We start from the raw sequence: 55,089 nt of genomic DNA on the forward strand, positions 1-55,089 counted from the left end.
CCCCCGGCCCCGCTTCGGCCCCCGGCCCCGCCCGGGCCCCCGCCCCGGACGCATCCGGCGCGGGGGTCCGCGAGCGGCTGCTTGCGGCGCTGCGGGCGGGGGTGACGGGGCCGAGTTCGGACTTCGACGGCAACGGGCCGCTGCCCGATGGCCTCGGCGCGCGGCGCGCGGGGGTGCTCGTCGCCTTCCTGCCCGACGGGCGGCTGATCCTGACCAAGCGCGCGAGCGGCCTGCGCCACCACCCCGGCCAGATCGCGCTGCCCGGCGGCAAGGTCGATCCGGCCGACGCGGACGAGGTCGCCGCCGCCCTGCGCGAGGCGCACGAGGAGGTGGGCCTGCCGCCGGTTCAGGTCGAGGTCCTGGGAACGATGCCCGGGCACCGCACCGTCACCGGCTTCGCCATGACCCCGGTGCTGGCGCTGGTCCGGGGCGACTTCACCCCCGTCCCCGAGCGGGGCGAGGTGGACGAGGTCTTCGCCGTGCCCTTCGCCCATGTCTGCGACCCGGCCCGCTACCGCGTCGAGCGGCGGCTGTGGCGGGGCGAGAGCCGGTCCTATCTCGTGGCGCCGTTCGGCCCCTACTATATCTGGGGCGCGACGGCGCGGGTGCTGCATTCGCTGGCGCTCCGCGTCGCGGGGCAGGTGGCGGGATGACGGGCGCGGATTTCGCCACCGGCGCCGTCATGCCCGCGTCGGTGATGGACGATCCCGACCTGCGCCGGGTGCTGGACGCCCTGGCGCCCCATGCGGCTTACGTCGTCGGCGGCGCGGTCAGGAACGCGCTGCTGGGCGAGCCGGTGGACGACATCGACATCGCGACCGCCGCGCGGCCCGACCAGACCTCGGCGCTTGCGCGCGCCGCGGGGCTGAAGGCGGTCCCGACCGGGGCCGAGCACGGCACCATCACCGTGGTCGCGGGCGGCCGCCCGTTCGAGGTCACGACCTTCCGCCGCGACGTGGAAACCTTTGGCCGGCGCGCGGTCGTGGCCTTCTCGGACGACCTGTCCGAAGACGCCGCGCGGCGCGACTTCACGATGAACGCGCTTTATGCCGCGGGGGACGGGCGGGTGATCGATCCCGCGGGCGGCCTGCCCGACCTTCACGCCCGCCGCGTGCGCTTCGTGGGCGACCCGGACGCGCGGATCACCGAGGACTTCCTGCGGATCCTGCGCTTCTTCCGCTTCCACGCCCGCTACGGCCGCGACGGCGCCGCCGATCCTGCCGCATTGGCCGCCTGCGCGCGCCACGCCGGCGGGCTGGCGCGGATCTCGCGCGAGCGGATCGGGGCCGAAATGCGCAAGCTGCTCGCCGCGGCGGACCCGTCCGACGCGGTGCGGCTGATGGAGGAAACGGGGGTGCTGGCGGTGGCGCTGCCGGGTGCGCGCGCGGCGGGGCTGGCGGCCCTGGTCGCGGCCGAGCCGGGGGCCGTCTGCCCCCGGACCCCCGAGGATATTTCCGCAAAGAAGAAGGACTGGCCGCTGCGGCTGGCCTCGCTCGGGGCGGACGACGCCGCCGCGGCGCTGCGGCTGTCGAAGGGCGAGGCGCGGGTGCAGGAGGAACTGCGGGCCGGCGGGACGCTCGCCGAGGTCGCCTATCGCCTGGGCGAGGCGCGGGCACGGCAGGTCGCCATCCTGCGGGCCTCGCGCGGCGCGGACCTGCGCGCCGACTGGCGCGAGGAGATCGCCTTCGCCGCCGGCCAGCGCTTCCCCCTGACTGCCGCCGACGTGATGCCGCCGCTCCAGGGGCCCGCCGTCGGGCGCGGCCTGCGCGCGGCGGAAGCGGCGTGGATCGAATCGGGATTCCTCATGCCCGCGCCGGGGCTGATCGACGTGGCCCTGCTGGCCGGAGAGACGACATGATGATGCACGCCCGCTTCGCCCGGATGATCGACGCCTTCCGCCCCGCGGAAGGCCCGCCGCCGCGCACGCTTCTGGCGTTCTTCCGCTGGTGCCTCACCGGCGCGTGGCCGGGTCTCGGCGTCGCGGGCGTCGCCTCTGCCCTGTCGGGCGCGGCCGAGGTCGCGTCGGCCACGCTGCTGGGCGCGGTCGTGGACCTTGCGGCGGGGACGCCGACCGAAAGCTCGCTGGCGCAGCACCTGCCGCTGCTGGCCGGGTTCGTGCTGTTCTTCATCGTGGTGCGGCCGCTCATCATCGGGCTGTCGAGCGCCAGTTCCAACGTCATCATCGGGCCGAACGTCCTGCCGCTGGTGCTGTCGCGGCTGCACCGCTGGACCATGGGCCACGCGGTGTCGTTCTTCGACAACGACTTCGCCGGCCGCATCGCCACCAAGCAGATGCAGACCGCCCGCGCGGTGACGGACGTGGCCAGCGAGATGGTCAACACCGCGACCTTCGCCCTGTCCGCCGTGCTGGGGAGCGCGGTGTACCTGATCTCGGTCGATGCATGGGGCGCGGTCGCGCTGCTGGCGTGGCTCGTGCTGTATCTGTGGCTGATCCGCTATTTCCTGCCCCGCGTGCGGGTCCAGTCCAAGGCCCGCGCCAACGCCCGCGCGATGATCACGGGCCAAGTCGTCGACACGATCACCAACATCAAGACCGTAAAGCTGTTCGCCCATGCCGCGTACGAGGACCAGGCGGCCCTTGGCGCGATGGAGACGTTCCGCGACCGCGCCGTCGATTTCGGCAAGCTCAACACCTGGTTCCGGCTGTCGCTGACGGTCGTGTCGGGGCTGCTGCCCGTGGTGCTGATCGGCGGCGCAATGCTGTTATGGCAGCGCGGGCAGGCGACGCCCGGCGACATCGCGGCTGCAGGCGCGATCGCCATGCGGCTGGCGCAGATGACCGGCTGGGTCAGCATGGCGCTGATGGGAATCTGGGGGTCGATCGGCGAGGTCGAGGACGGGATGAACACGCTCACCGTCACCCACGACCTGACCGACGCGCCGGGCGCGGCGGAACTGGGCCGCGTCCAGGGGCGGATCGACTATGACGGGGTGACCTTCACCTATGGCCGCGGGTCGGGCGGCATCCCGGACCTGGACCTTGCCATCGCCCCGGGCGAGCGGATCGGGATCGTGGGCGAATCCGGGGCGGGCAAGTCGACGCTCGTGGCGCTGCTGCTGCGGCTCTACGATGTCGAGCACGGGGCGGTGCGGGTGGACGGGCGCGACGTGCGCGACGTCACGCAGGAAAGCCTGCGCCGCAACGTGGGCATGGTCACGCAGGACACCGCGCTGTTCAACCGCTCGGCCCGCGACAACATCCTGTACGGCCGCCCCGACGCCACCGACGACGAGCTGTTCGCCGCCGCCCGCGCGGCCGAGGCGCACGACTTCATCCTGTCGCTGAAGGACGGGTCGGGCCGCACCGGCTACGACGCGCATCTGGGCGAGCGGGGGGTGAAGCTTTCCGGCGGGCAGCGGCAGCGGATCGCGCTGGCCCGCGCGTTCCTGAAGGACGCGCCGATCCTCGTGCTGGACGAGGCGACGAGCGCCTTGGACAGCGAGGTCGAGGCGCAGATCCAGGAGGCGTTGTCGCGGATCATGCGCGGCAAGACGGTGCTGGCGATCGCCCACCGCCTGTCCACCATCGCCGAGATGGACCGGATCGTCGTCATGCACGGCGGCCGGATCGTGGAACAGGGCACCCACGCCGCGCTTCTGGCACGCGGCGGGCTTTACGCCCGCTACTGGAACCGGCAGTCGGGCGGGTTCCTCGTGACCGACGACGAACAGGACGCGGCCGAGTGACGGGTTCGGACGTGGGAGGCCCCGAGATGACAGGCCCCGACATGCCAGGCCCCGACATGCCACGCAACGACATGCCAGGGACGGGCGCGGGCGAATGGCGGATCGAGCGGCTGGGCCGGCGCGGCGACGGGGTGGCGGTGCCGCTCGGCGGGGCGGGCGGCCGCGCGCTGGCCGCCATGACGCTGCCCGGGGAGGTGATCGCGGGCGAGGTGACCGCGCGCGGGACTGTAGGACGCGAGGCGGTCGGGGGCGGGGCAGCCGGCGGCGTGATCGCCGCGCCCCGCATCCTTTCGCCCTCGCCCGACCGGGTGCGCGCGCCCTGCCCGCATTACCGGACCTGCGGCGGCTGCGCGCTGATGCACGCCTCGGACCCGTTCGTGGCCGGGTGGAAGGCCGAGATCGTGCGCGGCGCGCTGGCGGCGCAGGGGATCGAGGTCGGGACCGGGGGTGCGGCGGGCGCCGTCCACACCTCGCCGCCGCGGTCGCGCAGGCGGGCGGTGCTGTCGGGACGGCGCACGAAGAAAGGCGCGCTGGTCGGCTTTCACGCCCGCGCGTCGGACGTGGTGGTGGACGTGGCCGAATGTCTCGTGATCCGGCCCGCGATCCTCGCCGCGCTGCCCGACCTGCGCCGGCTGGTGAGCCTTGGCGGGTCGCGGACCGCAGAACTGACGCTGGGCGTGACGGAAACGCCAGCGGGCCTCGACATCGCGGTCAGCGGCGGCAAGCCGATGACGCCCGGGCTTCTGTCGGACCTTGCAGCGCTGGCCGATGCCTGCGGCTGGGCCCGGCTCGACTGGGACGGCGAGGCGCTGACGCGCCGCCCGCCCGCGCTGCCCTTGGGTCGGGCGCAGGTGGTCCCGCCGCCGCGCGCCTTCCTGCAGGCCACCGCCGAGGGCGAGGCCGCGCTGGTGGCCGCCGTCCGCGCCATCGTCGGAGACGCGGCCCGGATCGCCGATCTCTACGCGGGCATCGGCACCTTCACCCTTCCCCTTGCCGAACGGGCCGAGGTTCACGCGGTCGAGGGGCTGGCCGCGCCGCTGGACGCGCTCGACGCGGGCTGGCGCGGGGCGCACGGGCTGCGCCGCGTGACGACCGAAACCCGCGACCTCGCCCGCCGCCCGCTTCTGCCCGACGAGCTGGCCCGTTTCGAAGCGGTGGTGATCGACCCGCCCCGCGCAGGCGCCCCTGCGCAGGCCGAACACCTCGCCGCGTCCCGCGTGCCCGTGGTCGCCTGGGTCAGCTGCGACCCCGTGACCTTCGCCCGCGACGCCCGGCGCATGGTCCTTGGCGGCTACCGCCTGTCGGCGCTGGAGGTCGTGGACCAGTTTCGCTGGTCCCCGCACGTGGAAACGGTGGCTGCGTTCCACAGGCAACGCACGCCCGGTTGAATCGCCCGCAGGTTGCGCTTTTTCTGGCGGGATGGCCGGCCCGATGGTATGGCGGATCAAAAGACACGCTGGAACAGCGGACGGTGGGGCAAGGATGATTCGGGTTTTTCAGGCGCTGATGGCGCTCACGATTCTGGCTGCGCTGGCGGCCTGCGGCGGGTCGAAGCCCGCGTCGAAGTTCCGCAGCTACAGCGGCCCGCCGGTCACCCAGATCTTCGTCGACAAGTCCGACCGCAAGCTGTACCTGCTCAACGGCAAGACCCCGCTGCGCGGCTACGAGATCGACCTGGGCAGCCAGCCGGTCGGCCACAAGCAGTTCGAAGGCGACGGCAAGACGCCCGAGGGGCTGTACTTCATCGCCCGCCAGAACCCCAACAGCCAGTACCACCTGTCGCTGGGGATCTCGTATCCCGACGTGACGGACGTGTCGCGCGCGATGGCGTTCGGGCAGAGCGCGGGCAGCGACATCATGATCCACGGGCGCGGGCCCTACGGCAACGCGGTCGGCAAGCGCGACTGGACCGCGGGCTGCATCGCCGTGACGGACGAGGAGATCGAGGAGATCTTCGCCATGGTCCGCCCCGGCACCCCGATCCTGATCTCGCCCTGACCGCGCCGTCCCTTGGTGCCTGCGGCGTCCCGCCCGGGGCGCCGTCCGCGCTTGCGCTCACGTGCCGCGCGGCTTCGCGCGCAGGGTCGGGTCGGCGACGGTCGGATCCTCGGGCCAGACGTGGCGGGGATAGCGGCCGCGCATCTCCTTCCGGACATCGGCATAGGCGCCGGCCCAGAAGCCCGGCAGGTCCGTCGTGACCGCGATCGGCTTGCCGCCCGGCGACAGCAGCGTGACCCTGAGCGGCCGGCGGCCGGCGGTCGGGTGGCGGGTGACGCCCAGCAGTTCCTGCAGCCGCGCCTCGATCGTCGGCGTCTCGGCGTCGTAGTCGATGGGCACGCGGCGGCCGAGCGGGGTGGTGAAATGCGCGGGCGCGGCCTCGTCCAGCCGCCGCTGCCCGTCCCAGCCGATCAGCGCCTTCAGCGGTTCCGTCAGGTCCAGCGCGCGCAGGTCCGCGGCCGTGCGGGCTCGGGTCAGACAGGGCAGCAGCCAGCCCGGATCCGACAGCAGCGCCGCGTCGCCCAGGTCCGGCAGGCCGTCCACCAGCAGGGCCCGCGCCCGCAGGCGGCGGGCGGCGGCGGTCCACGGCAGGCCGAGGTCGCGCAGGCCGTCGAAGGCGGCGGCGGCGAGCGCCTGCGGGTCCGGGTCGTCCAGCGGCCGCTCGCCCAGCACCAGCGCGCCCAGCCTTTCCTGCACGCGCGCGATCACCCGCCCGTCGCGGCGCGACCATTCCACCACCGGCACGGTGGCGATCCGGTCGCCGTAGAGCGCGCGCAGCTCCGCGTCGTCAAGCGCCGCGCCGATCCGCACCCGCGCCTCGCGCACGTCGCCGTCGAGGTCCACCGCCACGATCAGCCGCGACGCCCCCAGCGGATCGCCCTCGTCCACCACCGCGCCCTTGCCACCCGACAGGACGAAGCGCGGCGCGTCCCCCTTGCGGCGCAGGCCGATCCGGTCCGGGTAGGCAAGCGCGGCCATCGCGGCAGGGGATAGGTCCGTCCGCGTGGCGGGCACCATGCGGCGCAGGCGCTTCGCGTCCTCGCGCACGCGGTCCAGCGTGGCGCGGTCCGGCGTGAAGGGGTGGCGGTCAGCGAAGCCGCGCCGGTCGGCCAGGGCCGCCAGCCGCAGCCCCAGGTCGGCGGGCGCGCCGCGGACGGGGTCACGCTCGGCCATGAGCGCGGCGAGGGGGGCGGCGTCCTGCCCCGCGGTCAGCAGCATGTGGGCAAGGCGCGGGTGCAGCGGCAGCGCCGCGACCGCGCGGCCGTGGGGCGTGATCCGGCCCTGCCCGTCCAGCGCGCCGAGGCCCGCCAGCAGCGCCCGCGCCTCGGCCAGCGCGGGACCGGGCGGCGGGGTCAGGAAGGCGAGCCCCTCGGCCGTTCCCCCTGCCGACCCCCAGGCCGCGAGTTCCAGCGCGAGGCCGGCCAGGTCGGCGGTCGCGATCTCGGGCGGGGCGAAGGCGGGCAGCGCCCCTTCCTCGGCCCGCGCCCACATCCGGAAGCAGATCCCCGGCGCGGTCCTCCCGGCGCGGCCGCGGCGCTGGTCCGCCTCGGCCCGGCTCGCGCGTTCCGTGACGAGCCGGGTCATCCCCGACCCCGGGTCGAACCGCGCCCGCCGCGCCCGGCCCGCGTCCACCACCACGCGCACGCCGGGGATGGTGAGCGAGGTTTCCGCGATGGACGTGGCCAGCACGATCCGCCGCCGCGGGCCGGGCGGGGCGAGCGCGCGCGCCTGCGCGGCAAGGTCCATCGCGCCGAAAAGGGGCGCGATCTCGGCGTCCCCGCCCAGCATCCCCGGCAGCATGGCGGCCACGCGGCGGATCTCTCCCTCGCCCGGCAGGAACGCGAGGATGGTGCCGCCGGGGCTCTCGCGCGTTTGGGCCTCGGCCTCGGCGATCAGCTGCGCGGCCTGCGGGACCAGGGGCGCGCGGGCGGGTGCGGGGCGGGGAAGCCAGCGGGTCTCCACCGCGAAGGCGCGCCCTTCGGAGCGGATGACGGGGGCGTCCAGCATCGCGGCGACGGGTTCGGCGTCCAGCGTCGCGGACATGACGACGATGGCGAGATCGGGGCGCAGCGCGGCCCGCGATTCCCACGCCAGGGCGAGGCCGAGGTCGGCGTTCAGGCTGCGTTCGTGGAACTCGTCGAAGATCAGGCAGCCGACGCCGGGCAGGTCCGGGTCGGACTGGATCATGCGGGTGAGGATGGCTTCGGTCACGACCTCGATCCGCCGGCCCGGTACGGACTGGCCGCGGACGCGGAAGCCGATGGTGGCGCCGGGGGATTCGCCCAGCGTCCCGGCCATGCGGGCGGCGGCGGCGCGGGCGGCGAGCCGGCGCGGCTCCAGCATGACGATGCGGCCGGGGATCAGGTCGAGAAGCGAAAGGGGGACGCGCGTGGTCTTGCCGGCGCCCGGGGGTGCGACGAGGACGGCGCAGCCGCGATCGGCGACCGCGCGGCGCAGGCCGGGAAGCGCTTCGTCGATGGGAAGGGGGGCAGCCGGGTCGGTCATGCCCTGCGGTTTGCCCGGAAAGAGCGCCCGGCGCCAGCGGCGGCGGGCGCTGGTGCTGATGGGAGCGGGCCACGGGCCGTTTTCGCGCGGTTGCGTGACGCCAGCGCTACGAAAGGTGCGGAGAAGAACCGCGGAAGGGCGACGGCTGTAAACGGCAGATAGGCCCGACGAGAGCCCGACCGGCATGCTGAAGGAAACGGGCCACGAGCCCGTTTCCGGGCAGTCCGGGTGAGCCGACACTCCGGAGGGACGTGTCCGCCCGGATGGGCGCGAACGCGCCCACCTGCGGGCGGGCGGGCGGGCGCGTCCCGGTCCGCTTTGGGCGGACCGGCGGGGATATCGAAGGACCCGAGAAGGAGCCACGCTTGACGATCTGCAAACGAACTGTCGGGGCGGTTCTGCTGAAGGAAACGGGCCACAAGCCCGCTTCCGTGCGGTCCTTTGCAGCCAGCACTCCGGAGGGACGCGAACGCCCGGGTGGGCGCGAACGCGCCCGCCATGGGGCGGGCGGGCGCGTCCCGGTCCGCTTCGGGCGGACCGGGGGGACATCGAAGGACCGTCCCCACATTGCAGGGCCACCCTGCCCCAATCGGAACCTTGCCACCCGGCCGCCCGTTCTACAGGCTCCTGACGCGCGGCCTTTCCAACCGGCGCGCGCCCAACACCGGCAAAGGGTTTCAATGGGACTGAGTGACGCTGCCGAAGGAATCGCGCGGGGGCTCGGGCTGGCCGATCCGGTCGTCCGGCTGGGCGTCACCGGGCTGTCGCGCGCGGGCAAGACGGTGTTCATCACCTCGCTGGTCGCGAACCTCCTCGACCGCGGCCGGATGCCCGCGCTCCGCGCGGCGTCCGACGGCACCATCCAGGGCGCGTGGCTGCAGCCCCAGCCCGACGACACGGTCCCCCGCTTCGACTACGAACGCCACCTGTCCGCCCTGACCGGCCCCGACCCCCACTGGCCCGAGGGCACGCGCCACGTCAGCCAGCTGCGCCTGTCGCTGCGCGTCCGCCCGCGCGGCGTGACCAGCGCGTTCCGCGGCATGCGGACGATCCACCTCGACATCGTGGACTACCCCGGCGAGTGGCTGCTGGACCTGCGGCTGATGGACAAGTCCTTCGCCGAGTGGTCGGCCGAGGTGCTGGACCGCATGCAGGGCCGCCCCGGCGCGGCCGAGTTCATGCGCGCGCTCGCCGCCGCCGACCCGCAGCGTGCCTTCGCCGAGCCCGAGGCGCAGCGCCTCGCCGCGGCCTATACCGCACACCTCCACGCCTCGCGCGAGGCCGGTTTCTCGGACTGCACGCCGGGCCGGTTCCTGCTGCCCGGCGAGCTGGAAGGGTCCCCCGCGCTCACCTTCGCGCCGATGCTGCCGCCGGGCCAGACGACCGGCGAGGGCCGCCCCGGCCCGGTCTGGCGAGAGTTCCAGCGCCGCTTCGACGCCTACAAGGGGCAGGTCGTGCGCCCGTTCTTCCGCGACCACTTCGCCCGGATCGACCGGCAGGTGGTGCTGACCGACGTGCTGGGCGCGATCCACGCGGGCCCCCCGGCGGTCGAGGACATGCGCCGCGCCATGGCCGACATCCTGTCGGCCTTCCGTCCGGGCCGGGCGGGATGGCTGGCGCAGATCCTGGGCACGCGGCGGGTGGAACGGATCCTGTTCGCCGCGACCAAGGCCGACCACCTGCACCACGTCCAGCACCAGCGGCTCGCCAACATCCTGACCGCGATGCTGCGCGAGGCGCGCGACCGCGCCGATTTCCAAGGCGCGCGGACCGAGGCGATGGCGATCGCCGCCCTTCGCACCACGACCGAGGAGACGATCCACCAGGGCGGCCAGGATCTTCCGGCGGTGCGCGGCACGCTGATGGACGGGCGCGAGGCGGCGCTTTATCCGGGCGAGCTGCCCGACAACCCGGCCGCGCTGATCGACCCGGCGCGCCGCGGCGCGGACCGCTGGCTGGATGCCGACTACGCGATCATGAACTTCGCCCCCGCCCCCGCCACGCTGCGCCCCGGCGACGGGCCGCCCCATATCCGCATGGACCGCGCGGCCGAGTTCCTGATCGGGGACAGGCTGTGAGCGCGCGCGCGAACGACAGGGGAAAGCGCGATGCCCGCTGACCCGACGGACACACCCGCCCCGACGCCCGCGCCCGCGCCCCGCCGCGGGCCGGTCCTGATCGACTACGGCACCACCCCGGACACCGCGCCCGGGCGCCCCCGCCCCCCCGCCCCGGTGCTGAGCGAGAGGGCGCCGCCCCCCGGAGCGCGCGCGACCGAGGACGCGGGCGATCCGCAGACGCCGCCCCCGCCGACCGGCGGGCAGGGCGAGCCGCCGGTGTTTCCCGAGCGCGCGCCGGGCGCGGGCCGCGACAACCGCCACGCCCGCCCCCCGCGCGGGCAAAGCCGCGCGCCCTCGCCCGCCGACGCGCCGCCGATCGACGACGGCACGCCGGTCGGCACCCTGCCGCAGCCGCGCACGATGCAGATGGTCACGCGGATCGTCGGCGCCGGTCCCTCGCCGGTGACGAAATTCTTCCTCAACTCGCTGGCGGCGCTGCTGACGTTCCTGCTGTCGATGGCGGCGCTGGATTTCTTCGACCGGCTGATGGCGCGCAGCCCGGTGCTGGGCTGGATCGGGGTCGCGCTGTTCGGCGCCTTCACCCTGGCCGCGCTGGCGGTCGGCGTGCGCGAATACGCGGCATGGGCGCGGTTCGCCCGGATCGACGCGGTGCAGCGGCAGTCGGCCGCGGCGCTCGCCTCGAACGACCTCGCCGCGGCGCAGACGACGGTTGACCGGCTCCTGTCGCTTTACGCCGGGCGGCCCGAACTGGAATGGGGCCGCACCCGCCTGCGCGAGCGCCGGGGCGAAAGCTTCGACGCCGCGGCGGTGCTGGCGCTGGCGGAAACGGAACTGCTCGCGCCCCTGGACCAGCAGGCGCGGCGCGAAATCGAGGCGGCGGCCCGCACCGTCGCCGCCGCCACCGCGCTGATCCCGCTGGCGCTGGCCGACGTGGCGGCGGCTCTGGCCGCGAACCTGCGGATGATCCGGCGCATGGCGGAAATCTACGGCGGCCGCGCGGGCGCGGTCGGCGGCTGGCGGCTCGCCCGCACGGTCATCGCCCACCTCGTCGCGACCGGCGCGGTGGCGGCGGGCGACGACCTGATCCACACCGTCGCGGGGGGCGGCGTCTTGGCCAAGGTCAGCCGCCGCTTCGGCGAGGGCGTGGTCAACGGCGCGCTCACCGCCCGCGTCGGCGTCGCCGCGATGGAGGTCTGCCGGCCGATGCCCTTCGTCGCGCAGCCGCGGCCGAAAGTCGGGAACCTCGTCTCGCGCGGGCTTGCCGGGCTGTTCGGCAGCGACGGCCCGGCCAGGTGAGCCGCGGCCGCCGCCGGTTCCCGGCAGCGTGACCGGGCCGCCCCTTCCCGTCGGCCCGCCAACCCGCTAGCGTGCCCGCATGAAATGGAACCTGCCCAACGCCCTGACCATTCTCCGCCTTCTGGCCGCGCCGGGCGTGCCGCTGATGTTCCTGTTCGTCAGCCGCCCCTTCGCGGACTTCGCGGCGCTGGCGCTGTTCGTTCTGGCCGCCGTCACCGACTGGTTCGACGGCTACATCGCCCGGCTCTGGGGGCAGGAAAGCCGGTTCGGCGCGGCGATGGACCCGATCGCGGACAAGGCCATGGTCGTGATCGCGCTGGTGGTGATGACCGGCTATTCCGGCATGAACCCGTGGCTGATCCTGCCCGTGACCGTGATCCTGTTCCGCGAGGTCTTCGTCAGCGGCCTGCGCGAGTTCCTGGGCGCGGACGCGGGCAAGCTCGCGGTCACCAGGCTCGCCAAGTGGAAGACGACCGCGCAGATGGTCGCGATTTCCTTCATGTTCCTGGGCACCGGGCTCGACTTCTACGAAAGCGGGCATCCGCCACTGGTGGGCGAGACCCGGCTGCCGTGGTCCGACGACTGGTCGGACCTCGCGACGCAGGTCGGCATGATCCTGATATGGGCGGCCGCGATCCTGACCGCGATCACCGGCTGGGACTACTTCGACAAGGCGCGGCCGTGGCTGCGCGACCGCTGAAGGGGCGCCGATGACACTCGACGTGCTTTACTTCGCCTGGCTGCGCGAACGCATCGGCGTCCCCCGCGAACGGGTGGAAAGCCGCGCGGAAACGGTGCGCGACCTCGTGGCAGAGCTTGCCGCCCGCGACGACTGGCACGCGGCGGCGCTGGCCGACCTGTCGGCGGTGCGCGTCGCCGTGGACCAGCGCCTGGCCGACATGGATGCAAGCCTGGCGGGCGCGCGCGAGGTCGCGTTCTTCCCGCCGATGACCGGGGGCTGAGGGGCGGGATGCGCGTCCTCGTCCAGTCCGACCCCTTCGACGCCGCGGCGCTTCTGTCGGGCTTCGGCGCGGGCGCGGGCGCGGTCGTGACCTTCACCGGCCTCGTGCGCGGCGATGGCGGGCTGGTCGCGCTGGAACTGGAACACTACCCCGGCATGACCGAGGCCGCGCTGTCGGACCACGCGCGGGCGGCGGCCCGGCGCTTCGCGCTCACCGATGTGCTGGTCGTCCACCGCTTCGGCCGGATCGAGCTCGGCGCGCCGATCATGATGGTCGCGACCGCCGCCCCCCACCGCCGCGCCGCCTTCGACGGGGCCGACTTCCTGATGGACTGGCTGAAATCCCGCGCCCCGTTCTGGAAGCGCGAGATCGGCGCGGACGGCCCCGGCGGCTGGGTGGCGGCGAAGGACGCGGACGAGGACGCGCTGTCGCGCTGGTAGGAGGCGCCCCCGGGCCGGCAGGTCGGTGGGGAACATGGGCCGCGGCGGGCTCGGGCGCGGCAGATTGTCGGTCCTTCGCAGATCCCCGGTCGGCCGCCGGCCGCCACCTGACAAGCCCGCGGCCTTCCCCCCGGGCTTCGTTGCAATCCGCCCGCGCGCCCCGCATATAGGGCCGCGAACAGCGAAAGGCGCGCCCGACATGACCTATCTCGAGTTCGAGAAGCCGCTTTCCGACCTTGAGGGCAAGGCCGAGGAACTGCGCGCGCTTGCCCGCAAGGGCGAGGGCGTGGACCTGGAAAAGGAAGCCGCCGCGCTGGACAGGAAGTCGGCGGACATGCTGCGCGACCTCTACAGGTCGCTGGATCCGTGGCGCAAGACGCTGGTCGCGCGCCACCCCGACCGCCCGCATTGCCGCGACTACATCGACGCGCTGTTTTCCGAATGGACCCCCTTCGCGGGCGACCGCACCTTCGGCGACGACCACGCGGTGATGGGCGGGATCGCCCGCTTCCGCGACCAGGCGGTGGTGGTGATCGGGCACGAAAAGGGCAACGACACCAAGTCGCGGATCTTCCGCAACTTCGGCATGGCCCGCCCCGAGGGCTATCGCAAGGCGATCCGCCTGATGGACATGGCCGACCGCTTCCGCCTGCCGGTGATCACGCTGGTGGACACCCCCGGCGCCTACCCCGGCAAGGGCGCCGAGGAACGCGGCCAGTCCGAGGCGATCGCCCGCGCGACGGAAAAATGCCTGCAGATCGGGGTGCCGCTGGTCAGCGTCATCATCGGCGAGGGCGGGTCGGGGGGCGCCGTGGCCTTCGCCACGGCGGACCGGGTGGCGATGCTGGAGCACTCGATCTACTCGGTGATCTCGCCCGAAGGCTGCGCCTCGATCCTGTGGAAGGACGCCGACAAGATGCGCGAGGCGGCCGAGGCGCTGAAGCTGACCGCGCAGGACCTCAAGAAGCTGGGCGTGATCGACGCGATCATCCCCGAGCCGCTGGGCGGCGCGCAGCGCGCCCCCGCCGACGCCGTGAACGAGGTCGGGCGGGAAATCGCGCGGCTGCTGGACGAGCTGAAGGACCGCAAGCCGGCCGAGCTGATCCGCGCGCGGCGGCAGAAGTACCTGGAGATGGGATCGCGCGGGCTGGCGGCCTGAGATCGGGGGCCGAGCAGGCGGTCAGGCTGTCGCCGAGGCGGGCAGGCCCGACAGCGCGACGGCGATCCGCGAGGCTGTCCGGTTCGACCCTTGTTGCGGACGGGTTCGCCCCTTGTCCCCGACGGCACGCGATAAGTCGCCCGGAACACGCACCCGCGGGCGACGCGATGCACGCGGGCGTGATGCGCTGCGCTGCGCCGGGCCGACGCGACGGCTGGGCTGCGCGAACGCTCACCAAGGCCGATCAGCCTGACCGGTTCACGACCCGACGCAGCCGGTAATCGCCGGGCCAGGCACAAGGGCTGCCGCCTCGTCTGCCGCCCGGCCCCGAGTTCCGCGGGCCTGCGGGTCATGCACCCCCGTGAGCATTTGTGCCTGCCCGAAGCGTGAGAGCCGTGCATGCCCCCGCCGATACGGACGGCGGCCGTTCGGTCGGGACCGTCACCCGGCGTGCCCGCCTCTGCCGCCCGGCCCTTCCTTCAAACGAAGTTTGAGGACAGGTTGACCGCTTCCTCGGGCGGCCGGACCTATCCTCGGGGGGAAGGCGGCGCAGCCGCCGCGGGAGGCGGACGCCCTCGGCGGCGCTGGCCCCGAGGGATCAGGAGCCGATCTTTTCGGGAGGCAGGTTCCCGTCCGCCCTGGCCTGCGTCCCGCCGGGGCCTCGGGCTGCGCGGATCGCGTCCTCGATGATCCCCAGCGCCTCGTCGAAGACCGCGTCCGGCACCGTCAGCGGCGGCAGGAAGCGGATCACGTTGCCGTGGACGCCGCAGGTCAGCAGGATCAGGCCGCGCGACAGCGCCTCTTCCCGGACCTTGTTGGTGAACTCGGGGCTGGGCTTGCCGGAGGTGGCGAACTCCACCGCGTTCATCAGGCCGGGGCCGCGGATGTCCGCGATCTCGGGCACGTCGTCGCGGACCGAGGAAAGCCGCTGCTTCAGCCGCTGGCCCAGCCGCTCGGCGCGGTCCACCAGCCCCTCGTCCCGGATCACGTCCAGGACGGCCAGCGCCGCGGCCACGCCCAGCGGGTTGCCGGCGTAGGTGCCGCCCAGGCCGCCGGGGGGCGGCGCGTCCATCATCTCAGCCCGGCCCGTCACGGCCGAGATCGGCAGCCCCCCGCCAAGGCCCTTGGCCATCGTCGTCAGGTCGGCCGCGACGCCGTGCAGTTCCATCGCGAACATGCGGCCGGTGCGGGCGAAGCCCGTCTGCACCTCGTCCGCGATCAGCACCGTCCCGTGCCGGTCGCAGACCTCGCGCAGGCGCGCCATGAAACCCGCGGGCACCGGGTAGAACCCGCCCTCGCCCTGCACCGGCTCGACGATGATCGCGGCGATGCGGGCCGGGTCCACGTCGGCCTTGAACAGCCGGTCCAGCGCGATCATCGCGTCGTCCTGCGTGACGCCGTGCAGGTCGTTGGGGAACGGCAGGTGCCAGACGTCGGGCATCATCGCCCCGAACCCCGCCTTGTAGGGCTGGACCTTGCCGGTCAGCGTCATGCCCATGAAGGTGCGGCCGTGGAAGCCGCCCGCGAAGGCGATCACGCCGTTGCGGCCGGTGTAGTTGCGGGCGATCTTGACCGCGTTCTCCACCGCCTCGGCGCCGGTGGTGGCGAAGATCGTCTTCTTCTCGAAATCGCCCGGCACGAGGTCGTTCAGCCGCTCGGCCAGCGCCACGTAGTTTTCATAAGGCACGACCTGGTGGCAGGTGTGGGTGAAGCGGTCGAGCTGGTCCTTGACCGCCTGCACCACCCGGGGGTGCCGGTGGCCGGTGTTCACGACCGCGATGCCGGCGGCGAAGTCGATGTAGCGGCGGCCGTCCCGGTCCCAGATCTCGGCGTTCTCGGCGCGCTCGGCATAGACTTGCGTCGTCATCCCCACCCCGCGCGAGATGGCGGCGTTCCTGCGGTCGGTCATCGTGGTCATGGTGCATCCCCTCTCCCGCGCGTCCGGCGCGGCACGGGCAAGTTCTAACCCCTCGCGCGCGGGCTGTCAGTCGTCATCGCGCGCGGACCGCGCAACCTGCGCGACCTGCGCGGCGTTGGTCCCGGCGGGCGCGCCGTCCGTCCCATGCGAGGCCGCCCGCCGATGTTTCCGATCCGCGACCACAACCCGTCCAGCACAAGGCCGGTCGTCACCCAGGTGCTGATCGCGATCAACGTCGTGATGTTCCTCGTGACCGCGCCGTGGCTCGGGGGGATGGTGGGGCTGTGGGAAAACCTCGCGCTCTACCCGGTGGCGGTGGCGAACGGCTACAACGTCTGGGGGCTTCTCACCCACATGTTCCTGCACGCGGGGCTGCTGCACCTGGGCGGGAACATGCTGTTCCTGTGGATCTTCGGCGACAACCTGGAAGAGCAGATGGGCCACGCCGGCTTTCTCGTCTTCTACCTGCTGGGCGGGCTGGCCGCGGCGGGGTTCCAGATGTTCGCCGACATCGGGTCGGGGATCCCGATGGTGGGGGCGTCGGGCGCGATCGCGGCGGTGATGGGGGCCTATCTGCTGATGTTCCCCAAGGCGCGGGTGGACGTCGTTCTGATCATCATCATCTTCTTCAAGATCTTCACGATCCCCGCCTGGGTAATGCTGGGAGTCTGGTTCGCGCTGCAGCTCGTGTCGGGCTACTCGATGATGGGGGGCGAATCGGGGGTCGCCTACTGGGCCCATGCCGGGGGCTTCGCGGCGGGCGTGGTGCTGGCGCTGCCGGTGTTCCTGCGCCGGGGCGGGCCCGCATTCTGGCGCGCGACCGACGGCAAGCCCCCGCACCGGCCCGTGGACTACGCGCCGACGCGGATTCCGCCGGTCAGCCGCTAGGGGGCAAGCCGGCCGCGGCTCATGTGGCGCTTGCCCGCGAAGCCCGGCGCGCGTTCGACCGCGAAGCCCGCCCCCGCCAGCGCCCGGCGCACGTGGCCCGCGGCGGTGTAGGTCGCGAAGCTGCCGCCCGGCGCGGTGTGGGCCGCGACCTCGGCCATCAGGTCGTCCGACCACAGCTCGGGGTTCCTCGCGGGGGAAAAGCCGTCGAGGAACCATGCGTCCGCCCGGCCCCGCCACCGCGGCAGCGTCGCGCGGGCGTCGCCGAGGATGATCCGCGCCTCGACCAGCCCCACCCGCAGGGGGCCGGGCCAGCCGGCGCGCAGAACGGCGGCGAGGTCGGCCAGTTCGGGAAAGGCGGCGTGGGCGCGCTTCAGCTCGGGGATGGTCAGCGGGAAGGCCTCGAAGCTGGTGAAGCGGACGGGGACCGCCGCGACCTGCGCCAGCGCGAGCAGGTTCAGGCCGGTGCCGAAGCCGGTCTCTGCGACGTGGAAGCCGGGGGTGAGCCGCGCGGGCAGGTCGTTGCCCGCAAGGAAGACGTGGCGGGTTTCCGCGAGGCCGCCGGCGAGGCTGAAATAGGGATCGTCGAAGCGGCGCGAGACGGGGACGCCGCCGTCGCGCCAGTCGATTGCGGCGTCCGGCCCGCTCTGGTCCTCGTCGGTCATGGCAGCTATCCCTTCGCCGGCTGACTGGACCGGGCCGGGGGCGATGGCAAGACACATCATGGTGGTGGGCGCGGGTGTCGTCGGGCTGGCCTGCGCCTGGGAACTCGCGCGGCGCGGCGCGGCGGTGCGGGTGATCGAGGCGGCCCGCGTCGGCGCGGGGTCCAGCAGCGGCACCGTGGGCGCGCTCGCCCCGCACGCGCCCGAGAACTGGAACGCCAAGAAGCAGGTGCAACTGGACGCGCTGGTCGCGGCCGAGGGCTGGTGGGCCGGGGTGCGCGCGGCGGGCGGCGTCGATCCGGGCTACGCGCGCACGGGACGGGTGCAGCCGCTCGGCGACGACGCGCAGGTGGCGGCGGCGCGGATGCGGGTCGAGGCGGCGGCGCGGAACTGGCCCGCGCCGTTCGCGATGGCCGTGACGGACGATCCCGGCGCCCTGCCCTGCCCCGCCCCGAAAGGCCTTTACCTGCACGACAGCCTGGCCGCGCGGATCGCGCCGCGCGCGGCCTGCGCGGCGCTGGCCGCTGCGATCCGCGCCGCGGGCGGATCGGTCGAGGAGGACGCGGGGCCGCAGTCGCCCGATGCGCCGGGCGGCCCGGTGATCTGGGCGACGGGCGCGCCGGGGCTTGCCGACCTGTCGCGCGACCTGGGGCGGGCGGTCGGCAACGGCGTCAAGGGGCAGGCGGCGCTCGTCCCGCTTGCCGCGCCAGGGGCGGCGCAGGTCTTCGCGGGCGGGCTGCACATCGTCCCGCACGGGGACGGCACGGTCGCCATCGGCTCCACGTCCGAGCGGGACTTCGCGGACGGCTGCGCCACCGACGCGCAGCTGGACGCGCTGGTCGCGCGGGCGCGGGACATCTGCCCGGCGCTGGCGGACGCCCCCGTGATCGACCGCTGGGCCGGGGTGCGGCCGCGCGCGCAAAGCCGCGCGCCGCTGCTGGGCGGCTGGCCCGGGCGGCCCGGCCATTTCGTCGCGAATGGCGGGTTCAAGATCGGCTTCGGCATGGCACCCGCGATCGGCGCCATCATGGCCGACCTGGTCCTGACGGGCGAGGACCGGATCCCCGACGGGTTCCGGCTGGGCTGACCGGGGCCGCCGGGCCCGCTACCGCGCGCAGACCCGCGCGGCGTCGTTCGACCAGCAGGCCGGGTCTGCCCTGTCGCGGGTCAGGGTGCCGAGGTCGTCATGCGCGTGGCTGCCCCGGCCCCACCCGTTCCAGTAGCCCTTGGCCACGCCGGGCGCGTCCATGTTCACCTGGACGAAATAGTCGCCCCGAGGCGCGGTCAGCTGGAAGCTGCCGTCCCTGCCGTGTGCGCTGAAGTCGCAGTCGCCGCCCGCGAACACCGCGCGGCCGGCGACGTCGAGGGAACAGGACACGGGACGCGCGTGGGCCTGCGTGGCGGCAAGCAGGGCCAGGCAGGCGAGAAGCAGGGTTTTCATCGGCGCATCCTTCGGCACAGACGTCTCTGCCACGATGGCGGGCAGGCGCGGCGCCGGCAAGTGCGCGCGTCAGCCCCGCATGGACCGGCTGCGCTGCTCGGCAGCCATCGCGCGCTTCAGCTCCATCAGCGCGATCTGCTTGCGCAGCTTCGTCCGCTCGCCCTCGTCCTCGATCTGGTCCAGCACGGCGCGCTTGGCGGCCACGTCCTTGGCCAGCTGGATCTCGGGCGGAAGGAAGCCGCCGTCGGCCATCATCCGGTGCAGCACGTCGTCGGCCGATTCGCGCAGGCGCACGGGGTCGAGGGGCTTGCCCTCGCCCTTGAGGCCGCGCAGCTGGCCGTTGGCGGCGGCGTCGTCGATGCGCCGCAGCGCGATGCGTTCGAACCAGTGCATGCGTCCCCTTTCAGAGCGACCGCAACTGCTCCAGCGCGCCCCGGGTGCGGGCGGCATCCTCGTCCAGCTCGGCCAGCTTGGCGCGCGTCTCCTCGATCACCTCGGGATCGGCGTTCCGGGCGAACTTGGGGTTGGACAGCCGCCCCCGCAACCCGGAGGCGTCCTTTTCGGTCCTGGCCAGCGCCTTTTCCAGCCGCGTCGTCTCGGCCGCCGCGTCGATCACGTCGCCGATCGGCAGCGCGAAGGATGCGCCGGGCGCCGCGACCGAGATCATGCCGCGCCCTGCCTCGCCGTCGCGCGCGGGGTTCACCCGCGCCAGCCGCTCGACCAGCGGGCCGTTCGCGGCCAGCGCCGCGCGGGCCGCGTCGTCCGCCTGCACCACGACCAAGTCCAGCTTCGCCCCCGCCGGCACGCCCATCTGCGCGCGGGCCGAACGGACGCCCTCGATCAGGCCGATCACCCAATTCATCTGCCGGTCGGCGTGCTCGTCGATCAGCTCCGCCCCGTATCCGGGCCAGTCGCCGTGGACGAGCATCTTGTCCCGCTCGCCGGTGAGCGCCCAGATCTCCTCGGTGACGAAGGGCATGATCGGGTGCAGCATCGTGATCGCCTGCTCGATGACCCAGGCCATCGTGGCGCGGGTTTCCCCGGCATGCTCGCCGTCGAACAGGGGCTTCGCGAACTCGACATACCAGTCGCAGAGCTTGCCCCAGACGAAGCCGTACATCCCCTGCGCCGCGTCGTTGAAGCGGTATGCAGCCAGCGCCTCGTCCAGCGCGAGGCGGGCGCGCGCCGTCTCGCCCATGATCCAGCGGTTCACGGTGTGCTGCGGCTGCGGCCGGACCCCTGCCTGCCCGGGGGCGGGAGCCGCGAATACCCCGTTCATCTCGGCGAACCGGGTCGCGTTCCAGATCTTGGTGACGAAGTTGCGGTTCGCCTCGACGTGCTTCGGCCCCAGCTTCGGGTCGCGCCCCATCGCGGCCATGCTGGTCAGCGTGAAGCGCAGGGGGTCGGCGCCGAACTGGTCGATGAGGTCCAGCGGGTCGATGACGTTGCCCTTGGACTTCGACATCTTCGCGCCCTTCTCGTCGCGGACGAGGCCGTGGACATAGACGTTCCGGAACGGCACCTCGCCCACCACGGCCAGCTGCATCATCATCATCCGGGCGACCCAGAAGAAGATGATGTCGAAGCCGGTCACCAGCGTGTCGGTCGGGAAGTAGCGGCGCAGTTCCGGCGTGTCCTCGGGCCAGCCGAGGGTGCCTATGGGCCAGAGGCCCGACGAGAACCAGGTGTCGAGGACGTCGGGATCGCGGGTGAGCGTCCGTCCGGGCGCCAGCGCCTGCGCCTCGGCTTCGGAGACGGCACAGAACTGGTTGCCGTCCTCGTCATACCACACCGGGATCTGGTGCCCCCACCACAGCTGGCGCGAGATCGTCCAGGGCTCGATGTTCTCGAGCCAGTGGAAATAGACCTTCTCGTGCTGCTCGGGCATGATCCGGGTGCGGCCGTCGCGCACCGCGTCGATGGCGGGCTGGACGATTTTCGGGGTGTCCACGAACCACTGGTCGGTCAGCATCGGCTCGATCACCACGCCCGAGCGGTCGCCGAAGGGCTGCATGATCGGCTTGGCGTCCACCAGCGGGCGCAGTTCCAGGTGCTCGGCGCCGGTTTCCCTGTCGATTTCCTTGTGGAGATACGTCACCGCCAGCCGCTCGGCGGTGATGTCGGCGACGACGCGCTTCCTCGCCTCGTAGCGGTCGAGGCCGCGCATGTCGTCGGGGACCAGGTTGATCTGGCCCACGTCGCCGGGCTCGCGCTCGCCGCGGGCGATCTCGCCTGCAAGGCGCGCGCTTTCCTCGGAGGACAGCCCGTCCGAGCGCATCGCGCCCTTGCTGTCCAGCAGCGTGTACAGCGGGATCCCGTTGCGCTGGGCGACGCCGTAGTCGTTGAAGTCGTGCGCGCCGGTGATCTTGACCGCGCCGGACCCGAAGTCCGGGTCGGGGTATTCGTCGGCGATGATGGGGATCAGGCGGCGGTGTTCCTTCGGGCCGACCGGGATCTCGCATAGCTTGCCGACGATGGGCGCGTAGCGCGCGTCCGAGGGATGCACCGCCACCGCGCCGTCGCCCAGCATCGTTTCCGGCCGGGTGGTCGCGATCGAGATGTAGTCCCGCGTCTCGCGCAGGGTGACGTTCCCGTCGGCGTCGCGTTCGACGTAGTCGTAGGTCTCGCGCTCGCCGGTATCGGGATTGACCGCGAGCGGATACTTGAAGTGCCACATGTGACCGGGAACCTCGCGGTTCTCGACCTCCAGGTCCGAGATCGCGGTCTCGAAATGCGGGTCCCAGTTCACCAGCCGCTTGCCGCGGTAGATCAGGCCCTTGTCGTACATGTCCACGAAGACGCGGATCACGGCGTCGTGGAAGTTGCCCTCCTCGCCCGGGGGCGATCCGGGCGCGCCCGACATGGTGAAGGCGTTGCGCGACCAGTCGAGCGAGGCGCCCAGCCGCTTCAGCTGCCCCATGATGGTGCCGCCGGATTCCTGCTTCCACTTCCAGATCTCGTCGGTGAAATCCTTGCGGTCCCATTCGCGGCGGGGCGGCTTGCCCTCGGCCGCCAGCTTGCGTTCCACGACCATCTGCGTGGCGATGCCCGCATGGTCCTGCCCCGGCTGCCACAGCACGTCGTGCCCCTGCATCCGGTGCCAGCGCACCAGGATGTCTTGCAGCGTGTTGTTGAGCGCGTGGCCGATATGCAGCGAGCCCGTGACGTTCGGCGGCGGGATCACGATCGAGAACGCGGGCGCGCCGGCGCGGGCGTTGGCGCCGGCGGCGAATGCGTCCGCAGCCTCCCACGCGGCGGCGATCCGCGCCTCGGCCGAGGCGGCGTCGAAGGTCTTGTCCATGCTCATCTGCGTCATCCCTTGGGCGTCGCCCCCCACTTAACCGGCTGCGGGGGGTGGGCCAAGGGGGCGGCGGGTCCCGCGGTCGGACGCGGCCGGGCTGCGCCGGCACGATCCGCCTGCCGCGCGGACCGGACAGCCGGGCGAGGGGCGCGGCGGGGCACGGGTTCCACCGTGCCCGGTCTCGGCTCCGCCCCGTCACGCCGCGCGGCTGCGCGCGCTGATCGTTCACGTTCAGCGTGGGCGTCGGGTGGTGGGCCCGCGCGGCCTCGCGGAACGGTTGCAACCTGCCGCCCGCGTCCGGTTCGGCCACCCGTTCATCGGGCGATGGTCGAAGACGCGCGTGAACAGCCGACGCTGCGGTCGAGGTCCGCGCAGACGACCTGCGCGCAGACGCGGCCGCTCATGTCGCCGCGTCCTGTTCATCCGTCTTCTCGACGCCGTCCGCGCCGGGCCGCAACCTGTCGGCGTCCTTCGGCGGGGTCGCGGCTTCGAACTGCGCCACCTGTTCCTGGTGGACCTTCCTGAACGCGGGGCGTGCGAGCATGCGGTCCAGATAGGCCATGAGCCCCGGATGCTCGTCCAGCCCGCCTTCGTCGCGCACGATCCGCAGCACGTCCGCCACCAGGATGTCCGCGATGGAAAACCGCCCGGCGGCGATGAACTCGCGCCCCGCCATCGCCGTTTCAAGCTGGCCGAGGCGCTGGTGCATGATCCTGCCCGCCTCGCGCGCGGCCGTCTCGTCCTTGCGGAAGACCTTGGCCATCTGCCACGGCATCGTCCACATCTCGAGCGAGTTCAGCGCCGACAGGGTCCATTGCAGCACCTCGGCCCGGCCCTTCGGATCGCGCGGCATCAGCGTTTCGGACTTGTCGCCCAGATGCAGCAGGATCGCGCCGCTTTCGAACAGCGTCACGTCGCCGTCGGCCAGCATCGGCACCTGCCCGAAGGGCTGGCGCGCGAAATGTTCGTCGGACCTGGGCATCAGCGGCACGGTGTCGATGGCGTAGGGCAGCCCCGCCTCCTCGCAGGCCCAGCGCGCGCGGATGTCGCGGACGTAGCCGCGCGGGAACTCGGGCACCCAGTCGTAGGTGGTGATGGTCAGCATGGGATCGCTCCGCCTCGGTTATCGGCTTCGGGGAAGGGCTTCGGGGATGGATCACAGGAACCGCGCGGGCAGCATGTCGCGGAACGGGAACAGGTCGAACCACGGCCGCGCCTCGTCCAGCACCCGGGCCGCCGAGGGCCGGGCGATCAGGCGCTCGAACCAGGCGGAAAGCCGGGGGTGGTCCGCAAAGGGGTGCAGGATGCCCGCGTAGAACAGCGCGGGCAGCGCGGCGCAGTCGGCCATGCTGAAGTCGCCCGCGATCCAGTCGTCCCCCGTGGCCTGAAGCCGCACCTCGATCGCGCTGTAGGCCCGGTCCAGCTGGCCGCGCGCGTGGGCCGTGACGCCCGGCTCTGCCGCCTTGTCCATGAACAGCCGCGCATCGACGATGGACTGCATCGGCCCCTGCACGTGCATGTCGAAGACGCGGTCCCAGGCCATGACGTCGCGCGCCGCCGCGGCGTCCCGCGGCACAAGCCGCCCCCCGCCCGCGAGCGCGTCGAGGTAGCCGATGATGACCGAGGATTCCGCCACCGTCACGTCCGCGTCCGCGTCGCGGAGCGCCGGGAACTTGCCCAGCGGGGTCAGCCCGGCGATCAGGTCACGGTCGCCCGCCTGCGTGGGGTCGAGTAGCCGGAACTCGAACGGGGTGCCGAGGTCGTAGAAGGCCACGAGCACCTTGTGGGTAAAGGACGAAAGCGGGTGGCCGTAAAGGACGAGTGCCATGGCAGTGCTTCCTTTCGATGATGCGGGGGGCGGGGCTCGGCGCCCGGCGCCAACCACGGCGAACTCGCACCCTGCCGGTCGTGGGCGACGGCGGTGCGGGCGACCCCGGCACCTCTATCTAACCGGCATGAACGCGGCGTCCATCGTCGAGCCTTCGCTCCCTGAATGGGGCGGCCGCGACCGGCTGCCCCTGGAACGGAGGGGCGGTCAGCCGACGCTGACCATCCAGTGCGTGCCGAAGCGGTCGCGGCACATGCCGTAGCCGCTGGCGAAGAAGGTCGGGCCGAACGGCATCGTTTCCTCCCCCGCCTCGGCGAGGCGCTGGTAGAGCGCGCGCGCCGCCGCCTCGTCCGGGCGCGTCACCGAGACCCAAACCCCGGCCTGCGGCACGCCCCCGAACTGCGGCGGCATGTCCGACGCCATCAGCAGCCCGTCCTCGTCCGTCTGCAGAGAGACGTGGATCGCCCAGTCCCGCTGCGCGTCCGGCAGGCCCGGGGGCCCCCCGTCCGGCACCTCCGAGAACGTCATCACTTGCGGCGTGCCGCCGAAGATCGAGGCATAGGTCGCGAACGCCTCCGCGGCGTTGCCCTGAAACGACAGATAGGGCGCGAAGGACAAGATCAGCCCCGACCGCTGGGGTCGTGTGTGGCGGCAGGGGTCGCGGCACGGGTCGCGGCGGGGGTCGCGTCGCGCCCGTCGGTTTCGCTGTCGAACAGCGGCTCGAACCCTGCCCAGATCATGCGCTTTCCGTCGAAAGGCATGTCGGGCATGTCCTGCCCCGCCTCCATGCCGGCCGCCATCCCGCGCCATGCCTCCTCGGCGGTGGCGCGGTCGGGCCAGGCCGACCACGACATGACGACCACCTCGCCGTCCCTGGCATCGACCGCGCGGTACATGTCGGTCAGCTTGCCGCGCGGCACGTCGTCGCCCCAGCTTTCGTAGTTGCCCAGGCAGCCGCGGGGCTGGAACTCCTCCTCCCACGCCGACTTCGCCATCCTGCCGAACGCTTCCTTGTTGCCCTCGGGCACCGGGGTGAGGAAGCCGGTATAGTAGCCGCCCCTGTCGGTGCCGTCGGTGATGAACGACTGGAAGCCGCCGAAGATCATCCGCCTGCCGTCGAACGTCGCCTGTCCCATTGCCTGCGACATCTCGTCGGGGTTCTGCATGATGTCGGCCCAGGCCGCGTCCGAGGTCGCCTTGTCGGGCCACTCGATCCAGGCGAAGCCGACCGCCTCGCCGTCCTGCGCCTGCACGGCGCGCAGGAAGTCGGTGCGCTTGCCGGGCTGGACGTCCTCGCTCCACGTCTCGACCATGCGGAGGGCGCCGCGCGCCTGCATCAGCGGCCAGGTGCGCCGCAGGCTCTGCAGATAGCCGTCCCTGTTCTCTTTCGGCACAGGGGTCACCGATCCGGTGAAGTAGGTCATGATGCGTCCCTTGAATGTGGTTGCAGCAGCCTCGATAGGACTCAGGCTGCCGGTCTTGGTTGCGAAAAGCAACTGGAAAGTTACATTAGGCCAGAAAGGAGGCTCCGCTTGGCAGAAACCCGCAGGTCCTATGGCGAAGGCTGCATCGCCGCCCACGCGCTCGACGTCATCGGCGACCGCTGGGCGCTTCTGGTCATCCGCGAGCTGATGCTGGGGCCCAAACGCTTCGGCGCGATCCGCGCGGGCGTGCCGGGCGTGGCCAGCAACATCCTGACGCGGCGGCTGGAGGAGCTGGAGGCCGCCGGGATCGTCGCCCGCCGCGCCCTGCCCGCGCCGGCAAGCGCGCCGGCCTATGACCTGACCCCGCATGGCGCCGCGCTGCGCCCGATCCTGCTGGCGCTCTGCCGCTGGGGCGCGGGGATGCCGGGGCACGACCACACCCTGCCGATCAGCCCGACCGCGCTGGTGCTGTCGATGGAATCGATGATCCGCCCGCAACCGGGCCGCTTCACGGCCGGCTTCGACCTGGGCGGCGAGATCTTCGCGCTCACCGCGTGCTCGGGGCGGCTGCGGATCCGCCGCAGCGACGCGCCGGACGGCGAGATGGTCTTCGCGGGCGCCCCCAACGACATGGCGGTCGTGATCTACGGGCCCGCGCCCCTCGCCCGCTCGGCGGCGGATGGCCGGGTGTCCTTCACGGGCGATCCTGCGCGGGGACAGGGGTTCGTGGACCTCTTCCGCCTGGAACGCCCCCCGACCGATGCGCCGACCGATGCGCCGACCGATACCCCGACAAATGCCGCGCCCGACCCGGCGCGAATCGAAGGAGAACCGGCATGACCACCCGCCTGATCCCGCAGATGTGGTACACCGACGAGGCCGAGGAGGCCGCGCGCTTCTACGTCTCGATCATTCCCGACAGTCGCATCGACCACGTCACGGCGATGCCCGCCGACACGCCGTCCGGCCCCGAGGGCAGCGTCACGGTGGTGGATTTCACCATCGCGGGCCAGCGCGTCGGGGCGATGTCGGCGGGTCCGCTGGAACCCTTCAACCACGCCATATCGCTGATGATCGAATGCGACACGCAGGACGAGATCGACCGCCTGTGGGACGCGCTGGTCGAGGGCGGCGGGGCCGAGCAATGCGGCTGGCTGCGCGACCGCTACGGCGTCTGCTGGCAGATCACGCCGCGGCGCCTGAACGAGATGATGCGCAGCCCCGACCGCGCCGCCGCCCGCCGCGCGGCCCAGGCGATGCTGGGGATGATCAAGCTGGACATCGCCGCGCTGGAGCGCGCGTTCGCGGGCGAAGCGGCGGGCTGAACCCGCGCCGCTGACCCTGCCGGACGCCCCCTGCCCGGTCGCGGGCAGGCCATCTTCAGGGCCGCGTCATGCCGGTCGCGGCGGACGCACCGAGACTGAGTTCGGCGGCGCTGCATCCGTGGGCATGATCGCGGTCATGATCGCGCCACCGGTGAGGCTTGCGCCCACGGGGCGCTGCGCCGGACCTCAGACCGCCCTGTCGAAGCGGGTGGCCAGATGCACCAGGCTTTCCGAGGTCCGCACCCCGGGCAGCGCGCCGATCGCGTCCAGTGCGCCGTCGAGTTCCGTGGTGGACGCGCAGCCCAGCTGGATCAGCAGGTCCACCCGGCCGCTGGTGGTATGGACCCGCTCCACCGCCGGCATGGCGCGCAGGCGCGAGACGATGGAGGGCTGGGCCCGCGGCTCGATCGTCAGCAGGCACGTCGCGCGGATACGGCCCTGGCGCGCCGCCTCGCCCACGCGAAGCGTGTAGCCGGCGATCGCGCCCGTCGTCTCCAGCCGCTCGAGCCGGGCCTGCACGGTGGACCGCGCGACCTTCAGCCGCCGCGCGAGGACCGCCACCGACATGCGCGCATCCTGCGACAGCTGGCCGATGATGCTGCGGTCCAGATCGTCCATTCCGGTCATCCTGCGGCGTCCCCCCTTCCGCACTCGGCGCGCAGCCGGGCAATCTGCCGCCGCCCTCGGCAGAATAACGCCGCGCCCGCGCATTTCCACCCTTTCCATCGCTGTGACTGCATCCCATATGCGCGGTCCTGCGTTGGACCAAGAACCCCGCAGCAGCGCCGCGGCAGACGCGCGGCACCGCCCGGACAAGCCGGACCCGATCACCCGCAAAGGAAGACCACGCATGGGACTGACCGAAGGCCATCAGGCGAAGACCGTCTGGGAAAACCCCGCCGAGATCGTTCGCGCGCTGGCGCCGGAAAACCCGGTCATGGTGTTCGCCCCCACGATCCTGCAGGCGCGCGCGAAGCAGTTCCTCGCCGGCTTTCCCGGCCTCGTGACCTATGCGGTCAAGTCGAACCCGGACGAGGCGGTGATCCAGAACCTCGTCGCCGCCGGGATCAAGGGCTTCGACGTGGCCTCCCCCTACGAGATCGACCTGATCGGCCGCATGGACCCGACCGCGGCGCGGCACTACCACAACCCGGTCCGGTCCAGGTCCGAGATCGCGCACGCGGTGAAGGCCGGGATCAAGGCGTGGTCGGTCGACAGCAACACCGAGCTTCAGAAGCTGTTCGAGCAGGTGCCGGCGGAGAACTGCGAGATCTCGCCCCGCTTCAAGCTGCCGGTGCTGGGCGCGGCCTATGACTTCGGGTCCAAGTTCGGCGCCTCGCCGGACCTCGCGGCCGACCTGCTGCGGCAGGTGGCGGGGAAAGGCTACATCGCCTCGCTGACGTTCCACCCCGGCACCCAGTGCACCGACCCGGCCGCGTGGGAGCAGTACATCCGCACCGCGGCCGAGATCGCGGACATGGCGGGCGTGCGCCCCAGGCGCCTGAACGTCGGCGGCGGCTTCCCGTCCTGGCGCGTCCACGGTGTCGAACCCGACCTGCCCGCGATCTTCGACCTGATCGGCCGCACGGCGAAGGAAGCCTTCGGCGACGACGCCCCGGACCTGGTGTGCGAGCCGGGGCGCGCGCTGTGCGCCGACGCCTTTGCCATCATCACCCGCGTCAAGGCGGTCCGCGACGGAACGAGCGTGTTCCTGAACGACGGCGTCTATGGCGGCATGAACGAGCTTCCGGTGATCGGCAACCTCGACCGGCTCGAGGTGCTGACGCCCGAGGGCAAGCTGCGCGGCGAGAACGGCCACGGCCGCGTCGTGTTCGGCCCGACCTGCGATTCGGTGGACCGGCTGCCGGGCGAATTGTCGCTGCCCGACGACATCCAGGAAGGTGACTACGTCATCTTCCACGGGGCGGGCGCCTATTCGGTCGTGACCAACACCCGCTTCAACGGCTTCGGCGAGCTGCGCCAGCTGACGGTGATGGGCTTCGACTGAGAACGTGACCGCCGCCGCGAGGACCGGCATCCACCGCAGCTGACGGACCGGCGCGGGGCTGCGTCTGTCGGCGGCGATGTCGCCGGCGGCCGGGCCTGCGCCGTCACCGCCGGGCGCTTCGACGCGCTCCGGTCAGGCGACCGCCTGCTCGGCCCCGTCCGGCGCCCGGACCCCGATCGCGGCGCAGACATCGGCCACGAGGTCGGGCCGGTTCAGCGTGTAGAAGTGCAGCCGGTCCACGCCGCCCTCGATCAGCGTGCGGCAGAGCCCGGCCGCAAGATCGGTCGCCAGCGCCCGCTCGCCCGCCTTGCCGGCGGCGACGAAGGCGTCCTCGGCCCATTGCGGGACCGAGGTGCCGCAGCGCGCCGCGAAGCGTTTCGCGCCCGTCCACGACTGGATGGGCAGGATGCCCGGGATGATCGGCGCGGCGATCCCGGCTTTCGCGCAGGCGTCGCGGAAGCGGAAGAACGTGTCGGCGTCGAAGAAGAACTGCGTGATCGCCGACGTGGCGCCCGCGTCCACCTTGCGCTTCAGCCACGCCACGTCGGCGGCGCCGTCGGGGCTGTCGGGGTGGGGTTCGGGATAGGCGCCGCAGCGGATGGTGAAGCCGCCGCGCGCCGCGATCGCCTCGATCAGTTCCACCGAATCGGCGAAGCCCAGCGGATGCGGCGTGAACTGCGCCTGCCCCTGGGGCGCGTCGCCGCGCAGGGCCACGATCTCCTGCACGCCGGCGCTCGCGTAATCCTCGACGATCTGCATCGTCTCCTCGCGGGTCGCATCGACGCAGGTGAGGTGGGCTGCCACGTTCAGGTGATAGTGGTTGGACAGCGCCACGACCGCCTCGTGCGTCAGCTGCCGGGTGGTGCCCCCCGCGCCGTAGGTCACCGACACGAAGTCCGGTCCCAGCGGCGCCAGCGCGCGCGCCGTGTCCCACAGCCGGAACGACTGGTCGAGCGATTTCGGCGGGAAGAACTCGAAGCTGACGGCGGGGCGGGTGGGTGCGGCGGGCATGGCGGTGGCGGCCAGAGCGGTGGCGGGCATGGCGCTTGCGGGCATGGTGCTGGCGGGCATGGCGCTGGCGGGCAGAGCGGTGGCGGGCATGGCGGTTCCTTTCAGGCGACCCTTGTGCCACGGGCAGCCCCGTGAGACAAATTCATATCGCGCAACTCCATCATGAACGCCGCTCATGCACCTTGAACTGCGCCACCTGCGGACGATTCGCGCGATCCACGACAAGGGCGGCCTGGGCCGCGCCGCCGAGGTCCTCAACATCACCCAGTCGGCGCTGTCCCACCAGATCCGCGCGCTCGAGGCGCAGGCGGGCGTGCCGCTGTTCCTGCGCCAGTCGCGGCCCCTGCGGCTGTCGCCCGCGGGCATGCGGCTCCTGCGGCTCGCGCAGGCGGTGCTGCCGCAGGTCGAGACGGTCGAGGCAGAGTTCCGCGGCCCGGCAGCCACCCGCGGCGGGCGGATGCACATCGCGATCGAGTGCCACGCCTGCTTCAACTGGCTTCTTCCCGCGCTCGACGCGTTCCGCCGCGCCTGGCCGCAGGTGGACATCGACATCCGCGCGGGCCTCGCCTTCACCGCCCTGCCGGCGCTGGTCCGGGGCGACGCGGACCTGGTGGTGTCGTCCGACCCCGAGGACCTGCCCGGCGTCGTGTTCGAGGAGCTGTTCGACTATCGCCCCATGCTGGTCGTGCCTGCCGGCCACGCGCTTGCCGGGCGCGACCATGCCGAGCCCGCCGACCTCGCGCCGGAAACGCTCATCACCTATCCGATGGACCGGGCGCGGCTCGACGTGTTCAGCCATTTCCTCGACCCCGCCGGGGTCAGCCCCGCCGCGATCCGCGAGATCGAGCTGACCGACGTGGCGATCCTGCTGATCGCGTCGGGGCGCGGCGTGGCGGTGCTGCCCGACTGGGTGGTGGAACGCGAGGCGGCGAACCCCGCCGTCACGGCGATGCCGCTGGGCGACCCGCCGGTGACGCGGCGCCTGTACGCGGCAATGCGCGAGCAGGACCGCGCCCGCCCCTTCATGGCCGACATGCTGCGGCTTGCGCGCGCGGCGCGCTGAGGGCTGCGGCTCGTTGGCGGCTGCGGCCTGCTGACGGCGGCGGTTCGTTGGCGGCTGGCACATTGGCGGCTGCGGCGTCCTGACGGCTATGGCCTGCTGGCGGCTGCGACGCGCTGACGGCTGGCGGGGCGCTCCGGGCCGGACGGCGCGGAACCCGACCACCCGCCGCGCGCGTTCCCCTGCCGAACCCACCAGCGGAGACCGCCATGCTCGCCTCGATCCTCATGGGCCTCGTCGGGGGCCAGCGCTCGATGACCCCGCTCGCCGCGGTCGCGGTCGCCGCCGCCGGCGGCCACCTGCCCCGCGACCGCGCCGCCCCCGATTTCCTCCGCAACCCCGCGATCGCCACCGGCGCGGTCGCGCTGGCGCTGGCGGAACTCGGCGGCGACAAGATGAAAAGCGCACCCGACCGGATCGTGCCGCTCGGCCTTGCCGCGCGGATGATCATGGCCGGCTTCGCCTGCGGCTCGCTCGCCCCGCGCGGCGCGTTCTGGAAGGGCGCCGCGATCGGCGCGACGACCGCGGTGGCCGCGTCCTACCCCGGCTGGTACGCCCGCATCACCGCGATGGAGGATCACGGCCAGACCTCCACGGGGCTGGTCGAGGACGCCATCGTGATCGCGGGCGCCGCCGCGATCATGGCGAAGGTGAGCCGGGACGAGATCTGAGCGTCAGAGATACCGGGCGGGAAGGCAGCCACGAATGGCACCTTCCCGACGTGCACGCAAGCCTCGGCCCGGCGGGCATCTCGGCCCCGGTCCCCCGCCCGAGATGCGAGACGATGCCGGCGAGATCGCGTTGCGGGCCGCGCCCCGGCTGGAAACGGCGACGGCACCAACGCACCCGCCCGCCGCGCCGCCGGACCTGTCTGCGTGACGGCTTCGATCCGCAGAGCAAGCTCCGTGTTCCGGACCGCCCGCCACGCTGCCTGCCGTTCACGACCGCAGGACACGCCCGCCCGCCGCTTCCCTTCCGGCCCGGTTCCGCCTATTCCGGCCCCAACCGAAAGGACCCGCCATGGCCAGCGCCAACCTCAACATCATGATCAACGCGGCGCGCAAGGCGGGCCGGAGCCTCGTCAAGGACTTCCGCGAGGTCGAGAACCTGCAGGTCAGCGTGAAGGGCGCGGGCGACTTCGTCAGCCGCGCCGACCATGCGGCCGAGGCGATCATCAAGGACGAGCTGCGCGGCGCGCGCCCGAACTACGGCTGGGTGGGCGAGGAAACCGGGGCGGAGCCCGGCGAGGATCCGACCCGGCGCTGGATCGTCGATCCGCTGGACGGGACTACCAACTTCCTCCACGGCCTGCCGCACTGGGCCGTCAGCATCGGGCTGGAACACAAGGGCGAGATCGTGGCCGCGGTCGTGTTCGACCCCGCCAAGGACGAGATGTTCACCGCCGAAAAGGGCGACGGCGCGTTCCTGAACAACTCGCGCCTGCGGGTGTCGGGGCGGCGCAGCATGATCGAATCGATCTTCGCGACCGGCGTTCCCTTCGGCGGCGCGCGCGAGCTGCCGGCGACGCTGCAGGACCTCGCGCGGCTGATGCCGCAGACGGCCGGCGTGCGGCGCTGGGGATCGGCGGCGCTCGACATGGCCTATGTCGCGGCGGGCCGCTTCGACGGCTACTGGGAACGCCGGATCAAGGCGTGGGACGTGGCCGCGGGAATTCTGCTGGTCAAGGAAGCGGGCGGCTTCGTCGAGGCGCTTGAGCCGGGGCAGTCCCCCGTCGATTCCGGCGCCATCATCTGCGCCAACGCGCAGCTGTTCGACGGGTTCGCCAAGACCATCCGGCAGGGCTGACCCGACCCGGACCTTGCGGCGGTCTTGCGCCGCCGGTCCTGCCCGCCTCGTCCTGCCGGCCTCGTCCTGCTCGGGGCGCCATCCCCACCCGCCGGGGTTGACTTCCCCCCGCCGGCGGCCGAGGTCGGGCGGACCCAAGCCGGCGCGCCCCATGACCGCTCCCACCCCTTCCGAACCCGTCACCGCCCCCGCGCCGGCCGAGGCGCTGGCGGTTCCCGCCGCGCTGGCCGCGTCGACGCCGTTGACGCCCGCCGCCGCGATCACCACGGACGGGGCGCAACTCATCGCCGACCAGCAGGGCCGCGCCATCATCCTGATGTGCGCGGCCAGCCTGATCTTCGCCGTCCAGGACGCGTTGTCGCGGCACCTGGGGTCGAACTACTCGACCTACTTCGTCGTCATGCTGCGCTACTGGTTCTTCGCCGCCTTCGTGGTGGTGATCGCGGCGCGAGCGCCCGGCGGGCTCGCCGCCGCCTCGCGGTCGCGCCGCCCCTTCGTGCAGATCACGCGCGGCCTTCTGCTGGCGGCCGAGGTCGTCGTCATGCAGATCGCCTTCGTCCGCCTGGGCCTTGTCGGGACGCACGCGCTCTTCACCGCCTATCCGCTGCTGGTGGTGGCGCTGTCCGGGCCGATCCTGGGCGAGCGGATCGGCTGGCGCCGCTGGGCGGCGGTCGCAGCGGGGTTCGCGGGGATCCTCATCATCCTGCAGCCGGGGCGCGGCGTGTTCAGCCCGTCGGCGGTCCTGCCGCTGGCGGCGGCGCTGATGTTCGCGGTGTACGGCCTGCTGACGCGGCTGGTCGCACGCGACGACAGCGCCCAGGTCAGCTTCTTCTGGACCGGGATCGCGGGCGCGATCGGCATCACCATCGTCGGCGTTCCGCAGATGGAGCCGATGGCCATGCGCGACTGGCCTTGGATGGCCTGCCTGTGCCTGACCGCCGTCGCCGGGCATTTCCTGCTGATCCGCGCCTACGACCTGGCCGAAGCGTCGAGCCTGCAGCCCTTCGCCTACACCCAGCTGGTCTGGGTCAGCATCGTGGGGATGGTGGTGTTCGGGGAACGGGTCGGGCTGAACGTCGTGGCCGGCGGCACGATCGTGGTCGCCGCGGGGCTGTTCACCTGGTGGCGGGCGCAGCGCCGGTCGACGCCAGCGCCGGACCGCTGAGCGCGGGCGGCGCCCCGCGCAGCGCGGCGGCGAGGTCGGGTGCCGCGCGGTCGGGGTAGCCGAGCGCCGCGGCCTGGTCCGCGGGGGACGCGCCGTAGCCTTCGACGGCGGGCGGGACCGGCTTCGCCGGCCGCGCGGGCGGGCGCGCCGACACGGCCAAGCGCAGCGGCGACAGCGCGGGCGCGGGCCTGAAGCCGCCGCCCCGCAGGTCCCAGGTCGGCACCAGCGGCACGGGCCTGCCCATGATGCGCGCGCGGTAGATCGGCAGCGCCTCGCCCACCCGCATGACGTAGTTGCGGGTCTCGTCGAAGGGGATCATCTCGACCCAGTCCACCGGATCGGCGCCATGCGCCCCGGTCTCGCGCAGGTCGCCGAAGTCGCGCAGCCACCGCGCCGACCGCCCCGGCCCGGCGTTGTAGCCCGCCGCGACCAGCGCGATCGACGGCCCGAAGCGGTCGCGCAGGCCGCCGAGGTAAGCCGCCCCCAGCCGCGCGTTGTAGGCGGCGTCGGCGGTGAGCCGCGCAAGCTCGAAGGGCTCGCCGATGCGGCGGGCCATGTCGCGGGCGGTGTCGGGCATGACCTGCATCAGCCCGCGCGCGCCGACATGGCTGCGGGCGGCGTGGTTGAACTCGCTTTCCTGCCGCGCGATCGCCAGCACCAGCTCGGCGGGCAGGCCGAGCTCGTGCGTTTCAAGTCCCGTCAGCGGATAATAGGCGGCCGGGAACACCCCGCCCTTGCCCGCCGCCTGCTTGGCGAGGCGGAGCCCGTCCCACGGCCGGCCCAGTTCCAGCATAAGCCGCGCCATGCGGGCGATGTCCTCGGCTTCCGCCGTCTCGCCCTTGTGCAGCAGGAAACGCTGCGCCGTCGCGGGATCGCCCGCAGCGATGAGCCACAACGCCGCCTGCCAGACCCGGTCGTTTCGGATCGGGGCGCCGCGCCAGTCGGGCAGGCTGTCCACCGCCGCGCCCGGGATGGCGAGCGCGGGGTCCATCGGCACGCCCAGCTTCTCGGCCGCGAGCTGGCCGTAGAAGGCGGACTGGTGCCTGGCGGCCTCGGCATAGGCGGCGGTGGCGCCGGGGGCGTCGCCGTCCGCCTCCATCGCGCGGCCCTGCCAGTAGAGCGCGCGGGCGCGCGAGATCGGGCTGCCGACGATGGCCTGCAGATGCTGGAACCGCGCCAGCGCCCGGTCGGGCGCACCCGACCGCAGCGCCGCGTAGCCCGCGAGCCATTCGAGGTCGGCATAGACCCCGTCCTTGTCGGCGAGATGGTGGTGCGTGGCCAGCCGCTCGGCCAGGGCCCAGTCGCCCGCCCGCAGCGCCGCGCGCGCGTGGTCGACCCGGAACCGCGCCCAGCGGGCCGGGTCGCGCAGGCTTTCGGCCGAGGTGGACCGTTCCAGCAGCAACGCGCGCGCAAGGTCGGTCTGCTTCGACTTCACCCGGAAGTCGAAGCGGTCCATCGCCAGCCCCGCGTCGCCCCTGAGCGCGTCCGGCAGGCCGTTGATGAGGTCGTCGACCCCTGGCCGCCCGGCCTGCAGCGCGATGCGCGCGCGGGCGAGGGCCGCGTCGGGGCCGGTGACCAGCGCAGGCGCCGCCGGGCCGCCGGCCGCAGGCGCCGGCCCGGGTTTCACCATCAGCTCCGCCGCCTGCCATTCGCCGAGGTCCAGCAGCCGCGCCACCCGCGCCGGATGATGGGGCGCGAGCAGGTCCGCGCGGGGCGCGAGGAACGCGGCCATGCCCGCCGCGTCCAGCGGCGTCCCGGTCCAGAACCGCACCGCCTCTGCATCGGCGGCGGCCCGGTCGGTCGCGGACAGGGCGGCAAGCAGCGCGCGTTCGGCGGGCAGCGTGTCGGGGCGGCGGTCGCCGAACCAGGCGATGACCTCGGCCGCGGGCAGGCCGTCGCGCAGCGTCGCGTCGCCGCGCTGCAGCAGCAGGTCCATCCCGGGCCAGTCGGGGTTGCGGGCGGCGAAGTCGCGGTATTCGGGCCAGGTTCCCTGCCCCGCCCGCAGCCGCTGCCACAGGACGAGGTCCACGGCGATCGGCCCCGACCGCGCGGCCAGCGCATCCGCCCCGGCCCAGTCCTTCGCCGCGGCCGCGGCCCATGCACTCGCCAACGCGCCGCCGTCCTCGGCCGCCGCGGGACGGGCAGCGGCCGGAAGGATTGCGCAGACCGCAATCGCCAGCGCGGCCAGCCTTGCGAGGGTCGGTCGGATCATGCCGGCAATGTGAGCGGCGCTTGGCCCCGGCGCAACTCACATCCTTGGCAACCGGCCGGCGCGGATGTAAGGCCACCCAACCACCGAAGTCAGGATACCCCATGTTCAAAGGCTCGCTGCCCGCGCTCGTCACCCCGTTCACCCCGGAGGGAGAGCTCGACCTGCCCGCGCTCGAGCGGCTGGTCGAATGGCACCTGGAACAGGGCAGCAACGGGCTTGTCCCCGTCGGCACCACCGGCGAAAGCCCGACCCTCACCCACGAGGAACACCGCCTGGTCGTCGAGCGCGTGGTGCAGACCGTGGCGGGCCGGGTGCCGGTGATGGCGGGCGCGGGGTCGAACTCGACCCGCGAGGCGATCGGGCTGGTGCAGTTCGCCCAGGAGATCGGCGCGGACGCGGCGCTGGTCGTCACGCCCTACTACAACAAGCCCTCGCAGGCCGGGCTGATCGCGCATTTCACCGCGATCCACGACGCATCCGACCTGCCGATCTACATCTACAACATCCCGCCCCGGTCGGTCATCGACATGATGCCCGAAACGATGGGGGAGCTGGCCCGCCTGCCGCGCATCGCGGGCGTGAAGGACGCCACCGGCAAGCTGGAGCGGGTCTGCCTGCAGCGGATCTGCTGCGGCGAGGACTTCGTCCAGCTGTCGGGAGAGGACGCGACCGCGCACGGCTTCAACGCGCAGGGCGGCGTCGGCTGCATCACCGTGACGGGCAACGTCGCGCCGAAGCTGTGCGCCGAGCTGCAGGCGGCGACGCTCCGCGGCGACTATGCCGCGGCGCTGCGGGTGCAGGACAGGCTGATGCCGCTGCACGTGGCGATCTTCCTTGAACCGGGGCTGGTCGGCGTGAAGTACGCGATGTCGCGGCTGGGCCTGTGCGACGAGCGCGTGCGCTTGCCGCTGACACCGCTGCTGCCCGCGACGCGCGAACGGATCGACGCGGGGCTGGCCCACGCCGGGCTGATCTGACGGAGGGGAGCGGGATGGGAACGGCCCACGCCTACCTCATCGTCGCGATCATGCTCGAGGTGGTGGGCACCTCGTTCCTGGCGCTGTCGCAGCAGTTCACGAAGCTTGCGCCGACGCTGGTGATGGCCGGGTGCTACCTGGGCGCGTTCTATTTCCTGTCGCATTCGCTGAAGGTCATGCCGCTGGGCGTGGCCTATGCGCTGTGGAGCGGGCTGGGCATCGTCCTGACCGCGGGGATCGGGATGTTCGTGTTCCGGCAGGCCCCGGACGCCGCCGCGGTGATCGGCATTTCGCTGATCATCGCGGGCGTGCTGGTCATCAACCTGTTCTCGCAGACCTCGGCGCACTAACGCCACAGGGCGCCGGGCGCACTGGCCCTGCACGGCGGCGGGCGCCTGCGCCCGGCGCGCTAGCCCCTTGCCGCGGCGAGCGCCTGCGGCAGCGCCTCGGCAAAGGCGTCCAGACCGGCCTCCGGGCCGCAGCTGACGCGGATGCAGCGGTCCTGCGGCGCGACCCACGGCATCCGCACGAAGACGCCGCGCTCGGCCAGCGCGGCCAGGACGGCGCGGGCGAAGTCGCCGCCCTGCCCGCAGTCGATCGCAACGAAGTTGGTGGCCGAGGGCAGCGGCGACAGCCCGTTGTCGCGCGCGATCTGCGCGATCCGCGCGCGGGCGTCGGCCACCTGCGCCAGCATCCCCGACAGCCAAGCGTCGTCGGACAGCGCGGCAAGCGCCCCCGCCTGTCCGACCGAATTGACGCCGAAGTGGTTCCTCACCCGGTCGAAGCCCCGGATCACCCCGGGCGCGGCGATGGCGTAGCCGACCCGCGCGCCCGCCAGGCCGTAGGCCTTGGAGAATGTGCGGAAGCGGATGATGCGCGGGTCGTCCGGGTCGATCCGCGGCAGCGCCGGGGCGAACTCGCCATAGGCCTCGTCCAGCGCCAGCACGCCGTCCCCGGGGAGGCGGGCGACCGCGGCCTCGATCTCGGCAGGCTCCAGGAAGCCGCCCATCGGGTTGTCCGGATTGCAGAGATAGACGAGCCGCGCACCCGCCTGCGCCGCCCGGTCCACCAGCCCCGCCGCGTCCTGCCGGCCGTCGCGATAGGGCACGCGGTCCAGAACCCCGCCGAAGCCGGTGACGTGGAAATCGAAGGTCGGGTAGCCGCCGGCCGAGGTCACGACCATGTCGCCCGGCCCCACGAACAGCCGCGCGGTCAGGCCCAGCAGCCCGTCGATCCCCTCGCCCACGAGGATGCTCCCGGGCGCCACGCCGTGCTTCTTCGCAAGCCCCTCGCGCAGGTCGTGGCTGGTCGGGTCGCCGTATTTCCACGCCTGCGCCGCCGCATCCCGCATCGCCGCGACGGCGGCGGGGGATGGGCCGAACCCGTTCTCGTTCGCGCCGAGCCGGGCGCGGAAGGGCGCGCCCCGGCGACGCTCCAGCGTCTCGGGCCCGACGAAGGGGACCGAATCGGGCAGCGACGCGGGGATCGGCGCAAGGCGGGGAAGCGGGGGCGTGGTCATGGTCGTCCCGCTCAGCCCTTGCCGCGGCCCTTGAAGACGCGGCCGAGGAAACCGCGCGCGGCCGGCGTGGGCTCCGGGGGCTGCGGCGGCTCGGTCGGGTCGGCGTCGCCGGGCGCCGCGGCAGCCGCGGGGGCCGCCGCCTTTCCGCGCTGCGCGGCCTCGGCCGCGGCGCGGGTTTCCGACAGGGTCGCGCCGGTGGTCAGCGCCTCGGGGTCGAGCTTCAGCTCGACGATGGCAAGCGTGCCCGCGTCCGCCGCCCGCTGGAACGCGGCGGGGAAATCGGCGTCGTCCGTCACCACCTCGCCATGCCCGCCATAGGCGCGCGCCAGCGCCGCGAAGTCGGGGTTGTAGAGGTTCGTCCCCGACACCCGGCCCGGATAGTGCTTTTCCTGGTGCATGCGGATCGTGCCGTAGCGGCCGTTGTTGGCCACGATCACGATCACCGCCGCGCGGTTCTGCGCGCCCGTCGACAGCTCGTTCAGCGTCATCTGGATGTCGCCGTCCCCCGCCACGCAGACGACGGTGCGATCCGGGTGCTGGATCTTGGCCGCGACCGCCGCCGGCAGGCCGTAGCCCATCGACCCCGAGGTCGGCGCAAGCTGGGTGCCCACCTGCTTGAAGCGGAAATAGCGGTGGATGAACGACGCGAAGTTGCCCGCCCCGTTCGTGATGACGGCGTCGTCGGGCAGGTTGTCGGACAGCCAGCCGATCACCCGTTCCATCCGCACCTGGCCGGGCGTTTCCTTCGGCTGCTGCCACGCCTCGTAGGTCGCGCGCAGGCCGGCGGTCCAGTCGTCGCGGCGCCTCGCGGGCGCGGGCGCGTCGGCCAGCGCCGCCAGCATCGCGCGCGGGCAGGCGGCGATGCCGGGATCGGCGCGCCACAGATGCCCGATCTCGTCGGGATCGGGGTGGACGTGGACGATCCGCCGGCCCTGCGCCTTGGGGTTCATCAGGTCGTAGCCGTTCGTGAGCGTGTCCCCGAGCCGCGAGCCGAGCGACAGGACGCAGTCGGACGCCTGCAGCGCCTCGCCCAGCTTCGGGTTCATGCCCACGCCGAGGTCGCCCACGTAGTTCGGCAGCCGGTTGTCGAACAGGTGCTGGCGCCGGAACGGGACCGCGACCGGCAGGCCCCAGCGTTCCGCGAAGCGGGCGAGGTTGCCCGCGTCGTCCTGCGTCCAGACGGACCCGCCCGGCACGACCAGCGGCCGTTCGGCTGCGGCAAGCGCGGCGGTGACCGCGTCCACCTGCGCGGCCGACACGCCCGCGACGGGCGCCGGGCCGGGATCGAGGTCGGGGGCGTCGCTCTGCGCGGACAGCATGTCCTCGGGCAGCGCCAGCACGACCGGGCCGGGGCGGCCGGACATCGCGAGATCCCACGCCCGCGCGACGTATTCGGGGATGCGGCCGGTGTCGTCGATCTCGGCCGCCCACTTGGCGAGGCCGCCGAACATCTGGCGGTAGTCCACCTCCTGGAACGCCTCGCGGTCGCGGTCGGACCGCGCGATCTGGCCCACGAACAGGATCATCGGGGTCGAATCCTGCATCGCCACGTGCACGCCCGCGCTGGCGTTCGTCGCGCCGGGGCCGCGGGTCACGAAGCAGATGCCGGGGCGGCCCGTCATCTTGCCCTGCGCCTCGGCCATCATGGCGGCGCCGCCCTCGTGCCGGCAGACGACGTTCTGGATGCCGAGGTCGTAGAGCCCGTCGAGCGCCGCAAGGAAGCTTTCGCCCGGGACCGAGAACACCCGGTCCACCCCCCGCGCCGCCAGCGCATCCGCAAGAATCCGTCCGCCATGCCGCATCGTCGCCTTCCCCCTTGTCCGATCGCCCGCGCAACATGCGTCAGCCCGCCGTTCCCGGCAAGCGGCCCCCTGCCTTTACAGCCCCGCCCCGCACCCCTATCTCACCCCGATCATGTCGCAGCAGAAATCAGATCCCAACTACAAGGTCATCGCGGAAAACCGGCGGGCGCGGTTCGACTATTTCATCGAGAGCGATCTGGAGGTGGGGATCATCCTGACCGGGTCCGAGGTGAAATCGCTCCGCACCGGGCAGTCCAACATCGCCGAAAGCTACGCCTCGGTCGAAGAGGGCGAGTTGTGGCTGATCAACAGCTACATCGCCGCCTACAAGCAGGCCGGCGTCTTCGGTCACGAGGAACGCCGCCGCCGCAAGCTGCTGGTCAGCCGCAAGGAGCTGTCGCGGCTGTGGCAGGCGATCGGGCGCGAGGGGATGACGCTGGTGCCGCTGGTCATGTACTTCAACCACCGCGGGATCGTGAAGCTGAAGATCGGCGTGGCGAAGGGCAAGAAGAACCACGACAAGCGGGACACGGAAGCCAAGCGCGACTGGGGCCGGCAGAAGCAGAGGCTGCTGAAGCAGGGCTGACGCGGCTGCTCGCCAGGCGCCGGGCGGAAGCGCCGCGGCATGCAGCATGTCGGCTGGGACCGGACGGGGCTCCACGCGGGCGTGTGGCCGCCCCTTCGGCAGAGCCGATCCGAACGGTTGCGGTTGTCACGCTTGAGGAAGGCTCCATCAACGGTCTTTCGATGCTCCCCTCGGTCTGCCCAAAGCAGACCGGGGCCTTCCCGCTAAGCAAGCCTCCATCAACGGTCCTTCGATGCCCCCCGGTCCGCCCAAAGCGGACCGGGACGCGCCCGCCCGCCCCTTGGCGGGCGCGTTCGCGCCCACCCGTGCGGGCGCGTCCCTCCGGAGTGCTGGCGCCCAGGGACCGCACGGAAACAGGCTCGTGGCCTGTTTCCTTCAGCAAGGGCCGACCTGACCGACTGAGCCCGTCGGGGGGCACCACGCCGGGCAGGCCTCCATTGACGGTCGTTCAGCGCACCCCCGCCCGAAGCGGATCGGGGCCTTCACGCTGAGCAAGCGTTCATCAACGGTCCTCAATGCTCCCCGGTCTGCCCGAAGCAGACCGGGACGCGCCCGCCGGCCCTCAGGCGGGCGCGTTCGCGCCCACCCGGGCGGACGCGTCCCTCCGGAGTGCTGGCGTCCAGGGACCGCACGGAAACAGGCCCGTAGCCTGTTTCCTTCAGCAGGAACGTTGCTGCCGCAGTTGCCTCAGCGTCGCCTCGTCCGCCCCGCCGCCATAGAACTCCGCCAGCAGCCGGTCGAATACCTCGCCGCCGCCCGCCTCGCGGAACAGGGTCGCGCTCGACCGCAGCTTGGCCGCGTCGACCTGGCCCAGAACCGCCTCGGGCGCGCGGCCGGCGTTGGCCAGCATCGCCTCGGCCGCCGCCCGCAGGTTCTGCGCGAGCACCGGGTCCGCCAGATAGGCGCGCGCGTGCGCCAGGTCGCGGATGCCGTAGTGCTTCGCCGTCGGCGAATGCCCGAGCGCGCCCAGCTGCGGGAAGACGTACCACATCCAGTGGCTCAGCTTGCGCCCCGCGCGCAGCTCGGCCACAGCGCGGGGCTGGTCGCGGGCTTGCGCGTCGTGGAAGCGTTGCAGGTCGTCCATGCCGCAGCGTTGCACCCGCGCCCCGGCCCGGGTCAAGCCCGCCGAGGAGCGGCGGTCAACCCCATCTTCCTTGGTTGTCCTGCAACCGCGCCGCCGCTAAGAATGCGCGGCCTGCTGGCGGGGGAGGAAACCTGATGGACGATCCGAAGACGCTCGTTTCGACCGGGTGGCTCGCCGCGCGTCTGGACGACCCCGACCTGCGCGTGATCGACGCGAGCTGGCACATGCCCGCCACGGGCCGCGACGCCCGCGCCGAATACGCATCCGCGCACATCCCCGGCGCACGCTTCTTCGACATCGACGCCGTCCGCGACACCCGCAGCGAACTGCCGCACATGGCGCCCCCGCCCGAAGTGTTCGCCGCCCGCATGCGCGAAGCCGGGATCGGCGACGGGCACCAGATCGTCGTCTACGACAATTCGGACGTGCGCAGCGCGGCGCGAGTCTGGTGGACCTTCCGCCTGATGGGCAAGACCGACGTGGCTGTGCTGGATGGCGGATTGGCCAGATGGCTGGCCGAGGGGCGGCCGGTCGAAAACGCGCCTCCATCTGTCCGCGACCGCCACATGACCGTGCAGCGGCAGGCGACGCTGGTGCGCGACGTGACGCAGGTCGCAAGCGCGTCGAAGCTGGGCGAAAGCCAGATCGTCGATGCCCGCGCCCCCGAACGCTTCCGCGGCGAGGCGCCCGAGCCGCGCCCCGGCCTGCGCAGCGGCCACATCCCGGGCGCGCTGAACCTGCCCTTCGGGCGGCTCTACGACGCCGACGGAACGATGAAGCCCGCCCCGGCCCTGCGCGCCGCGTTCGAGGACGCGGGCGTGGACCTGTCGCGCCCCATCATCACCAGCTGCGGATCGGGCGTGACCGCCGCCACGCTCGCGCTGGCGCTGGAACGGATCGGCCACCGCAACTGGTCGCTTTACGATGGAAGCTGGGCCGAATGGGGCAGCTTCCCCGACCTCAAGATCGCAACCGGAGACGCCTGAATGTTCGCCGCGCTGAAGCCGCAAGACCCCGACAAGATCCTGGCCCTGATGGGCGAGTTCCGCGCCGACACGCGGCAGGGCAAGATCGACCTGGGCGTCGGGGTCTACAAGGATCCGACCGGGCTCACCCCGGTGATGCGCGCCGTCAAGGCGGCCGAGCGGCGGATCTGGGAAACCGAGACGACCAAGTCCTACACCGCGCTGTCGGGCGAGCCCGCGTATCTCGACGCGATGTCGCGGATGGTGCTGGCCGATACGCTGGCCGCCGACCGCACGGCGATGCTGTCCACCGTCGGCGGCACCGGCGCGATCCGGCAGGCGTTCGAACTGGCGCGGATGGGCAACCCGGACGTGACCGTTCACGTGTCGGACCCGACCTGGCCCAACCACGTTTCGATGCTCAGGTTCATGGGCCTGCCCTTCGTCGAATACCGCTACTTCGACGCAGAGACGCGCGGGGTGGACTTCGACGGGATGCTGGCGGATCTCGGCCGGGCGAAGAAGGGGGACCTGATCCTCCTGCACGGCTGCTGCCACAACCCGACCGGCGCGAACCTGACGGCCGAGCAATGGGCGGCGGTCGCGGACCTCCTGGACCGGAGCGGCGCGGTGCCGCTGATCGACCTCGCCTACCAGGGCTTCGGCGACGGGCTGGAAGAGGACGCGGCCGGCACCCGCCTGATCGTGTCGCGCGCCCCCGACGCGATGGTGGCCGCGTCGTGCTCCAAGAACTTCGGCATCTACCGCGAGCGCACCGGCATCCTGCTGACGCAGGTCGCGGACGGAAGCGCCCGCGATCTCGCGCAGGGCGCGATGGCCTATCTCGGCCGGCAAACCTACAGCTTCCCGCCCGACCACGGCGCCCGCGTGGTGCAGACGATCCTGGACGACGCCGACCTGAAGGCCGACTGGATGGCGGAACTGGAATCCGTGCGCCGCACGATGCTGGACCTGCGCCAGCAGCTCGCGGGCGAGCTGCGCGACCTGACCGGGACCGACCGCTTCGACTTCATCGCGCGCCATCGCGGCATGTTCTCGCGCCTGGGCGCGACGCCCGAGCAGGTGCAGCGGATCAAGGACGAGGCGGCGATCTACATCGTCGGGGATTCGCGGCTGAACATCGCCGGGCTGAACGAGCAGACCGTGCCGGTGCTGGCGCGGGCGATCGTGGACGCGGGCGTCTGATCGCGCGCGAGGGTCACGGCGGGTTCAGGGAAAACCGGACTCCCCTGAACGGGGCATTCCGAATGTGCAAAGGCCGGGCGCGATGCCCGGCCTTTTGCGGCTTCGCCTGCGCGATGCCGGGCTGACGAGAAAGGCTCAGCAGCCGAAACGGACGACCCGCTCGATGTCGGCGCGGGTCAGGCCGATGTCGGCCAGTTCGCGCTCGGTCAGGCGGTTCAGGGCATTGCGCGTCACGCGCTGTTCGTTCCAGGTCGAGAAGAAGGCACGGACCTTCACACCAAAACCTTCGTGGCGCGCCGTCGGGGCGCGGCTGATGTCGATCGCCGACATGATAGTTCACCTGCTTGCAAAAGGGGCCGGGTTTCCGGCCGTGTTCCGATGACGAGGATATAGGCGGGTTTCCGCTTTCCGACTACGGAAAGAACCGCCCTCCCCGCTATGCACCGGATGCATAAGTTCCGGTTTTCACTTTGTTTTTACAATAGCTCCGCCAAAGAGGTTCCTTGCACCTTACGCGGGGTCAGAGCCGCATTGGCGCAATATCCTTCGACGCTTTCGCGAGACTGCCGGAGATACTCGCTCACAAACGCGTGTTAACGGTCCGTTAATCCTGTGGCGCTTCTGCATCGCCCCAGTCCCCGGCCGCGGATTGCCACAGGGCGAGCGCCGCGACCGCCGCCGTGTCGGCCCGCAGGATTCGCGGGCCGAGGCTGATCGGGGTCACGAAGGGTAGCGCGCGAAGCCGCCCGCGCTCGGCCTCCGACCAGCCGCCTTCCGGCCCGATCAGCACCGCCCACGGGCCCCGCGGCAGCGCGGCGAGGGTGCGGGCGGCGCCCACCAGCGCCTCGTCGGCCCACAGGATGCGCCGCCCCGCGTCCCAGCCGTCGAGCAGCCGTACCAATGATTGCAGGTCGTCCACGGGGGGCACGAAGGTGCCGCCGCACTGCTCGGCCGCCTCGACCGCGTGGGCCTGCAGGCGGTCCTGGCGGATCCGCTCGGCATTCGTGTGGTCGGTCTGGACCGGGATGATGCGCGCGGCGCCAAGCTCCGCCGCCTTTTCCACGATAAAGTCGGTGCGCGCCTTCTTGATGGGCGCGAACACCAGCCACAGGTCGGGCGGGTCCTGCTGCGGGCGCGCCTGCGCCACCGGGTCGACCTGCCCGCCCTTGCGGCCGAGCGCCGCGATCCGCGCGCGCCACTCGCCCTGGCGGCCGTTGAAGACGGCGATCTCGTTGCCCGCGCCCTGCCGCATGACGGAGGAAAGATAGTGCGCCTGCCCGTCCGTCAGGGGGACGGGTTGCCCCGCGGCCAGCGGGTGATCTATGAAGAGCCTGATTTTTCCCATTGCCGCCGCAGGTTAAGCAGGTGCCCGTCCCGATGCCATCGTTTTTGCGCCATCATGCGGCGACTGCGGCTGGCGGCGCCGACGCGCCGGTCGCGGATTCGGCGGGGAACTGGGTCGACCGGCTCGCGCCCTCGTCCTGGCGCCCCTACCTGCGGCTATCCCGCGCAGACCGGCCGATCGGGACCTGGCTTCTGCTGCTGCCGTGCTGGTGGGCGGTGGGCCTTGCGATGATCGCGGACCGGCCCCGGCTGGTGGATCTGTGGATCGTCGTCGTCTGCAGCATCGGCGCGGTCGTCATGCGCGGCGCGGGCTGCACCTGGAACGACATCACCGACCGCGACTTCGACGGCGCCGTCGCGCGCACCCGGTCGCGGCCGCTGCCGTCGGGGCAGGTCACGACGCTGGGCGCGCTGGCGTGGCTTGCGGCGCAATGCCTGGTCGGGCTCGCGCTGCTGCTGACGCTGAACGCGGCGGCGATCTGGCTGGGGGTCGCGTCCCTCGCGCTGGTCGCGGTCTATCCCTTCGCCAAGCGCTTCACCTGGTGGCCGCAGGTGTTCCTGGGGCTCGCGTTCAACTGGGGGGCGCTGCTGGCCTTCGTCGCGCATGGCGGGCGGCTGCACCCGGCGGCGATCCTGCTGTACGCGGCGGGGATCTGCTGGACGCTGTTCTACGACACCATCTACGCCCACCAGGACGCCGAGGATGACGCGCTGATCGGCGTCAAGTCCACCGCGCGGCTGTTCGGCGACGACAGCCCCCGCTGGCTCACGGGCTTCGCCGCGGGGGCCGTGGTCCTGCTGGCGGCGGCGGCCGCGTCGGCGGGGCCGGACGGGCTGCTGGCGCGGCTCTTCGTCACGGCGGGGGTCGCGGGATTCGCCATCCACCTCGCCTGGCAGCTGCGGCTGTTCGATCCGGCGGACGGGGGCGGGCTGCTGCGCCTGTTCCGGTCGAACCGCGACGCCGGGCTGATCGTCGCGCTGTCACTTGCCGTTGCCGGACTTGTGTAATGCGCCCGCGGCCCGCCGCTTCTAACAAGCCGGATCGTTCAACTGCCGAAAGGCCGTCCGATGGCTGATCCGCTGCCGCATCCGCGTCTCGCGCCGCTCGCCCCCCAGCCGCCGCAACCGTCCCCGCCGCAGCCGTCCCTCCCGCCGTCGCGCCGCGGGCGCGCCCTGAAGGGGATCGTCCTCCGGCTCGTCGTGCTGGGGCTTGCCGGCACCGGCGCCTGGGCCGCGGGCACCAAGGCCGCCGACGAGATCGAGCGGATGTCGCGCCAGCACGTCGGCGCCGCGCTGAAGGATGGCGGTTTCGACTGGGCGCAGGTGGAAACCGACGGGCTGACCGTGCGGCTGTCGGGCAGCGCGCCCGACGAGGTGCAGCGGTTCCGCGCCCTCGACCGCGCCGCGACCGTCGTGGACGGCCGCCGGATCGTGGACCGGGTGACGGTCGCGGTGCCGCAGCCGCAGGCGGCGCCGGTGTTCTCGGTCGAGCTTCTCCGCAACGACGCGGGCGTGTCGCTGATCGGGCTGGTGCCCGCCGGCACCGACCGGGCGGCGCTGCTGGCATCGGTGCAGGCCGCGGTCGGGCGACAGCGCGTCACCGATCTTCTGGAAGACTCGGACCAGCCCGCCCCGGATGGCTGGGGCGACGCCCTGCGCTTCGGGGTCGCCGCCATCGCGGCGGCCGACCGGTCCAAGGTGTCGGTGGCGGCGGGGCAGGTCGTGGTCACGGCGATCACGGACGGCGAAACCGAAAAGGCGCGGCTCGAATCCGTGCTGCGCCGCGACAAGCCGGACTCGGTCGGGCTGATGACCAGCATCTCGACCCCGCGGCCCGTGATCTCGCCGTTCACCCTGCGGCTGGTCAAGGACGATGCCGGGATCCGGCTCGAGGAATGTGCCGCCGACACGGAAGTCGCCCGCACCCGCATCATCGAGGCGGCGGCCGCCGCGGGCGTCGAAGGCGCGGACTGCACGCTGGCGCTCGGGGTGCCCACCCCGACCTGGGGCGCCGCGGCGGTAGCGGGGATCGAGGCGCTGGGGACGCTGGAACAAGGCACGCTCAGCCTCACCAACGCGCAGGTGGCGCTCGGCGCGCCCGCGACCGTCCCGGCCGACCAGTTCGACCGCGCCGCGGGCACGTTGGACGCCGCGCTGCCGTCGGTCTTCGCGCTGACGGCCGTGCGGGCCGAGCCCGCTTCCCCGTCCGAGCCGCTGGAGTTCACCGCGACCCGCACCCAAAGCGGCATCGCGCTGCGCGGCCGCATCACCGACGAGGCGATGCGCGCCGCCGTCGAAAGCCTTGCCCGCGCCCGCTTCGGCGTCGTGGAAAGCAGCCTCGTCGTCGATCCGCAGGCCCCTTCGGGCTGGACCGTGCGCGTCATGGCCGCGATGGAGGCGATGGCCGCGCTCGAGGGCGGGACCGTGCGGGTGACGCCGGACCTCATCCGGCTGACGGGCGCTTCGGGGGTCGAGAACGCCCCGCAGGCGGCGGCCGAGCAGCTGTCCTACCGCCTGGGCCCGGGCGTCCCCTACGAGCTGGCGATCCGCTACGACCGGCTGCTGGACCCGGCGCTGGACCTGCCGTCCGGGGCAGACTGCGTGGACCGGCTGAACGTCATCATGGCGCAGTCGGAAATCGGGTTCGAGCCGAGTTCGTCCACGATCGCGGGCGATGCGGGCCCGACGCTGTCGCAGCTTGCGCAAGCCGCGGCGGATTGCGGCGCCTTCCGGATCGAGGTGGCGGGCCACACCGATTCGCAGGGATCCGAGAACTCCAATGCCGAGCTGTCGCGCAGCCGCGCGCAGGCGGTGCTGGCGGCCATGGGCGAGGCGGGGATCGACACGGCCCGGATGACGGCGCGCGGCTACGGCGAAAGCGAGCCGGTGGACAGCAACGACACCGAGGCGGGGCGCGAGGCGAACCGGCGGATCGAGTTCCGGCTGCTGTCCGAGACGCCGGTGGAAACGGGCACGCCCGCCCCGGCCAAGGTCGTCACCGGCGTGACCGTGGCCGTGGCCACCCCGCCGTCGGACGCCGAAGGGCCCGACCTGCCCGCGGAAGCCGCGGCAGCGGCGACGCCTGCAACCGACGCCGCCGTGACCGGCAACGACGCCGCGCCGGGCGAGGCTGACGCGGAAGGCAACGCGGCGGGCGACGGCGAGACTGCGGGCGGGGCGGGCGGCGGCGCTGCGGCCGCTGATTCATCCGGCGGCGACGACGCGGCACCGGCACCCGCCGCACGCACCCCCGCCCCCGACGCCCCCGCGCCGGCCGAACCCGCGACCGCCGAACCCGCGACCCCCGAGGAGTAGCCATGGACCGCAACCAGTTCATCATCGCGACCGCCGTGGCGCTGTTCGCGGCCTTCCTTCTTGGCTGGTTCGCGAGCTGGCTGATCCACCGCCTGACCCGCGCGACGCGCGCGGAGCTGGCCGAGCTGGACCGTCTCGCCCGCCAGCTGCACGCCGCCGAGCAGGCGCGGATCTCGGCCGAGGCGGACCGCACGGCGGCAGAGGCGCGCCGCGACGCGGCCGTGACCGAACTGGCCGAAACCCGGGTCGAGGTCGAGGAGCTGCGCGACTATATCGAACGCAAGTTCGCCCGCGCCGCCGACAGCGACGCGCGGGACGAGACCGGCTGAACGCGGCGAAACAGAACGCGGGGGGACTGGACGCGGGCGTCAGCCCCGGCGCACGACCAGCGTGGACCATTCACCGATGTCGTCGCGCCGCTCCACGCCCATGCCGGACGCCGCATAGGCCGCCGCCACCTCGTCGGCCTGCGCGATCAGGATGCCCGACAGGATCGCCCGCCCGCCCGGCGCGAGATGGCGCGCCATGTCGGGGGCGATGTCGATCAGCGGCTGCTTCAGGATGTTGGCGAAGACAAGGTCATAGGGCGCGGCCCCGTCCAGCATCGGGTGGTGGAACCCTTCGGCCAGCACGCATTCCACGCGCCCGTCCAGCCCGTTCGCCAGCACGTTCGCCTGCGCGGTTTCCACCGCCACCGGGTCGATGTCGCTGGCCACGACGACGCCGTGGATCGTGCGCGCCGCCGCCATCGCCAGCACCGCCGTGCCGCAGCCGATGTCGGCCACGCGGTGCGGCACCTCGCCCGCGTCGAGCAGGCGGTCGAAGGCCAGAAGGCACCCCTTGGTCGTGTCGTGGTGGCCGGTGCCGAAGGCCATCGCCGCCTCGATGCACAGCGCCTCGGCCCCTTCGGGGATCCGCTGCGCGTCGTGGCTGCCGTGGACGAAGAAGCGCCCCGCGACCACCGGCGACAGCTCGCGGCGGACATGGGCGACCCAGTCCACCTCGGGCAGCCTGGAAACGGCGAAGGGCTGCGCGCCATGGGCGGCCGCCAGCAGGGCCAGCGCGATCTCGTCGGGCGGATCGGTGAAGTAGACGCCCACCTCCCAGCGGTCCGAGCCGTCCTCGATCTCGAAGACGCCCGAACCGACGGGCTCGGGCGTCAGGTCGTCGCACGCTTCGGCCAGGTCCTCGGCGGCATCCCTGCCGTCGGCCTGGCTCAGCGCGGTCCAGGTCGGCATCAGCGACGCCGGCCGAGGATGCGGGCGATGGCGCGGACCAGCGCCGCGCCGGGCAGCGGCGCCGAAACCGGCAGCGTCCGGGCGACAGCGGCGCTCGACGCCACGGCCGAGCCCGCGCCGGAGGACCGCGAGGGCTCGGGGTTCCCGTCCACGTCGCCGCCGTGCGATGCTTCCATCGCGGTCGCGGTGGACGCCTCGATGCCGGTGCCGCGCAGGCCGCAATAGCCGTCCGGGACCTTGTGCAGGTACTGCTGGTGCTCCAGCTCCGGCGCGATCCAGAAGCGGTCGAGCGGCTGGATCACGGTCGTGATCTCGGGGTGGCCCGCGACGGCAAGGCGGTTGTTGTAGTCGATCCGGCTGCGCTCGGCATCCGCCTGCTGGCTGGCGGTCGTGGTGTAGATGACCGAACGGTACTGGTCGCCCACGTCGTTCCCCTGCCGGTTGCCCTGCGTCGGGTTGTGGTTTTCCCAGAAGATCTTGAGGATCTGTTCGAAGCTGATCCGCGACGGGTCGTAGACCACCCGCACCACCTCGGCGTGCCCGGTCCCGCCGTTGCAGACCTGGCGGTAGGTCGGGTTCGCGGCGGTCCCGCCGGCGAAGCCCACCTCGGTCAGCCAGACGCCGTCCTGTTCCCAGAACAGCCGCTCGACGCCCCAGTAGCAGCCCATGCCGAGCACCACTTCCTCGAAGCCCTGCGGCGCGGGCGAGCCCATGGGACGGCCGAAGATGGCGTGGTTCGCTTGGGTCATGTCGTTTCCCCCCGGATGGAGTGTTCGTGTTGCCCCCGATGTAGGGCGTCAGGCGATGGGGCACAACGTTTCTGCCGCAGCGCGGGTTTCGCGCCTTGCCGGCGGCGCGGGGCGGCGGCAGGCTGGCCGGGGAACGTGGAGGGAGCGATGAAGCCGGGACCGCTGAACCTGATCACCGACGTGGCCGGGCTGCGGGTGGGCCATGCGGGCGACGAGCGCCTGAAATCCGGCGTCACGGTCCTGACGGCGGATGCGCCGCTCGCCGCCGGCGTCAACGTCATGGGCGGCGCGCCGGGCACGCGGGAAACGGACCTGCTCGCGCCCGACCGGCTGGTGCAGGCGGTGGACGCGCTGGTCCTGTCGGGCGGGTCGGGCTTCGGCCTGGCCGCCTGCGACGGGGTGATGGCGGGCTTGCGCGCCATGGGGCGCGGCTTTGCCGTGGGCGACGCGCGGGTGCCGATCGTGCCGGGGGCGATCCTGTTCGACCTGCTGAACGGCGGCGCGAAGGACTGGGCCGACAACCCCTATCCCGCGCTGGGGCGGCACGCGCTGGAGGCGGCGGGGGCGCGCTTCGCGCTCGGCAGCGCCGGGGCGGGAACGGGCGCGCTGACGGCGAACTGGAAGGGCGGCGTCGGGTCGGCGTCGGCGGTCCTGGACAGCGGCGCGACGGTGGGGGCGCTGGTCGCGGTCAATGCGGTGGGGTCGGTGACGGCACCCGGCGGTCAGTTCTGGGCCGCCCCATGGGAGATGGGGGAGGAGTTCGGCGGCCTCGGCCTGGCGGGTCCGTTCGATCTCGCGCACGAGCCATCGCCGCAGAAGCGGCTGCAGGAGGCGACGACCATCGCCATCGTCGCGACCGACGCGACGCTCGACAAGGCGGGGCTGACGCGCCTCGCGACGGCGGCCCATGCGGGGATGGCGCGGGCCATCGTGCCGTCGCACACGCCGTTCGACGGCGACCTGGTGTTCGCCGTCTCGACCGCCGGGGGTGCGGCGGCAGAGCCGTTCGCGCTGTGCCACGCGGCCGCCTGCGTCCTGTCGCGCGCCATCGCGCGGGCGGTCTGGCACGCGACGCCCGCGCCGGGCGACCGCCAGCCCTGCCGCGCCTCCGGTTGAACCCCGGCAGATCGGACGTTCACGAACGAAAGAGGCGGGACCTGCGGCCCCGCCCCCTCTCGCGTCAGGGAAGACCCCTCAGCGGTAGATGTACACGATCCGGCGGTCGGTCGGGCTGACCAGGACCGGCTGGTTGTTGATCGTGGCATAGCGGTAGTCGGGCTGGTCGGGGATCTCGTACAGATCGACGTTCTCCGGGACGCCGGCGCCGACCACGACCTCGCCTTCAAGGAAGACCGGGTCGCGCGGGTTTTCCACGATGTAGGTCTGGACCGACGGGTCGGGGGTCGCGGCCGCCCCGGTGCTGCCGCCGATCGCGGCGCCCACCAGCGCGCCGACCGGGCCGCCCACAACGGCGCCGATGGTGGCGCCGGTTGCGCCGCCGACGGCCGCGTTCGCGCCCTCGCTCTGCTCGGCGGGCGCCTCGATCACCGCCACGCCGACGGACTGGCGGTTCGGATACAGCGGCTCGACCTGCTCGCCGACCTTCGTGGTCAGGTAGTCGCCATAGGCCCAGCCCGACGTCGCGCCCGACGTGACCTGGCACCAGTTCGCCGATTCGATGCAGCCGGACACGGACACTTCGTCACCGCTGCCGATGACGCCGATCACCTCGTGCGTGTTGCCGGGGCCGGAACGGATGTTCAGGTCGGTCGCGGCGGTCGCCATGGTCTGGGCCGAGGCCGCGCCGGCCAGGACGGATGCCGCGATGGCGGTGCTGACAAACAGATTTCGCATGTGAAACTCCTCTCATGTCGCCGCGTCGCGGCTCTGGGCTGACAACACGACGCGGCGGCCCCTGGTTCGATCACGCTTTTGTTGCGCGCGCTGGACAAGACGGGCGCGAATGTGTTGGCTCTGCCCGACTTAGCGGAGGACATCCCATGAACGCCCATTCCACCGACCTGAAGACCCTGCTGCGCGACCCCTCGCTTCTGGAAACGCGCGCGTTCGTGGCCGGCGAATGGGTCGACGCCGACGACGGCGCCACCTTCGAGGTCACGAACCCCGCCCGCGGCGACGTGATCGCCCGCGTGGCCGACCTGGGCCGGGCCGAGGTCGCGCGCGCCATCGACGCGGCCGCCGCCGCGATGAAGGACTGGGCCGCGCGCCCCGCCAAGGAACGCGCCAACGTCATGCGGCGCTGGTTCGACCTGATGATGGAGAACCAGGACGACCTGGGCCGGATCCTGACCGCCGAGATGGGCAAGCCGCTGGCCGAGGCCAAGGGCGAGATCGCCTACGGCGCCAGCTTCATCGAGTGGTTCGGCGAGGAAGCCAAGCGCGTCTACGGCGAGACGATCCCCGGCCACATGGCCGACAAGCGGCTGACCGTGCTGAAGCAGCCGATCGGCGTCGTGGGCTCGATCACGCCCTGGAACTTCCCCAACGCCATGATCACCCGCAAGTGCGGCCCGGCGCTGGCGGTGGGCTGCGGCTTTGTCGCCCGCCCGGCGGCGGAAACGCCGCTGTCGGCGCTGGCGCTCGCGGTGCTGGGCGAACGCGCCGGGCTGCCCAAGGGGATCCTGTCGGTGGTCACGTCCTCGCGGTCGTCCGACATCGGCAAGGAGTTCTGCGAGAACCCGCTGGTCCGCAAGCTGACCTTCACCGGCTCGACCGAGGTCGGGCGCATCCTGCTGCGGCAGGCCGCGGACCAGGTGATGAAATGCTCGATGGAGCTGGGCGGGAACGCGCCCTTCATCGTCTTCGACGACGCCGACCTGGACGCCGCCGTCGCGGGCGCGATGGCGTCGAAGTTCCGCAACAACGGCCAGACCTGCGTCTGCGCGAACCGCATCTACGTGCAGGCGGGCGTCTATGACGAGTTCGCCAGGCGCCTCGCCAGGGCCGTGGACGGCCTGTCGGTCGGCGACGGGCTGAAGGACGGGACGACCACCGGCCCGCTCATCAACCCCGCCGCGGTCGAGAAGGTCGAGGAACATATCCGCGACGTCCTCGACAACGGCGGCGAGGTCGTGCTGGGCGGCAAGCGCCACGATCTCGGCGGCAACTTCTTCCAGCCGACGGTCGTGACGGGCGTGACGGGCGACATGAAGGTCGCTACCGAGGAGACCTTCGGCCCCCTCGCCCCCCTGTTCAGGTTCGACAGCGAGGACGAGGTGATCGAAAAGGCCAACGCCACGATCTTCGGCCTCGCCGCCTACTTCTATGCCCGCGACATCGGCCGCATCACCCGCGTGCAGGAGGCGCTGGAATACGGGATCGTGGGCGTCAACACCGGCATCATTTCGACCGAGGTGGCGCCGTTCGGCGGCGTCAAGCAGTCGGGCCTGGGGCGCGAGGGATCGCGCCACGGGATGGAGGACTATCTCGAGATGAAATACGTCTGCCTGTCGATCTGACCGGGCGACGGGGGCGAAAACGGGCCGGCGGGGCGATCCGCCGGCCCGTCCGCTTTCCGGCGCCCCGGTCAGGCGAGCAGCAGGTCGTCCTGGATCGACGCGACCGTCGCGCCCGTGACGAGGATCATAGCCGGTCCGCCGAAGTCGAAGCGCAGCCCCTGCGCGGTGTTGCTGGCGTAGCCCAGAAGGTCGGCCAGCGTCGCCCCCGCCAGCGCGCCGACCCGCTGCAGCGTCAGCGTGTCCACGTTGTCCTGGAAGTCCAGGACCTGGCAGTCGTGCCTGGTGGCAAGCACGAACATGTCGGCCCCGGCCCCGCCGTGCAGCCGGTCGAACCCGCCGCCCGCGATCAGCCGGTCGTCGCCCGCGCCGCCCACCAGCAGGTCGTCGCCGCCTGCCGCGGACAGGGTGTCGTTGCCCGCGCCGCCCGCCAGCTGGTTGTTGCCCTCGTTCCCCAGGATCACGTTGGCGAGGTCGTTTCCAGCCAGGTTGATCGCGTTCGCGCCCATCGCCTGCAGCATCTCGATGTTCGCCTGCGCGGTCAGGTGGTTCCAGGTCCGGACGGTGTCGTAGCCGCCGCCCGCGGCCTCGCCGATCACGTCCATCCCGTCGAAGATGAAGGTGTCGTTCCCC

Annotated in this window: 52 protein-coding genes (1 of these 52 only partly in view); 30 read left to right on the forward strand and 22 right to left on the reverse strand. The window is 72.6% G+C overall.

What is annotated here, in order from left to right; translation table 11 throughout:
- The first annotated feature begins 77 nt into the window (after positions 1-77).
- The 5 genes from ELI80_RS11320 to ELI80_RS11340 all read left to right on the forward strand — a co-directional run bounded on the left by ELI80_RS11320 (position 78) and on the right by ELI80_RS11340 (position 5,706).
- Positions 78-653 (forward strand): CoA pyrophosphatase, encoded by a 576-nt coding sequence (locus tag ELI80_RS11320; RefSeq protein WP_328592251.1) that lies wholly within the window; start codon positions 78-80, stop codon positions 651-653.
- Between the two features lie 29 nt (positions 654-682).
- The gene (locus ELI80_RS11325; RefSeq protein ID WP_136652173.1) at positions 683-1,858 is read left to right on the forward strand and encodes a CCA tRNA nucleotidyltransferase; all 1,176 of its coding nucleotides are present in this window, start codon (positions 683-685) and stop codon (positions 1,856-1,858) included.
- 2 nt (positions 1,859-1,860) lie between these two features.
- On the forward strand, positions 1,861-3,708 hold the full coding sequence (locus tag ELI80_RS11330) for an ABC transporter ATP-binding protein (RefSeq protein WP_136652174.1): 1,848 nt from the start codon (positions 1,861-1,863) through the stop codon (positions 3,706-3,708).
- 56 nt (positions 3,709-3,764) lie between these two features.
- Complete coding sequence (locus ELI80_RS11335; RefSeq protein ID WP_236641465.1) at positions 3,765-5,096, forward strand: class I SAM-dependent RNA methyltransferase; 1,332 nt, start codon at positions 3,765-3,767, stop codon at positions 5,094-5,096.
- A gap of 94 nt (positions 5,097-5,190) precedes the next feature.
- Positions 5,191-5,706 (forward strand): L,D-transpeptidase family protein, encoded by a 516-nt coding sequence (locus ELI80_RS11340; protein ID WP_136652034.1) that lies wholly within the window; start codon positions 5,191-5,193, stop codon positions 5,704-5,706.
- 57 nt (positions 5,707-5,763) lie between these two features.
- Here the strand turns inward: ELI80_RS11340 and hrpB are convergent, their stop codons facing one another.
- Entirely contained in the window at positions 5,764-8,211 is a 2,448-nt protein-coding gene (gene hrpB, locus ELI80_RS11345) for an ATP-dependent helicase HrpB (protein WP_136652035.1), read from the reverse strand.
- Between the two features lie 680 nt (positions 8,212-8,891).
- Here hrpB and ELI80_RS11350 point away from each other — a divergent pair.
- From ELI80_RS11350 to ELI80_RS11375, 6 genes are all read left to right on the forward strand, one after another.
- A complete protein-coding gene (locus ELI80_RS11350) occupies positions 8,892-10,289 on the forward strand; it encodes a YcjX family GTP-binding protein (RefSeq protein WP_136652036.1) in 1,398 nt (465 codons plus the stop codon).
- A 30-nt stretch (positions 10,290-10,319) separates the two neighbouring features.
- Complete coding sequence (locus tag ELI80_RS11355) at positions 10,320-11,588, forward strand: YcjF family protein (RefSeq protein ID WP_136652037.1); 1,269 nt, start codon at positions 10,320-10,322, stop codon at positions 11,586-11,588.
- A gap of 79 nt (positions 11,589-11,667) precedes the next feature.
- Positions 11,668-12,288 (forward strand): CDP-diacylglycerol--glycerol-3-phosphate 3-phosphatidyltransferase, encoded by a 621-nt coding sequence (pgsA, locus tag ELI80_RS11360; protein ID WP_136652038.1) that lies wholly within the window; start codon positions 11,668-11,670, stop codon positions 12,286-12,288.
- A gap of 10 nt (positions 12,289-12,298) precedes the next feature.
- Positions 12,299-12,550, forward strand: coding sequence for a molybdopterin converting factor subunit 1 (gene moaD / locus ELI80_RS11365; RefSeq protein ID WP_136652039.1), 252 nt, complete (start codon positions 12,299-12,301; stop codon positions 12,548-12,550).
- An 8-nt stretch (positions 12,551-12,558) separates the two neighbouring features.
- A complete protein-coding gene (locus tag ELI80_RS11370) occupies positions 12,559-12,990 on the forward strand; it encodes a molybdenum cofactor biosynthesis protein MoaE (RefSeq protein WP_136652040.1) in 432 nt (143 codons plus the stop codon).
- Between the two features lie 199 nt (positions 12,991-13,189).
- On the forward strand, positions 13,190-14,149 hold the full coding sequence (locus ELI80_RS11375) for an acetyl-CoA carboxylase carboxyltransferase subunit alpha (RefSeq protein ID WP_136652041.1): 960 nt from the start codon (positions 13,190-13,192) through the stop codon (positions 14,147-14,149).
- Positions 14,150-14,747: 598 nt separating this feature from the next.
- On the opposite strand, the gene ELI80_RS11380 is transcribed toward ELI80_RS11375, so the two are convergent.
- Positions 14,748-16,067, reverse strand: a complete 1,320-nt coding sequence (locus tag ELI80_RS11380) for a 4-aminobutyrate--2-oxoglutarate transaminase (RefSeq protein WP_136652042.1) — start codon at positions 16,065-16,067, stop codon at positions 14,748-14,750.
- Positions 16,068-16,229: 162 nt separating this feature from the next.
- On the opposite strand from ELI80_RS11380, the gene ELI80_RS11385 reads away from it, so the two are divergent.
- Positions 16,230-16,955, forward strand: coding sequence for a rhomboid family intramembrane serine protease (locus tag ELI80_RS11385; protein ID WP_136652043.1), 726 nt, complete (start codon positions 16,230-16,232; stop codon positions 16,953-16,955).
- Here the strand turns inward: ELI80_RS11385 and mnmC2 are convergent.
- Positions 16,952-17,617 (reverse strand): tRNA (5-methylaminomethyl-2-thiouridine)(34)-methyltransferase MnmC2, encoded by a 666-nt coding sequence (gene mnmC2, locus ELI80_RS11390; RefSeq protein ID WP_136652044.1) that lies wholly within the window; start codon positions 17,615-17,617, stop codon positions 16,952-16,954. The genes ELI80_RS11385 and mnmC2 overlap by 4 nt on opposite strands.
- A 43-nt stretch (positions 17,618-17,660) precedes the next feature.
- Here mnmC2 and ELI80_RS11395 point away from each other — a divergent pair, with 43 nt between their 5' ends.
- Entirely contained in the window at positions 17,661-18,701 is a 1,041-nt protein-coding gene (locus ELI80_RS11395) for an NAD(P)/FAD-dependent oxidoreductase (RefSeq protein WP_136652045.1), read from the forward strand.
- A gap of 18 nt (positions 18,702-18,719) precedes the next feature.
- Here the strand turns inward: ELI80_RS11395 and ELI80_RS11400 are convergent, their stop codons facing one another.
- The 7 genes from ELI80_RS11400 to ELI80_RS11430 form a co-directional block, all read right to left on the reverse strand.
- Positions 18,720-19,055, reverse strand: coding sequence for a hypothetical protein (locus ELI80_RS11400; protein WP_136652046.1), 336 nt, complete (start codon positions 19,053-19,055; stop codon positions 18,720-18,722).
- A 69-nt stretch (positions 19,056-19,124) separates the two neighbouring features.
- Positions 19,125-19,448: a DnaJ family domain-containing protein gene (locus tag ELI80_RS11405; RefSeq protein WP_161596461.1), complete on the reverse strand. Its 324-nt coding sequence runs from the start codon at positions 19,446-19,448 to the stop codon at positions 19,125-19,127.
- Positions 19,449-19,458: 10 nt separating this feature from the next.
- Entirely contained in the window at positions 19,459-22,362 is a 2,904-nt protein-coding gene (locus tag ELI80_RS11410; RefSeq protein WP_136652048.1) for a valine--tRNA ligase, read from the reverse strand.
- Between the two features lie 394 nt (positions 22,363-22,756).
- Complete coding sequence (locus tag ELI80_RS11415; RefSeq protein WP_136652049.1) at positions 22,757-23,461, reverse strand: glutathione S-transferase family protein; 705 nt, start codon at positions 23,459-23,461, stop codon at positions 22,757-22,759.
- A gap of 51 nt (positions 23,462-23,512) precedes the next feature.
- The gene (locus tag ELI80_RS11420) at positions 23,513-24,184 is read right to left on the reverse strand and encodes a glutathione S-transferase family protein (protein ID WP_136652050.1); all 672 of its coding nucleotides are present in this window, start codon (positions 24,182-24,184) and stop codon (positions 23,513-23,515) included.
- Positions 24,185-24,391: 207 nt separating this feature from the next.
- Positions 24,392-24,802: a VOC family protein gene (locus tag ELI80_RS11425; protein ID WP_201740623.1), complete on the reverse strand. Its 411-nt coding sequence runs from the start codon at positions 24,800-24,802 to the stop codon at positions 24,392-24,394.
- A 2-nt stretch (positions 24,803-24,804) separates the two neighbouring features.
- Positions 24,805-25,608 carry a DUF1428 domain-containing protein gene (locus ELI80_RS11430; protein WP_136652052.1) on the reverse strand — a complete coding sequence of 268 codons (804 nt, stop codon included), beginning with the start codon at positions 25,606-25,608 and terminating at the stop codon, positions 24,805-24,807.
- A gap of 108 nt (positions 25,609-25,716) precedes the next feature.
- Between ELI80_RS11430 and ELI80_RS11435 the strand changes: the two genes are divergently transcribed.
- Together ELI80_RS11435 and ELI80_RS11440 are read left to right on the forward strand one after the other, a co-directional pair.
- Positions 25,717-26,448, forward strand: coding sequence for a winged helix-turn-helix transcriptional regulator (locus ELI80_RS11435; RefSeq protein WP_136652053.1), 732 nt, complete (start codon positions 25,717-25,719; stop codon positions 26,446-26,448).
- Entirely contained in the window at positions 26,445-26,933 is a 489-nt protein-coding gene (locus ELI80_RS11440; protein ID WP_136652054.1) for a VOC family protein, read from the forward strand. The genes ELI80_RS11435 and ELI80_RS11440 overlap by 4 nt, the downstream gene beginning before the upstream one ends.
- 186 nt (positions 26,934-27,119) lie before the next feature.
- On the opposite strand, the gene ELI80_RS11445 is transcribed toward ELI80_RS11440, so the two are convergent.
- A complete protein-coding gene (locus tag ELI80_RS11445) occupies positions 27,120-27,551 on the reverse strand; it encodes an Lrp/AsnC family transcriptional regulator (RefSeq protein ID WP_136652176.1) in 432 nt (143 codons plus the stop codon).
- 232 nt (positions 27,552-27,783) lie between these two features.
- Between ELI80_RS11445 and ELI80_RS11450 the strand changes: the two genes are divergently transcribed.
- The gene (locus tag ELI80_RS11450; RefSeq protein WP_136652055.1) at positions 27,784-28,941 is read left to right on the forward strand and encodes a type III PLP-dependent enzyme; all 1,158 of its coding nucleotides are present in this window, start codon (positions 27,784-27,786) and stop codon (positions 28,939-28,941) included.
- Between the two features lie 132 nt (positions 28,942-29,073).
- Here ELI80_RS11450 and metF read toward each other — a convergent pair whose 3' ends face one another.
- On the reverse strand, positions 29,074-29,952 hold the full coding sequence (metF, locus tag ELI80_RS11455) for a methylenetetrahydrofolate reductase [NAD(P)H] (protein WP_136652177.1): 879 nt from the start codon (positions 29,950-29,952) through the stop codon (positions 29,074-29,076).
- A 175-nt stretch (positions 29,953-30,127) separates the two neighbouring features.
- Here metF and ELI80_RS11460 point away from each other — a divergent pair, with 175 nt between their 5' ends.
- The 4 genes from ELI80_RS11460 (at position 30,128) to ELI80_RS11475 (ending at position 33,983) form a co-directional block, all read left to right on the forward strand.
- Positions 30,128-31,015 (forward strand): LysR family transcriptional regulator, encoded by an 888-nt coding sequence (locus ELI80_RS11460; RefSeq protein WP_136652056.1) that lies wholly within the window; start codon positions 30,128-30,130, stop codon positions 31,013-31,015.
- A 206-nt stretch (positions 31,016-31,221) separates the two neighbouring features.
- Positions 31,222-31,683 (forward strand): DUF4126 domain-containing protein, encoded by a 462-nt coding sequence (locus ELI80_RS11465; protein ID WP_136652057.1) that lies wholly within the window; start codon positions 31,222-31,224, stop codon positions 31,681-31,683.
- A gap of 349 nt (positions 31,684-32,032) precedes the next feature.
- Positions 32,033-32,818 carry an inositol monophosphatase family protein gene (locus tag ELI80_RS11470; RefSeq protein ID WP_136652058.1) on the forward strand — a complete coding sequence of 262 codons (786 nt, stop codon included), beginning with the start codon at positions 32,033-32,035 and terminating at the stop codon, positions 32,816-32,818.
- Positions 32,819-33,101: 283 nt separating this feature from the next.
- Positions 33,102-33,983 (forward strand): DMT family transporter, encoded by an 882-nt coding sequence (locus ELI80_RS11475; RefSeq protein WP_438943070.1) that lies wholly within the window; start codon positions 33,102-33,104, stop codon positions 33,981-33,983.
- Here the strand turns inward: ELI80_RS11475 and ELI80_RS11480 are convergent.
- Positions 33,934-36,195, reverse strand: a complete 2,262-nt coding sequence (locus ELI80_RS11480; RefSeq protein WP_136652060.1) for a lytic transglycosylase domain-containing protein — start codon at positions 36,193-36,195, stop codon at positions 33,934-33,936. The two genes, ELI80_RS11475 and ELI80_RS11480, sit on opposite strands and share 50 nt — an antisense overlap.
- Positions 36,196-36,296: 101 nt before the next feature.
- On the opposite strand from ELI80_RS11480, the gene dapA reads away from it, so the two are divergent.
- Positions 36,297-37,172 carry a 4-hydroxy-tetrahydrodipicolinate synthase gene (gene dapA / locus ELI80_RS11485; protein WP_136652061.1) on the forward strand — a complete coding sequence of 292 codons (876 nt, stop codon included), beginning with the start codon at positions 36,297-36,299 and terminating at the stop codon, positions 37,170-37,172.
- Positions 37,173-37,186: 14 nt separating this feature from the next.
- On the forward strand, positions 37,187-37,522 hold the full coding sequence (locus tag ELI80_RS11490; protein WP_136652062.1) for a DMT family transporter: 336 nt from the start codon (positions 37,187-37,189) through the stop codon (positions 37,520-37,522).
- Between the two features lie 59 nt (positions 37,523-37,581).
- Here the strand turns inward: ELI80_RS11490 and ELI80_RS11495 are convergent, their stop codons facing one another.
- Complete coding sequence (locus tag ELI80_RS11495) at positions 37,582-38,691, reverse strand: pyridoxal phosphate-dependent aminotransferase (RefSeq protein WP_136652063.1); 1,110 nt, start codon at positions 38,689-38,691, stop codon at positions 37,582-37,584.
- 11 nt (positions 38,692-38,702) lie between these two features.
- The gene (locus ELI80_RS11500) at positions 38,703-40,493 is read right to left on the reverse strand and encodes a thiamine pyrophosphate-binding protein (RefSeq protein ID WP_136652064.1); all 1,791 of its coding nucleotides are present in this window, start codon (positions 40,491-40,493) and stop codon (positions 38,703-38,705) included.
- A 112-nt stretch (positions 40,494-40,605) separates the two neighbouring features.
- Here ELI80_RS11500 and smpB point away from each other — a divergent pair, with 112 nt between their 5' ends.
- On the forward strand, positions 40,606-41,079 hold the full coding sequence (gene smpB, locus ELI80_RS11505; RefSeq protein WP_136652065.1) for an SsrA-binding protein SmpB: 474 nt from the start codon (positions 40,606-40,608) through the stop codon (positions 41,077-41,079).
- Between the two features lie 658 nt (positions 41,080-41,737).
- Here smpB and ELI80_RS11510 read toward each other — a convergent pair.
- The gene (locus ELI80_RS11510) at positions 41,738-42,163 is read right to left on the reverse strand and encodes a DUF1810 domain-containing protein (protein ID WP_136652066.1); all 426 of its coding nucleotides are present in this window, start codon (positions 42,161-42,163) and stop codon (positions 41,738-41,740) included.
- A gap of 134 nt (positions 42,164-42,297) precedes the next feature.
- Between ELI80_RS11510 and sseA the strand changes: the two genes are divergently transcribed.
- Entirely contained in the window at positions 42,298-43,149 is an 852-nt protein-coding gene (gene sseA, locus ELI80_RS11515) for a 3-mercaptopyruvate sulfurtransferase (RefSeq protein ID WP_136652067.1), read from the forward strand.
- Positions 43,150-44,334 carry an amino acid aminotransferase gene (locus tag ELI80_RS11520; protein ID WP_136652068.1) on the forward strand — a complete coding sequence of 395 codons (1,185 nt, stop codon included), beginning with the start codon at positions 43,150-43,152 and terminating at the stop codon, positions 44,332-44,334. It begins immediately after the preceding gene.
- Between the two features lie 135 nt (positions 44,335-44,469).
- On the opposite strand, the gene ELI80_RS11525 is transcribed toward ELI80_RS11520, so the two are convergent.
- The gene (locus ELI80_RS11525; protein WP_136652069.1) at positions 44,470-44,664 is read right to left on the reverse strand and encodes a DUF1127 domain-containing protein; all 195 of its coding nucleotides are present in this window, start codon (positions 44,662-44,664) and stop codon (positions 44,470-44,472) included.
- Positions 44,665-44,938: 274 nt separating this feature from the next.
- Positions 44,939-45,679: a 16S rRNA (uracil(1498)-N(3))-methyltransferase gene (locus ELI80_RS11530; protein WP_136652070.1), complete on the reverse strand. Its 741-nt coding sequence runs from the start codon at positions 45,677-45,679 to the stop codon at positions 44,939-44,941.
- Between the two features lie 32 nt (positions 45,680-45,711).
- On the opposite strand from ELI80_RS11530, the gene ubiA reads away from it, so the two are divergent.
- The 3 genes from ubiA to ELI80_RS11545 are packed head-to-tail and all read left to right on the forward strand — an operon-like array spanning position 45,712 to position 49,322.
- Entirely contained in the window at positions 45,712-46,686 is a 975-nt protein-coding gene (gene ubiA / locus ELI80_RS11535) for a 4-hydroxybenzoate octaprenyltransferase (RefSeq protein WP_136652071.1), read from the forward strand.
- A 60-nt stretch (positions 46,687-46,746) separates the two neighbouring features.
- A complete protein-coding gene (locus ELI80_RS11540; RefSeq protein WP_136652072.1) occupies positions 46,747-48,993 on the forward strand; it encodes an OmpA family protein in 2,247 nt (748 codons plus the stop codon).
- Positions 48,994-48,995: 2 nt separating this feature from the next.
- Positions 48,996-49,322, forward strand: coding sequence for a hypothetical protein (locus tag ELI80_RS11545; protein WP_136652073.1), 327 nt, complete (start codon positions 48,996-48,998; stop codon positions 49,320-49,322).
- A 39-nt stretch (positions 49,323-49,361) separates the two neighbouring features.
- On the opposite strand, the gene ELI80_RS11550 is transcribed toward ELI80_RS11545, so the two are convergent.
- The gene (locus ELI80_RS11550) at positions 49,362-50,231 is read right to left on the reverse strand and encodes a 50S ribosomal protein L11 methyltransferase (protein WP_136652074.1); all 870 of its coding nucleotides are present in this window, start codon (positions 50,229-50,231) and stop codon (positions 49,362-49,364) included.
- Positions 50,231-50,980 (reverse strand): peptide-methionine (S)-S-oxide reductase MsrA, encoded by a 750-nt coding sequence (gene msrA, locus ELI80_RS11555; protein WP_136652075.1) that lies wholly within the window; start codon positions 50,978-50,980, stop codon positions 50,231-50,233. The genes ELI80_RS11550 and msrA overlap by 1 nt, the downstream gene beginning before the upstream one ends.
- A 147-nt stretch (positions 50,981-51,127) precedes the next feature.
- Here msrA and ELI80_RS11560 point away from each other — a divergent pair, with 147 nt between their 5' ends.
- Entirely contained in the window at positions 51,128-52,096 is a 969-nt protein-coding gene (locus ELI80_RS11560; RefSeq protein WP_136652076.1) for a P1 family peptidase, read from the forward strand.
- Positions 52,097-52,174: 78 nt separating this feature from the next.
- Here ELI80_RS11560 and ELI80_RS11565 read toward each other — a convergent pair whose 3' ends face one another.
- Complete coding sequence (locus ELI80_RS11565) at positions 52,175-52,834, reverse strand: DUF1236 domain-containing protein (RefSeq protein ID WP_136652077.1); 660 nt, start codon at positions 52,832-52,834, stop codon at positions 52,175-52,177.
- Positions 52,835-52,980: 146 nt separating this feature from the next.
- On the opposite strand from ELI80_RS11565, the gene ELI80_RS11570 reads away from it, so the two are divergent.
- Entirely contained in the window at positions 52,981-54,459 is a 1,479-nt protein-coding gene (locus ELI80_RS11570) for an NAD-dependent succinate-semialdehyde dehydrogenase (RefSeq protein ID WP_136652078.1), read from the forward strand.
- A gap of 68 nt (positions 54,460-54,527) precedes the next feature.
- Here ELI80_RS11570 and ELI80_RS11575 read toward each other — a convergent pair whose 3' ends face one another.
- Positions 54,528-55,089, reverse strand: the final stretch of a protein-coding gene (locus ELI80_RS11575) for a M10 family metallopeptidase (RefSeq protein WP_136652079.1). It continues 2,132 nt past the right edge of the window; 562 of the gene's 2,694 nt are visible here — the last part of the coding sequence; its start codon lies off the right edge, out of view; its stop codon occupies positions 54,528-54,530.

This window comes from Paracoccus aeridis (assembly GCF_004923205.2).
Lineage (GTDB): Bacteria > Pseudomonadota > Alphaproteobacteria > Rhodobacterales > Rhodobacteraceae > Paracoccus > Paracoccus aeridis.

Excerpts from the sequence above, each read along its gene's own strand:
- ELI80_RS11335 (WP_236641465.1), top strand. The coding sequence starts at position 3,765 with ATGCCACGCAACGACATGCCAGGGACGGGCGCGGGCGAATGGCGGATC.
- ELI80_RS11395 (WP_136652045.1), top strand. The coding sequence starts at position 17,661 with ATGGCAAGACACATCATGGTGGTGGGCGCGGGTGTCGTCGGGCTGGCC.
- ELI80_RS11570 (WP_136652078.1), top strand. The coding sequence starts at position 52,981 with ATGAACGCCCATTCCACCGACCTGAAGACCCTGCTGCGCGACCCCTCG.
- ELI80_RS11325 (WP_136652173.1), top strand. The coding sequence starts at position 683 with ATGCCCGCGTCGGTGATGGACGATCCCGACCTGCGCCGGGTGCTGGAC.
- ELI80_RS11520 (WP_136652068.1), top strand. The coding sequence starts at position 43,150 with ATGTTCGCCGCGCTGAAGCCGCAAGACCCCGACAAGATCCTGGCCCTG.
- metF (WP_136652177.1), bottom strand. The coding sequence starts at position 29,952 with ATGCCCGCCGCACCCACCCGCCCCGCCGTCAGCTTCGAGTTCTTCCCG.
- ELI80_RS11350 (WP_136652036.1), top strand. The coding sequence starts at position 8,892 with ATGGGACTGAGTGACGCTGCCGAAGGAATCGCGCGGGGGCTCGGGCTG.
- ELI80_RS11480 (WP_136652060.1), bottom strand. The coding sequence starts at position 36,195 with ATGATCCGACCGACCCTCGCAAGGCTGGCCGCGCTGGCGATTGCGGTC.
- ELI80_RS11400 (WP_136652046.1), bottom strand. The coding sequence starts at position 19,055 with ATGAAAACCCTGCTTCTCGCCTGCCTGGCCCTGCTTGCCGCCACGCAG.
- msrA (WP_136652075.1), bottom strand. The coding sequence starts at position 50,980 with ATGACCCAAGCGAACCACGCCATCTTCGGCCGTCCCATGGGCTCGCCC.
- ELI80_RS11340 (WP_136652034.1), top strand. The coding sequence starts at position 5,191 with ATGATTCGGGTTTTTCAGGCGCTGATGGCGCTCACGATTCTGGCTGCG.
- ELI80_RS11355 (WP_136652037.1), top strand. The coding sequence starts at position 10,320 with ATGCCCGCTGACCCGACGGACACACCCGCCCCGACGCCCGCGCCCGCG.
- ELI80_RS11420 (WP_136652050.1), bottom strand. The coding sequence starts at position 24,184 with ATGGCACTCGTCCTTTACGGCCACCCGCTTTCGTCCTTTACCCACAAG.
- ELI80_RS11415 (WP_136652049.1), bottom strand. The coding sequence starts at position 23,461 with ATGCTGACCATCACCACCTACGACTGGGTGCCCGAGTTCCCGCGCGGC.
- ELI80_RS11495 (WP_136652063.1), bottom strand. The coding sequence starts at position 38,691 with ATGACCACGCCCCCGCTTCCCCGCCTTGCGCCGATCCCCGCGTCGCTG.
- ELI80_RS11500 (WP_136652064.1), bottom strand. The coding sequence starts at position 40,493 with ATGCGGCATGGCGGACGGATTCTTGCGGATGCGCTGGCGGCGCGGGGG.
- ubiA (WP_136652071.1), top strand. The coding sequence starts at position 45,712 with ATGCCATCGTTTTTGCGCCATCATGCGGCGACTGCGGCTGGCGGCGCC.
- ELI80_RS11470 (WP_136652058.1), top strand. The coding sequence starts at position 32,033 with ATGGCCAGCGCCAACCTCAACATCATGATCAACGCGGCGCGCAAGGCG.
- sseA (WP_136652067.1), top strand. The coding sequence starts at position 42,298 with ATGGACGATCCGAAGACGCTCGTTTCGACCGGGTGGCTCGCCGCGCGT.
- ELI80_RS11450 (WP_136652055.1), top strand. The coding sequence starts at position 27,784 with ATGGGACTGACCGAAGGCCATCAGGCGAAGACCGTCTGGGAAAACCCC.
- ELI80_RS11370 (WP_136652040.1), top strand. The coding sequence starts at position 12,559 with ATGCGCGTCCTCGTCCAGTCCGACCCCTTCGACGCCGCGGCGCTTCTG.
- smpB (WP_136652065.1), top strand. The coding sequence starts at position 40,606 with ATGTCGCAGCAGAAATCAGATCCCAACTACAAGGTCATCGCGGAAAAC.
- ELI80_RS11430 (WP_136652052.1), bottom strand. The coding sequence starts at position 25,608 with ATGACCTACTTCACCGGATCGGTGACCCCTGTGCCGAAAGAGAACAGG.
- ELI80_RS11545 (WP_136652073.1), top strand. The coding sequence starts at position 48,996 with ATGGACCGCAACCAGTTCATCATCGCGACCGCCGTGGCGCTGTTCGCG.
- ELI80_RS11460 (WP_136652056.1), top strand. The coding sequence starts at position 30,128 with ATGCACCTTGAACTGCGCCACCTGCGGACGATTCGCGCGATCCACGAC.
- ELI80_RS11525 (WP_136652069.1), bottom strand. The coding sequence starts at position 44,664 with ATGTCGGCGATCGACATCAGCCGCGCCCCGACGGCGCGCCACGAAGGT.
- pgsA (WP_136652038.1), top strand. The coding sequence starts at position 11,668 with ATGAAATGGAACCTGCCCAACGCCCTGACCATTCTCCGCCTTCTGGCC.
- hrpB (WP_136652035.1), bottom strand. The coding sequence starts at position 8,211 with ATGACCGACCCGGCTGCCCCCCTTCCCATCGACGAAGCGCTTCCCGGC.
- ELI80_RS11410 (WP_136652048.1), bottom strand. The coding sequence starts at position 22,362 with ATGAGCATGGACAAGACCTTCGACGCCGCCTCGGCCGAGGCGCGGATC.
- ELI80_RS11405 (WP_161596461.1), bottom strand. The coding sequence starts at position 19,448 with ATGCACTGGTTCGAACGCATCGCGCTGCGGCGCATCGACGACGCCGCC.
- ELI80_RS11540 (WP_136652072.1), top strand. The coding sequence starts at position 46,747 with ATGGCTGATCCGCTGCCGCATCCGCGTCTCGCGCCGCTCGCCCCCCAG.
- ELI80_RS11330 (WP_136652174.1), top strand. The coding sequence starts at position 1,861 with ATGCACGCCCGCTTCGCCCGGATGATCGACGCCTTCCGCCCCGCGGAA.
- ELI80_RS11510 (WP_136652066.1), bottom strand. The coding sequence starts at position 42,163 with ATGGACGACCTGCAACGCTTCCACGACGCGCAAGCCCGCGACCAGCCC.
- ELI80_RS11490 (WP_136652062.1), top strand. The coding sequence starts at position 37,187 with ATGGGAACGGCCCACGCCTACCTCATCGTCGCGATCATGCTCGAGGTG.
- ELI80_RS11380 (WP_136652042.1), bottom strand. The coding sequence starts at position 16,067 with ATGACCACGATGACCGACCGCAGGAACGCCGCCATCTCGCGCGGGGTG.
- ELI80_RS11385 (WP_136652043.1), top strand. The coding sequence starts at position 16,230 with ATGTTTCCGATCCGCGACCACAACCCGTCCAGCACAAGGCCGGTCGTC.
- dapA (WP_136652061.1), top strand. The coding sequence starts at position 36,297 with ATGTTCAAAGGCTCGCTGCCCGCGCTCGTCACCCCGTTCACCCCGGAG.
- mnmC2 (WP_136652044.1), bottom strand. The coding sequence starts at position 17,617 with ATGACCGACGAGGACCAGAGCGGGCCGGACGCCGCAATCGACTGGCGC.
- ELI80_RS11375 (WP_136652041.1), top strand. The coding sequence starts at position 13,190 with ATGACCTATCTCGAGTTCGAGAAGCCGCTTTCCGACCTTGAGGGCAAG.
- ELI80_RS11560 (WP_136652076.1), top strand. The coding sequence starts at position 51,128 with ATGAAGCCGGGACCGCTGAACCTGATCACCGACGTGGCCGGGCTGCGG.
- ELI80_RS11465 (WP_136652057.1), top strand. The coding sequence starts at position 31,222 with ATGCTCGCCTCGATCCTCATGGGCCTCGTCGGGGGCCAGCGCTCGATG.
- ELI80_RS11565 (WP_136652077.1), bottom strand. The coding sequence starts at position 52,834 with ATGCGAAATCTGTTTGTCAGCACCGCCATCGCGGCATCCGTCCTGGCC.
- moaD (WP_136652039.1), top strand. The coding sequence starts at position 12,299 with ATGACACTCGACGTGCTTTACTTCGCCTGGCTGCGCGAACGCATCGGC.
- ELI80_RS11445 (WP_136652176.1), bottom strand. The coding sequence starts at position 27,551 with ATGGACGATCTGGACCGCAGCATCATCGGCCAGCTGTCGCAGGATGCG.
- ELI80_RS11550 (WP_136652074.1), bottom strand. The coding sequence starts at position 50,231 with ATGCCGACCTGGACCGCGCTGAGCCAGGCCGACGGCAGGGATGCCGCC.
- ELI80_RS11530 (WP_136652070.1), bottom strand. The coding sequence starts at position 45,679 with ATGGGAAAAATCAGGCTCTTCATAGATCACCCGCTGGCCGCGGGGCAA.
- ELI80_RS11440 (WP_136652054.1), top strand. The coding sequence starts at position 26,445 with ATGACCACCCGCCTGATCCCGCAGATGTGGTACACCGACGAGGCCGAG.